Origin of the sequence: Streptomyces sp. NPDC056734 (genome assembly GCF_042790455.1) — a bacterium.
Classification (GTDB): Bacteria; Actinomycetota; Actinomycetes; order Streptomycetales; family Streptomycetaceae; genus Streptomyces.
In genome coordinates, this window is the sequence record NZ_JBHTZD010000015.1 from 1 (window position 1) to 45,381 (window position 45,381).

The following is a 45,381-nucleotide window of genomic DNA, read 5'->3' on the forward strand; positions in this document are numbered from 1 at the left end:
CCCGCGGACCGGGCCGCGGTGACGCCGGGCGCGGTGGCGCCGGGCGCGGTGGCGCCGGGCGCGGTGGCGCCGGGCGCGGTGGCGCCGGGCGCGGTGGCCCCGGGCGCGCCGGCCCGGGGCTGAGGGCCTGGGTCCAGCGGCGAACCGGGCCGGCCGGCGGGTGAGCGCCGGCCCTCGGCGCCGGGCGGCGCAGGCCCCGTGACCCGGTGGGTGCCGCTTCAGCGGCGGGGACCGGCGGGCTTGAGCCTGACGGTGTTGCGGAGGTCACCGACGCCGTCGACCCGGGCTTCCACCGTGTCCCCGTCGTGGATGACGCCGGCGCCGGGGGTTCCCGTGGCGATCACGGTTCCGGCTTCGAGGGCCATGCCGCCGGAGAAGTAGCCGACCAGCCAATGAGGGTCGTACATCATCGCGGACACCCGGTTGGACGCGATGGTCCGGCCGTTGACGACGGTGGAGATACGGACGGCGGAGAGGTCGGGGATCTCGTCGGGGGTGACGATCCAGGGGCCGAGGCTACAGAAGGTGTCGAACGCCTTCGACCAGGGGATGTGGCGGGGGTTGACCCGGATCGCGTCCTCGGCGGTCATGTCCAGGACGGTGGTGTAGCCGAAGACGACCGACGGGGCGTCCTCGGGTGACACGTCTCGGCAGGTGGTTCCGACGACCACGCCCAGCTCGGCCTCGGCGGTGACGCGTTGCGACTGGCTGGGGAGCAGGATGTCGTCGCCGTGTCCGATCACGGTGGAGGACGGGCGCAGATAGGAGCCGGGGGCGTCGGCCGGCTGCCGTACCCCCAGGTCGTCGGCGTGGCGTACGTAGTTCAGGCCCACCCCCCACAGCTTCGGCGGACACCGGTAGAGGGGCTCGAACTCCGGGTCGCTCTCCGTGGCCAGGGCGCCGGGGTCGGGCAGGGCGGCCAGCGTGGCCGTGAGGGCGGCGGCCTCGCCCTTCCTGATGATGTCCAGCAGGGTGGGGCCGTACAGGGTTCCCGCGGTGGCGTTGACGAGGCTCAGGGTGACGATTCCAGCGGGGGTCGACACACCGACGTCCTCACCGGTCTTGGTGCGCAGAGTGCAGAGTCGCACGGTTCTTCCTCTCTGGTGGCGCTGGGGGCGCCCCGGTCACGCGGCTGCGTGCTGGGCGGCGAGTGTGGTCTGGGCGGCGAGTGCGGTGTGGCCGGCCGGCGGGTTCTGGGCGGCGAGCGGATTCTGAGCGGCGAGGGGGTTCTGAGCGGCGAGCGGGTTCTGAGCGGCGAGGGGGTTCTGGCCCGCGAGTGCGTTCCGGCCGGCGATGCCGACGATGTTGAGGACCCTGAACATCGCCACGTCGTGGTCGTCGACGCGGCGCAGGATGCCGAGGATGAGGAGGTGATAGATGTCGTCGGCGCATTCCGTGGGCGTCAGGCCCAGCGTGTCCGCCATCTCCTGGGCCGACCAGTAGCCGTCCGCCCCGCGGGGCGTTCCCAGGGACATGGCCGACACCAGGTCACCTTGGCGGCTGGTCAGCGTGGCCAGGGTGTGGTGGACCGACGCGAAGGCGGCCGGCCGCCGAGGGCCGCCGTGGGGACGCCGGGCCACGGTGAGCGGCTCGGTGGTGAGTTGCTGGGCGAGCTGCCGCGGGGAGTAGACCAGGCTCCAGTGGGCGGCCGATTCGAGAGCGGCGGGAAGGCCGTCGAGCGCCCGGCAGATGCGGGCGAGGTCCGCGAGCACCTGGGCGTCCGGGCGGAAGGCGGGCTGTACGCGTTTGGCGTGGGCGAGCAGCAGCTCCACCGAGGCCACCTGGGCCAGGCCCGCCGGCTCGGCGCCGGGCGGCGGTACCGGAAGGGGTGCGAGGGGGAAGAGGGTGTCGAAGGGCAGGTCGACGGGGGTTCTGGCGGTGACGAGGATCCGCAGCCGGGGACACGCGGTCACGAGACGGGCCGTGAGGTCCGCCAGCCTGTCGTCCGGGCGGGCGCCGTCGAGGACGAGGACGACGTTCGACTCCCCGATCGTCTCCACGAGTCGCAGATGACTGTCGGGCCCGGGGCGTACGACCTCACGCAGCCACGCGGGCTGCTCCGGCGCCCCCACGGGCGCCCCCGCGCCGCGGAGCCGGTCGTCGTCGAGGGGTGACCACAGGACCGTCGCCTGGTCGGCAGCCTCCAGCGCGTGCGCGGCCTCCAGGGCGAGCCGGGTCTTGCCGACGCCCTCGATCCCGGTGATGGTGACCAGGCGATGGTGCTCGGCACCGAGCATGGCCGCCAGCGCCGCCAGCTCCTGCTCCCGGCCGATGAACCGGCCGCTCACGGTGGGTTCGGGCGCCCCGGTCAGCAGCGAATGGTCGTTCACCAGCCGGTTCATCTGACGGGTGCTCAGCCCCAGGGCGTCGGCGAGCAGACGCAGGGAATCCGCCCTGGGGTGCCGTACCCGCCCGTTCTCCAGGTCGCGTATCGCTCGCACGCTGAGGGTGCTGGAGCGGGCCAGCCGCTGCTGGGACAGTCCGCTTCGCAGTCGTAGCTCGCGCAGTCGCCGGCCGAAGGCCGCGGCCGCAGCTCCGCCGTCGTCGGCCCAGTCCCTCCGGAGTCCGATCGGGACGTCCCGCCCGATCGGCTCACCGGCGGCGGCCGGTGCGCGGCGCGGTGTGGCCGGCGTCTGTCGCCCCGCGGTCCGCGGGGCGATCCGGCCGATCGCTGACACCGATGGTGATTCCATGGCACAGGCTCCTTGGGGCCGCTGCCGCGACCCGGTACGGGCCAGGGCAGCGGCCCCGGATAGGTCTCGGGGTGCGGGGTCGGATTTCAGGGGCGCAGCAGGCTGAACATCTCGGCCCGGAGCCCGGCGTCCTCACCGAGGGCCCCTCGATAGGCCGTCGAGGTCATCTGAGCCGCCGCCTTGATGCCGCGCATCGTCATGCACAGGTGCTCGCCCCTGGCGATGACCGCCACGTCCTGGGCCCCGCTGAGCTCGGTGATGTCGTCGGCGATCTCGGCGACCAGCCGCTCCTGGACCTGAAGCTTGTGCGCGTGCCGATGGGCGATCCGGGCGAACTTCGACAGGCCCAGCAGCTTGTCGTCCGGCCGGTAGGCGATCGTCACCGAGCAGTTGAACGGCAGCAGGTGATGTTCGCAGAGGGACCAGACCTGGATGTCCGAGACGATCACCCACTGCCGGGAGCCGGTCGACTCGAACAGGGTTCCGACCGAGCCGGGCTCGTAGTCGATGAACTCGCGCCACCAGCGGGCGAACCGCGTCGGTGTGTCGCGCAGACCGTCCCGGTCGGGGTCCTCCCCGATCTCCTTCAGGAGCTGCCGGGCGAGTCCGACCAGCGGGTCTTCCTCGCCCGGCTTCTCCGATCCGACGTCGCCCTCCTGTACCCACGTCGCCACAGACATGCAGTCACCTCTCCTGTCCGATCCGTCAGGCCGTTGCCCGATGTCGTTGCGCGGTCCGCCGGTCAGGGCCGGCCGACCGGTGGTTCAGGGCCGGTACTCGGCCCAGGTCTTGGGGGTTTCGGAGATCCGTACCGAGGTCAGCTCCGGAAGCTCCTTGGACCAGCGCTCGTACAGCCACACCGCCAGGTGCTCGGCGGTCGGGTTGCTGTCCACCAGGTCGTTGAGGTGACGGTGGTCGAGCGTCCCATCGAGCCACGACTTGAAGGGGGCCAGCTCCCCGTAGTCCCGCACGAACCCGGTCGGCGTCAGTTCCGTCAGGTCGGCGCTCAGCTCCAGTTCGACGACGTAGTTGTGGCCGTGCAGCCGGGCGCACTGGTGTCCCTCGGCGAGGCCGGAGAGCTGATGGCTGGCGGAGAACTCGAACTTCTTCGTGATACGCAGCGTCATGTCCGCGCTTCGTCCTTCCCTTGTGATTCGGCCACGCGTTCAGACACCCCGCGTGTCGCCCCACAGCAAGGTGTGGAGGCGTGTGGTGAGGTTCCAGCCCCGTGCGATCACCTCGTCGGCCAGTGCGGCCATGTGCCGGTCCACCTCGGCGCCGGTCCGCCCCTTCGGCATGATCCAGACCGATCCGAGGCCGAACTCCTCGACCAGGCCGGCCACTTCGTCCAGATCGCCGATGTCCCGGCAGACGAACTTGAACGTGGTGCCGTCCGTCGCCGCGAGGCTCCTCAGCGCGGCCGGCACGATCCGCCGCCCGGCGGAATCGCCCGAGTGGGCCAGCTTCGGCGAGACGTTGAAACGGACTCCGGCGGCGACCAGGGCCGGGTCGGCGGCGTGGGTGCCGTTGGTCTCGATCTCGATGTCCAGGCCGTGCGCCGTGAGCGACTCCACCAGCGGGATCAATCGTTTCTGCTGGCCGAGTGGCTCGCCGCCGGAGATGACGATCAGCCCGACGCCGAACGCGAGGAGTTCCCCGGCGACCTCACGGACGGGACGGCGGTGCAACTCCTGGCGGGGGTCGTAGGTGACCCCGGAGTCGCTCGCGCCGGTCCAGTCCCAGGTGTACGGCGTGTCGCACCACGTACACGACAGGTTGCAGCCACCGAGCCGCAGGAACGCACATCTGCGGCCCATGGACCGGCCTTCGCCCTGGACGGTGGGGCCGAAGATCTCATTGACCACGAGTTCCGGTTCCACGCCGGACCGCCCTCCTTCCTCGTCGGACCGCCCTACTTCCTCGTCGGACCGTCCTCCTTCCGCGTCGGGGCCACCGGTGGGGCGGCCGGCCCCGGTCACCGCGGCAGCCATGCTTCGCGGTAGCCGGTCGGGTCCTCGATGCCCAGGTCGGCGAACGCGCCGCGCCGCTCCACACAGGCCGCGCACGCACCGCAGTGGAGGTCCTCGCCGCGGAAGCATGTCCACGTGAGCTGCCAGGGCACACCGAGCTTCTCGCCTAGAGCGACGACGCCGGTCTTCGGCAGCTCGATCAGCGGAGCGAGCAGGGTGACGTCGGGAGTCAGCGCGCCCCTGGTCGCCACCCGTTCCATGGCGAGGAACCGCCGCAGGAACTCCGGAGATGTGTCGGAGGGGCCGACGTCCTCGGCCATGACACCGAAGGCGACGCCGTCCGCCTGGACGGTGACCGCCAGCGCGAAGGCCACCGACAGCAGCACGGCGTTCCGGTTCGGCACGATGTTCGGGTTCGGCACGGTGCTCGGGTTCGGCACGGTGCTCGGGTTCTGGTCGACGGGCCGGTCCGGGCGCGGTACGGCCACGGACGGATCCGTCAGCGACGCTCCGCGCATGACGCTCCGCAGCGAGCGCAGATCGACCTGCTCGTACGGCGCATTGAGCCGGGTCGCGGCGGCCGCGGCGAACTGGAGTTCCCTGCGATGGCGCTGACCGTAGTCGATGGCCAGCACCTGGAGGTCGTGTCCCTCGGCGGCCAGATGATGGGCCATGGTCACCGAGTCGATCCCGCCGGACACCACGGCGACGATCCTGCTCATGGGTCAGGCCGCCTTTACGGGGTCGGAATCGGATCCGGAGCCGGCCAGGACGCCGAGCTTCTCCAGGACCGTCCGCCGCGCGTACGCCGGTGCCAGCCCTCGGCCACCGCCGATCGGAGCGGGGAGGGGGTCGACCAGCGTGCCGGGATCGGTCTCGAAGAAGAACACCAGCGACAGCAGTTCCTCGTCCGGAGCCGCCGGGCTGGGCGGCAGCACTCGGTGCCGGAGCGCCCGCCAGCGCCCGTCGGTCCACAGCTCCATCAGCTCGCCGAGATTGACGAGGAGCGAGTCGCGGCGGTACGGCGGCGAGAACCAGCCGTCTTCCTCGTTCCACGCCTGCAATCCGCCCACCCCCCGCTGACGGTTCAGCAAGGTGACGGTCCCCAGGTCGGTGTGCGGCCCATTGCGGAACTGACCGGGAGCGACCTCACCGAGGCTCGCATACGACGGATACCAACTGGCGTTCTGCGTCCAGGTCGCCCGGCGTGCCCGCGAGGTGAAGAAGTCCGCCGGCAGCCCCAGCGTGACGGCGAGCACCTCGTTGACCGCCCCCACCACCCGCATCATGTGGGTGGTGTACATGTCGGCGGCGGCCCGTAGCTCGGGCAGCTCGGCCGGCCAGCGGTTCTCCGGGTAGTTGAGCCGGTCCTGCCGCGCGTCGCCGTCGCGGTGCCCGGGCCCCACGTAGAACGACTCGTGCAGATCCGGCGCGCTCGGAGCCGGTGTGTCCTCGCGCACCGCCACCCCGACCCCACCGGGGGGATGCATCTTCAGCCACCCGCTGTCGTGCGCGTTCTCAATGGCGTACGGGGCCTTGGCCTCCTCCCGCAGGGCGAAGAACCGCTTGGCGGTGGTCCGGAATCCATCGGTCACGGCCTGTGGCACCCCGTGCCCGGACACGAGGAACATGCCGGTGCTCCGCAGCGCGGCGTCCAGCTCCGCGGCGATGGGGGCGCGCTCGGCGTCGGACGCCCGGCGCCACACCTCAAGGTCGATCTCGGGAATGTTGCCTGGCACAGCCCTGACCTCTCACTTGCTCCGCGCGAGTACCGAACCCACGCAGGTACGGATGATGTCGAGACCTTCGTCCAGGTCGTCGTCGCCGATGGTCAGCGGGGGCAGCAGCTTCACCACGTCGCCGGCCGCACCGGTCGTCTCCATGAGCAGGCCGTTCTCGAACGCCGCGGCGCACACCCGGCGGGCGGCGCCGGGCGTGGCGAACCGCAGCCCGGCGGCGAAGCCCCGGCCCCTGGTCTCCAGGCCGGCGTCGGGGCTCTCGGCGGCGAGGGCACCGAGGGCCGCCGCGATCCGCTCTCCCCGGGTACGGGTGGACTTCTCCAGCGTCCCGTCACTCCAGTAGGTGCGCAGCGCCTGCGCTCCGGTCACGAAGGACCCGCTGACACCGCGGAACGTCCCGCTGTGATCACCGGGTTTCCATACGTCCAGTTCCGGCCGGATGAGCGTGAGGGCCAGCGGGAGGCCGAATCCGCCGATCGACTTGGACAGGCACACGAGGTCGGGAGTGATGCCGGCGTCCTCGAAGCTGAAGAACGGCCCGGTCCGGCCGCAGCCCATCTGGACGTCGTCCACGATGAGCAGCACCTCGTGGCGCTTGCACACCTCGGCTAGCTCGCGCAGCCAGTCCGTGTGCGCGGCCCGCAGTCCGCCCTCGCCCTGGACGGTCTCCACGATGACGGCGGCGGGCCGGTCCAGGCCGCTGCCCCCGTCCGACAACAGCCGGTCGAGATAGCGCGGTCCGCTCTCCCCGCTGCCCGGGTAGCCGTCGTAGGGGATCGAGGTCGTCAGGGTCAGCGCCACGCCGGAGGCCGCACGCTTGGCCGCGCTGCCACTGACCGCGAGGGCCCCCAGGGTCATCCCGTGGAAGGAGTTGGTGAAGCTCACCACGGACTGCCGTCCGGTGACCCGCCGGGCCAGCTTGAGAGCCGCCTCGACCGCGTTCGCGCCCCCCGGACCGGGGAACACCACCTTGTACGGCAGCCCTCGCGGCGTCAGGACGACGTCCTGGAGTGCCTGGAGGAAGTCCCGCTTCGCCACGGTGAACATGTCCAGCGCGTGCGAGACCCCGTCCCGGGCGATGTAGTCCAGCAGGGCCCGTTTCAGAACGGGGTTGCCGTGGCCGTAGTTGAGCGCACCCGCGCCGGTGAAGAAGTCCAGATAGGGCCTGCCGTCCTCGGAGAACAGCCGGCTGCCTTCCGCCCGGTCGAACACGACCGGCCACTGCCGGCTGTAACTGCGGACCTCGGACTCAAGATCGGTGAAGATCTTCATATCGCCGTCCTCATATCGCCGTCCTCGCCATTACCACGAACCAGTGCCGGTCGAGCCGGACACCGCGGTCGTCGCTCGCCGATTCCAGATAGCGCTCGAACGGTATTCGGTCCAGCACCGGGTCGTAGTTCTCGAAAATCGGCACCTGGCGCAGGAATTGATCGAGTTCGACCGGTGAGTGATAGAACTCCTCGGTCCGGAACGTCCTTTCCAGCATCATCGTGAAACCGGCCCCGGTGAGTTCCTCCACCACCTCGTCCAGCACCGGCCGGTCGTCCCAGCGGCCGTAGAGCTGGCCCCGGCCGAAGGTCTCCTTCAGCTCGCGGGCGTCCGTCTCGCCGATACCCATGTAGAGCAGCCGGCCGCCAGGCTTGAGCACCCTGCGGAACTCCCCCGGGAAGAGCGGCCCGCGCCGGGAGGTGAGCACGTCGGCCGTCCCGCCGGGAAGACCGGTACGGGAGGCGTCACGCTGCTCGAACGTGACCTGGCCCAGCCCCGCCGCCACCCGCTTCCGCTCGGCGGACGCCAGCATCGGCGGCGACATGTCGATGCCGAGCGCGCTGCCGAACGCGGGGGCGATCCTCAGCAGGCTGCGCCCGTCGGCGCAGCCCACGTCGACCAGCCGGCCGCCCGGACCGCCCTGCTCCCTGGCCAGTTCGTCGAACGCGGCCTCCGGATCACCGTCCGGGAACACATCGGTTCGCAGCCCCCCGCTGGTGTATTCGCCGAATTCATCGGCGACCCGCGAGTAGAAATCCGGGTTCATCATCACCTGCCTCCCTTTCATGGAACGGCGATGGAATGGCCGCGCGGGAGCGTGACCACCCACTCGCCGTGTTCATGCGCTCTACAACAATCCTTGTTCAACCCGGTAGCGCTATCAATGTCCGTCCGTACGGCACTCCATGGCCATTTGGCTCTCCCTGCCGCCTGTACGGGGGGGGCTTCTCCGGGAACCCGGCCGACCTCCGGGGACGTTGTGCCGCTCAGTCCAGCACGGCCAGTGCGCGCGTGGGCGCGCCGTCTCCGCCGGTGACGTTGAGCACTCCGGTGAACAGCGTGCACCACTGGTCCGGGATCTCCCGCAGCACGAGGTTCTCCAGGATCAGGGTGCCGCCGCCCAGCAGGGTGCGGTGCACGTCGTAGGGGAAGTCCGGGGGACGCAGGGCCATCGGCAGGTCAGGGCTGATGGTGTCCATGCCGATGAGCCTGAGTCCGGTGGCCACGGCCCATTCGGCGGCATCGGCCGCGAGATAGGGGTGGGTGTCCGCGTAGGCCGGCTCGCCGTAGCGTGCGTCCCAGCCGGTACGGATCAGCAGTGCGTCACCGGGTTGGAGGTCGACGGCGGACTTCAGTTCGGCCGCCGTGATCGGCATGGGACCGTCCCGCAGTATCTCGACGCAGTACGCCCTGCCGACCAGCGCCGACAGCGGCAACTGGTCGACCGTGGCGCCGTCCTCGACGAAGTGCGACGGGGCGTCCAGGTGGGTGCCGATGTGCGTCGGTATGTCCAGACGCATGACCCGCATCCGGTGTTCCGCCCAGGTACTGGTGGGGGTGAACCGGGGTGCCGGGATGGTGCGCGCGTGCGGCATGCCCGATTCCAGCGGGCGGGAGAGATCAACGGTACGTGACATGCGGGGGGTCAGCTCCTTCGGATCGACGATCGTGCCGGGCGATTCGGACCTCGCGGGGGGGTTCGGGACGGCCGCGGGTCTAGCCGGCCTGTCCATCGCGCCGGACCCCGTAGATACGGCGGAGCCTGCGGCTGGAGGTGGTCTCCTGGAACGGCCGACGGCCGTGCAGCATGCGCCGGTTGTCCCACAGCAGGCCCACGCCGCGTCCGAGCAGCACACAGTCCGCGGTTTCCGCCGCGACGCGGGAGACCTCGTCGAAGGCGTCCATGGCCGCCCGGAGTTCCGGCGGAACCGGTGTTCCCTCGGCGGCGTAGCCCTGCTCGATGTACATCCGGACATAGCGCAGCTCATAGCCACCGGCGGTGTGCGTGAGGACGGGCTGCCGCTTGATCCTGACGCCTGCCATCTGGTCCTTCACATCGAAGGGCACGGGGCGGCACAGCTCGGCGACATGCGCCGGGTCGACCTGCGCGAGCTGCCGGACCAGGCCGTCGACGTCCATCAGCAGCGTTTCCCCGCCCGTCGCCGCGGACAGGCCGAACAGAAACGCGACGTCGGGCAACCGCGGCAGCAAGGTGCCGTCCGTGTGATAGTTGCCCGCCTTGCTCGAATTGGAGTAGTGACTGGTCTCAGCGGCCCCGGCCTTCACCTCCACGGGATAGATGAGTTCACCGGAGCTGTACTGCGGGACCGGACGGAAGAGCGCCGTGAAGAGGTTCCAGTAGAGGGTGGAGACCTCCTGGTCGCTGAGCCCGTCCGCGTCGAACCGTACGACGGCACTCCCCATGTCCCCGAGGATGGCCGCCGACACGGAGTCGCTCAGTTCCAGCAGCTCCGCGCCGGTTGTCCGGAAGGCCGCCGCCGGCCACTGCGCCGAGGGTGTGTCCGCGGGCACCTCGCGCGCCAGCAGCGCCGAGGCCGCCGCGCCGGAGATCTTGAATTCCGGGATGGTGAGTTCCGGGACGGTGAGTTCCGGGACGGTGAGTTCCGTTGCCATGCTCGTTGTCCATTTCTGTGGGAGGTGGGTGCTGGACTGTCCGCCGTGCTCGAACGGACCGGCGCCGTGTTCCGGCCGGCGATGCTGCGGCGGGGGGCTGCGGGGGGCTGGCTGCGGGCGGCTGGCGCTCACGCGTCGAGCGGCCACGCGCGATAGTGACCGGAAGGCACTTGCAGCACATCTCTTTCGACGAGTTGCCAGTCGCTGCGCACCGGCGGCACCTCGGACCTGCGGCGTTCACCCATCCGGCTGCGATGGAAGTCGATCACATCGCTGGAGAACCTGAGCCGGCCGGTGTTCAGATAGCGCACCGCGCCCTGCCGGTCCCGCGCGGTGAGCACTTCACCGCGGTTGTGGACACTGGGCGAGAACGGGATGTCCAGGTAGCCGAGCGCGAACGCCTTCACCACCCCGTCCGTGAGGCTGCCGTCCCCGGCGAGCAGGACGCTCTCGAAGATCTGGTCCACCTCGGCCCGCAGGATGGTGGCCTCCTCGCGCACCGCACGCTCGTCCACCTCGATGCCGCCTGCCTCCAGCACGCCCAGCTGACTCAGCCGCAGGCCCTCCTGGTTGTCGGAGACCGAGGGAATGGTGGTCGCCTCGACCGGTGTCTTGACGATCAGACGCGAAGCGCCGGACAGCCGGCCGGTGACGGCCGAGGCCACGATCAGCTGCGTCGCCCGCGCCCGGTCCTGCGGAAACGCCGCCATGTGCTGGTGGAACACCGTATTGACCTGAACACCGGGATATCCCAGGTTGGCCAGATACTTCTGACCCAGTTCACGCAGAACCCTGATCGCCGCGATGTCCTGGGCCCGGTGGCCTTGTTCGGCATAGCCGAGCGAAACCGAGCCCACGCCCTGGCCGGCCGCGAGCATCGCCTCGATCACATTGACGACGATCGCCAGACTGGGCGGGACCAGCACTGCGGTCAAGGTACCGAAGAACTCCCGGTCGATGACCACTCCGAACTTCTCGCGGTAGTGGCCGACCAGCCGGTCGACGTACTGCCATCGCCTGAGCGACTGGGCCGGTGAATAGTCCTTGAAATACGGGATGTTGTACGTGATCGCGCCGCCCTCGAAGCCGGTGACGCCGCCCGCGCAGGAGATCTCGGCGAGCAGCCGTGGGTCGCGGGTGCTGTGGCGGGTCTGGAGCGGGGTCCGCACCTCCGTGATCAACTGCCGCAGGACATCGACCCCGTGGTTCACCATGGGGAATCCGTTGAGCGTGGAACCACCCCGCTCCCGGCTCTCCGCGATCCCCTCGCCGGCTTTCCGGTAGTCATTGTTCCGGGTGAGCGAATCGATCTGGTAGGACAGCACATCGGCGCCGGAGCGGCGGAGGGCCGCGAATGCGGTGCGCTGCTCGGCCGCGAGGGCCACACCCGAGCGCGGCTGGACCAGGAACGGCCGCTTCGCCCGCGGCCGCGGCAAGTGCGCCTGGGCGAACGACGGCTGCCGGAGCAGGAACGCCGCGTTGTCCTCCAGGTTCCGCGCCCGGGCGCCGGTGGGCCAGGATTCCAGGACCTCGGGTCGCTGCTCCAGCAGGTCGGCCTCGGTGAGCCGCTGGTCGGGCGGCGCGCTGCCGGGCTGGACGGACCGGCGGGGAGCGGGGGGCTTCCCGCGTACCACGGGGAGCCTGAGCCTGATCAGAAGATCCTCGGCCAGGACCGAGAGAACCGTGGGGATATCCACATACGTCGGAAAGACCCGCCGAAAGCCCAGCCGGCGTGCTTCACCATGAATCCGCTCGGAGCTGCCGACATCGAGATTTCCACCGGCGTACCAGAGCGCGCCGATATCGGGATACTTGAGCATGAGGTCGGGAAATTTCTTCAGATAGTGACGCAGATGCCCATCCATACAGGAAATCATCACGATGTCAGCGTCGGCCGCACATTTAAAAAAGTCCTCGATTGAATTCTGCGTGCCCAGGAAATGAACTGTATGGCCTGCCTCACTGATGGCATGCTTCAGCAGGGTGAGACCGACCGAATGAGCGTCGGCGCCGATACCGCCCAGAACGATCGACCCTGTGGCCGGCAGTTCCATTTCTTCTCTCCGTCCCTCAAGGCATGCGAGACATTCGCCCCTGGTCCATCAGTAATTGATCGACCAGGATCCCGTTATGGGAAGCGGGATTGGCGTTGTTTCGACCCTAGCCAAGAAATGACGGGACCTGAGCGGCAGAAGCCCGGCAGAACCGTGCGCCCCTCTCCCGCTCAACTGCCCCCGGACAGCCGGGAATAACGGGCGGCCATTTCGTCGACAAAACCCACGAAACCCACACGGACAGGACATCCGCCACCTCGATGTGAGCCGTCACCCGGCCCCTGCAGAATCAGCCACGACATACGGCGCAAGATTTGACTGCGACCGAAGACTCTCCTGGCAATTTTTGAGGCAATACTCATGACGGTCGACACGATTCTCTCATGTCCCCCAATTAACTGAACCCGCGCGCCACGGCCGCCCCCACTCCACAGCAGGACAGACATCGATTTCGGCCCGGCGGCACATACGGCAATTCAAGCAAAGCGGCCTGTAAACCTTGGCAAACTCTGACTAAAACTGCCGGGCGTCCTAAATTGCGGGGCCGACACGGCAGGGACTTGACAAACCCTGGATGAATTTTAGGAGAATTGTGGAGGGGAAACACTCCACAGCTCCAGGGCGCGGGCCGCCAGAACCCGGCTGTGCCACACACGGTAGGCCCGCTGAACAGGTCGGACCAGCCTGCTCAGCGGGCTCCACAGAGGAGAGACCGATGGCAGGCACCATCTCGCGGCAGGATTGTCCCCCTGTAGTCCGGGTCGGCGCGCACAGGACCGACCCGGCCTGCTTCGATCCCCTCGCCAAACAGCCGCACCTGCTCGCGGAGTCCCGCGGGGAGCACCTGGGAGTCGGTTCCTTCCTGCCAACCGCCGGCGACATGGTCCGGCTGGCGGTCCACGCGGCCGACCCGATCACCCGTTCCGCCCTGGTGAGCTATGTCGAGAGCCAGCCCTGCCTGGCGTTAGCGGACCGGGGCACCCGTGCCGATATCGTGGTCGCCGCCGTTCAGAGCCCGGACGCCCACACCTTGGCGCTCCTGCGGCAGATGGCGGAGGACGGGGCCAGGCTCCTCGTGATCGCCGACGGCGAGTGGTCGGTCGACGCCTGCGCCGCGATGGCGGCCGGGGTACGCGCGGTGCTGTTCCGCTCGGCGTTCACCTGGGAGCGGTTCGGCAGGGCACTACAGGAGGTACGGGCCGGTCACGGCGATCTGCCGGCCGAACTCCAGGGCCAGCTGATGGACCAGATGACGAAGACCCATCGGGACGTGCTCGTGCCCCACGGGCTCACTCCGGGCGGACTCACCCTGCGCGAGGCGGAGATCCTGCAACTGGTCTCCGAGGGAGATGAGTTGCAGGAGATCGGGGACAAACTCGGCTACTCCCACCGGACCATCAAGAACGTTCTCTACAGCATGATCAAGCGCTACCAGCTGCGCAACCGCTCCCACGCGGTGGCCTACGCGATCCGCAACGGCCAGATATGACCCGCCGCAGCAGCGGTCACGTCCCGTTGCCCGTCCAGAGCCACGCCGTGGAACACACCGATCAGGACCACCACGCCGTGGAACACACCGATCCGAACCACCACGCCACGGCCACACCCATCACGACAGGGGAGAAACATCGATGGACCTCGGCATCGGCGGCAGAACCGCGATCGTCTGCGCGTCCACGGCCGGCCTGGGCAGGGCCACGGCCGAGGCGCTGGCCGTCGAAGGCGCCCGGGTCGTCGTGTGCGGGCGCCGCGCCGACCTGGCCGAGAAGGTCGCCGCCGGCCTTCCGCACGCCGTGGGAGTCGGCGTGGACCTGCTCGCCCCGGACGGGGCCGACACCCTGATGCGGGCCGCGCGGGCCGCGTTCGGCCCCCCGGACATCCTGGTGCTCAACGGGCCGGGGCCCCGGCCGGCCCGGATCACGGAGATCGCCGAGCCGGAGTTGGGCGGCGCCGTCGAGTCACTGATGACCGTCCATCACCGTCTGCTGTCACTGGCCCTGCCGCACATGCGCGAGCGGCGGTGGGGGCGGGTTCTGGCGGTGGGGTCGAGCGCCGTCGCGGCCCCGATCCAGGACCTGGCGCTGTCCGTCGTCGGGCGCACCGCGCTCGCCGCGTATCTCAAGATGCTGGCGACCGAGGTCGCCGGGGACGGTGTCACGGTCAATCTGCTGCTTCCCGGGCGCATCGCCACCGACCGGGTACGGCGGATCGACGCCGCCCGTGCCGCCGGGTCCGGGGACACGGTGGACAGGGTGATCGCCGCGTCCGCGCGGCGGATCCCCCTCGGCAGATACGGCGAGCCGGACGAGTTCGGCGCTGTCGCCGCCTTCCTGTGCAGCGAGCGCGCCTCCTACCTCACCGGCAGCGCGGTGCGGTGCGACGGGGGCCAGAGCCCGGTGCTGTGACGATGCGCCGACCGCCACGAGTGGCAGATCTCCACGAGTGGCAGATCTTGACGACTGGGCAGATCTTCACGAGTCCGAAGGGAACCGCCGTGCCGCACGCCAAGACCTCCGACGGGGTCCGTATCGCCTACCAGGTCCGCGGATCCGGCCCCCCGCTCGTGCTGCTCGCCGGTCAGGCGAACGACCACCACTGGTGGGACGGTGTCCGCGACGACTTCACCGGCTCGCGGAGCACCATCACGATCGACTACCGGGGCACCGGGGAGAGCGACAAGCCCCGCCTGTCCTACTCCACCGAGCGGTTCGCCGCGGACGTCGTCGCGGTCCTCGACGAACTGGCCGTGGACCGGGCCGATGTGTACGGCACGTCCATGGGCGGGCGGGTCGCCCAGTGTCTGGCCGTCCGCCATCGTCGGCGGGTACGTGCCCTGGTGCTCGGCTGCACCTCGGCGGGTGGACGGCACGGCGTCGAGCGGAGTCCTGAGGTTCGCCGCTCCTTGGCCCGCCCCGATCCGGTCGAGGCACGGCGGGCACTGCTGGGGCTGATGTACACCCCGGCCTGGCTCGCGACGCACCCGGGCCCGCACCACACGCTCGGCGACCGGACCATGCCCGCACACGCCCGGCGTGGGCACCGGGTCGCGAGCGACGGGCATGACATGTGGGACGCGCTGCCCGGCACGACCTCGCCGACCCTGGTGCTGCACGGCACCGACGACCGGCTCAATCCCACCGCCAACGCCCCCTTGCTGGCAGCCCGTGTCCCAGGCTCCCGGCTGGAGCTGATCGAGGGTGGCCGCCACGCCTATTTCGAGGAGTACCGCGACCTCGCCGGTCCCCTCGTCCTTGAGTTCCTCGACCAGAAAGTGACCCGGTGACCCACATCGACGATCTCCCCGTCCGGGACGAGCTGCGCGGCCAGAGCCCTTACGGCGCTCCCGAACGGGATGTTCCGGTACGCCTGAACGTCAACGAGAACCCCTTCCCGCTGCCGGAGCCGCTGGTGCGGGCGATGGCGGACCGGGTGCGGGAGATCGCGGGCGGGCTCAACCGCTATCCGGACCGGGACGCACTGGAGCTGAGGGCCGGTCTGGCCGGGTATGTGTCCCGCGCCACCGGTCACCCCGTGGACGCCCGGCGGGTGTGGGCCGCCAACGGGTCCACGGAGGTGATCCAGCAGTTGTTCCAGGCGTTCGGCGGCCCGGACCGCCGCGCCCTCGGCTTCGAGCCGTCGTACACCCTGCATGCGCTGACCGCCCGCAACTGCGGTACGGCCTGGGTCTCCTGCCCCCGGGACGAGGGCTTCGGCATCGATCTGCGCGCCGCCGGCGAGGCTCTCGCCCAGCAGCGGCCCCACCTCGTGCTCATCACCTCGCCGAACAATCCGACCGGCGCGGCCGTCCCCGCGAAGACCGTGCTCGCGCTGTACGAGATGGCGCAGGAGGCCCGTCCGTGCATGGTCGTCGTGGACGAGGCGTACGGGGAGTTCTCCGACCGGCCGTCCCTGGTGCCCCTGGTCGAGGACCACCCCCACCTCGTGGTCACTCGTACGATGTCCAAGGCGTTCGGCGCCGCGGGGCTGCGGGTGGGCTATCTGGTCGCCGCCCCCGCCGTGGTCGACGCGGTGCAACTGGTGCGGCTGCCCTATCACTTGTCCTCCGTGACCCAGGCACTCGCCCTGGCCGCCCTTGAGCACTCCGGCCCACTGCTGGACTATGTGGACCAGCTCAAGGACGAACGGCGCCGTGTCATGGCCGAGTTGACGGCCATCGGCTACGAGGTCGACGAGTCCGACGCCTCCTTCGTGCAGTTCGGCCCCTTCGACGACACCCGCCGGGCCTGGCAGGCCCTGCTCAACCACGGGGTCTTGATCCGCGACAACGGCATCCCGCGCCGACTGCGCACCTCCATGGGCACACCCGCGGAGAACGACGCCTTCCTCCGGGCGGCCCACGCGGTGTCCCGAGAGCCGTGGGCCGGAGGCCGGAGCCCCTCCTGACGGACGGTTGGTGGGCCGGGCCGGAAGCGGGTCCTGGCACGGCCGCCGAGGATGGAGCGTGTCATCAAGGGGTACACCCGGGCCTGCCACGCCACCACGTGGCGGCGGCCCAGCGGCTGGACCGTTTCCGCGCGGCTCAGGCGCGATCCTTCCAGCCTTGGGACGTTTTACAGCCCCAGGCCGGTCAGGCGGTTCTCGTACTCGATCGTCACGTCTTCCAGGTCGTCGGTCGGGGCCTCCCACAGCGCGGCGAGTTCCGACTTCACCCGCTCCGGCAGGGACTCGTAGCGCTCGGTCCAGCTGTCCGCGCCCGGGACCCAGTAGCCGACCACCTTGAAGCGGGCCGAGGCCAGGGCGAGGGTCTTGCGCAGATGCTTGCGGACGGCACGCAGGGCGGTGGTCTCACCCGCCACCCAGACATAGGTGCCGTCGAGGTCCGTGTCCGGGGGGATCGCCGCGGTCACCAGGTCCGCCAGGCGGCTGGGGGTGTGGCCGTTGCCGCCGTAGGTCCAGGTGACCTTGGTGTCGGGGTGCGGGGGCAGCGGCTGGACGGCCTGTTCGCCGGGGACCTCGATGACCGCCCGGGTGGCGACGGAGTGCGGGGTGTTCTCCAGGATCCGGGCGAGGGCAGGCAGCCCGGTCTGGTCGCAGACGAGGATCTGCCGGGTGACGTCCGCCGGGGGATCGTAGAGGCCGGTGGGCGAGTTCAGGCCGATCGGGTCGCCGGGGCGGGCGGCGGCGGCCCAGGTGGCGGCGACACCGTGGTCGTGCAGGACGAAGTCGATGTCGATCTCGGCGGACTCGGGGCGTACCGCGCGGATGGTGTAGGTGCGCATGGGGGCCGTTGGGCGGCCCTCTGGGGTCTCCCAGCCGTTCCCCCGCACCACCGGCAGCGAGAGGTCGTGGCGGTCGGGGCCGTGCGGGAAGAACAGCCGCACGTATTCGTCGCCCACCCCCGTGGAGCGGAAGTCCGGGAGATCGCCGCCGGTCAGTGTCACCCGGATCATGGTGCCGGTGAGGCGCCGGACTCGGGCCACGGCGGCTCGGTGGATGTTCATGGTGCGGTGCTCCTCGGCGAGTTGGGGGAGGTGGGTTCAGGGGTTGTGGGGTTCGCGGGTTGTGGGGCGACTGGGTGTGGGCTCGCTGTCGGTGTGCCGATGCCGGTGCCGGTGCCGGTGTACGCGTGCCACAGGGCCGCGTACTCCCCCGCCGCTGCGATGAGTTCCTCGTGCGTGCCCTCCTCGGCTATCCGGCCGGCACTCAGCAGGACGACGTGGTCCGCGTCGCGGGCCTGTTCGAGGCGGTGGTCGGCGAGCAGGATGCGGGCGAGCGACAGGTGCTGGACGGTGCCGTGGTCCAGCGGGATGCCGTCCGGGCCGCCGAGGACCGAGTCCAGGCCGGTGTCCGGGGGCAGCGCCCGGTCACAGATACGGCGGTGTCACCACCGGGCCGCCGATCACCGGGTCCGACCATCGCAGCACCGCCGGATCGAACCAGCGTGGCGGGGGACCCGGGGGCACCTCTCTCCCAGCTCCCCGGGCCCGTGCCGACGGGGTGTTCGGAGAAGTTCTCGGTCCCGGTCTCGCGTACGGCGGTGGGGCTGGCGATGAGGACATGGGCGAGATCCTGGGGGGAAGTGCCCGTTGCGCTCGGCGGTGACCAGTTCGACGCGGTCGTCGGCGAGTTTGGTGTACTGCGTGATGCCGCCCGCGTATTCGCCCGCCGCGGCGCCGAGGACGTCCGTGTGGTACGGCCTGACCTCGTCGAGGTAACGGTCGAGGTTGAAGACGACGGCGTCGGCGTCGAAGGCGGTGCCGTCCTGGAACTTGACGCCCTCGCGGAGGGTGAAGGTCCAGGTTCTGCCGGTGGCGCGCAGGTCGGGTGCGGCGGTGCCGGCCAGGGTCTGCTGGTCGGTGACGAAGCCGCCGCTGGCGACGAACCAGAGGGTGACGCCGAGCAGCGCCAGGACGATGCCGGGGCCGACCGCGGACAGCGCGATACCGGCGGCGAGCAGCAGGCCCCACAGCGGCAGGAGCGGCAGATGGTGGCGCCCGGCCGCCCGGTCCCGGTCGCCGAGCCGTCCGCCGAGCAGCGATCCGGCGACGGAGCCCGCGCCGACCAGGATGCCGACCAGGCCGAGCGCGGTCACGGACAGGTCGAAGCGCTGGACGAGGACCACGCCGAGGAACGTGTACGCGCCGAGGTTGGCCGCGTGGAAGACGGTGTTGACGGTCAGCGCCCGGCGCAGGGCGGGGTGGCGCCAAGCGGCGACCACGGAAGCCGCGGCACCGCGTGCCGTACCGGCGGCCGGGGCCTGGGCGGGCGCGGCGGCCGGGTCGGCGCCGACCTGGCGCAGCAGCAGGGGTACGGCGGCCAGGTGCCCAGCGCCAGGGCCCAGAACGCGGAGCGCCAGCCGGCCAGTCCGGCCAGCAGTCCGCCCAGCGGTACGCCGATGACCTGGCCGCAGGAGAACAGGGCCATGCCGAGTCCGAGGGCCCGGCCGCGCACCCGGTCGGGGGCGGTCTCGGCGACATGGGCCCAGATGGCGGGGCCCGCGGCGGCGGCCAGCCCGGCGAGCGCCCGCGACACGATGAGCGGCGCGAGCGAACCGGACAGGGCCGCGGCGGCGTTGGAGAGCAGGAACAGCGCGGTGCCGGCCAGCAGGGTGCGGCGGCGGCCGAAGCGGTCGCTGAGCAGGCCGAGCAAGGGCGCGCTGATGGCGTACACCAGCACATAGGCGGTGACGCTCTGGGCGGCGGCCGATTCGGAGACGTCGATGTCGTCGGCACTGGTCGGCAGCAGCGGGGAGACCAGGAAGGTCTCCGTGCCGAACAGGAAGAGGAGCAGGAAGACCCCGGCGTACCGCCACCGGTGGAAGGTGTCCCGCTCGGGCCCGGCGGGCGGCCCCTTACGTCCGCTGGCGCTCACGCTGCGTCACTCGCTTTCCCGGGGTGTGGAAGAGGGGTCAGGTCCGCCCATCGTTTCCGCGTCGGTCCGCGGCAACCAGGCAGGCGTTCGTCCTGTTACCAGCACCCACAGGCAAGGAGGGGGCGGCTCACCCCAGGCGGGCCTCGATCAGCGGGCTCCAGTCGATGGAGTCGCCGGGTTCGGGCTCGCTCGGGTAGTGCGGGCTGATGATCCTCGGGAGGTCGGTCAGGGCCCGGTCGCGGACCTCGGTGTCGATGCCGAGGATGCGGCAGGCCATGTCGATGAGGAGGTCGAACATGCCTTCCTCGTCGAGGGAGTCACGGGCCATCAGGACATGGATGGCGGTCCCGTCGGCCAGGGACATCAGTATGAGGCTGACCCGCTCGGAGGGGACGGCGGGGCTGAAGTCGCCGGTGCGCACACCCGCGTCGATGGCCGTGCTGAAGGGCTCCTGCCAGCGCTCGTAGACATCGCGGGCGTACCCCTGGAGGGCGGTGTCACGGTTGGCGGCGGACCAGAACTCGATCCAGAACGACCAGCGCTTGGCGAACGGGGCCCAGCCCGCGACCTGGAAGCGCAGCAGGGCGAAGAGCCTGCGCACCGGGTCGGGCTCGCGCTCGGAGACCGAGCGCCAGGTGGCGAGGGTCAGCTCCAGCATGGATCCGATCGTCTCGCTGATCAGTTCCTCGCGGCGCCGGAAGTAGTGCTGGACGAGTCCGAGGGACACCCCGGCCTCTTCGGCGATGTCCTTGAGGCGGGCCCCGTCGACACCGTTGCGGCAGATCACCTCGCTTGCCGCGCTGATGAGTTGGAGGCGGCGCAGGTCCTTCAGATCGACCTCGGCCGCGTCCGAGGCGCGTGCGGAGCCCTTGGTGAGGCCCTCGGCGTGCGCGCTCTGTCGAGCCATATGTGTGCCCTCCCGGGTGGTCACGAGTTGCCCCGAGGGTATTGCCAAGCGCGCCCTCGTCGCAATAATAAGCGCATATTGCCACTTCAGTGGTTGTCACCCCGGATGGAGGACCGACCGTGCAGCTACCTTCGCGCTATCTCGGCGCGGCGGCGATCGCCGCCGCGCTGGCCCTGATCACCACCGCCTGCTCCACCGGCTCCGGCGGCGCCGGGGGCGAGGGCGAGAGCCTCACCTTCACGTCGTACGGCAGCGGCTACCAGAAGGCGCAGGCGACCGCCTGGCTGGAGCCGTGGGCGAAGGACGCCGGCGTCAAGGCGGTCGAGGACCAGCCGACCGACTACGCCAAGATCAAGACGATGGTCGACGCGAAGCGCGTCACCTGGGACGTCGTCGACACCGAGCCGTTCTTCCCGGTCGGGGCGTGTGGGACGTACGCCGAGAAGCTGGACTTCACCAAGATCGACAAGTCGAAGTTCCCCGAGGGCACGGTCAGTGACTGCGCGGTGCCGGACGCGATGTATTCGCTGGTCCTGGTCTACAACCCGGAGAAGTACAAGGGCGCCGAGCCGACCTCGGTCGCCGACTTCTTCGACACCGACACGTTCCCCGGCAAGCGGCTCGCGCCCGGTTTCGCCACCGGCGGGTCCATCGAGGCCGCACTGCTCGCCGACGGGGTCGCCGCCGATCAGCTCTACCCGCTCGACTACGACCGGGCCTTCGGCAAGCTCGACACCCTCGGCGACGATCTGACGTTCTGGGAGACCTCCGCGCAGAGCCAGCAGGCGCTGGAGTCCCAGCAGGCCGACATGGCGCTGGTGTGGTCGGGGCGGGCGTACATGGCCGCGAAGAACGGCTCCGCGTATACGCCGGTGTGGGAGGACAACATGCTGGCCTACGCGGTGCTGATGGTGCCCAAGGGGGCGCCCAACAAGGACCTTGCCATGGACTTCATCGCGTATGCGACCAGTGCGGGGCCGCAGGCCGCTTTTGCCGAGGATCAGCCTTATGCCGCCGTCAATTCCGAGGCGAAGCCTGAGTTGGATGCGCTGGCCGAGGAGTGGAACACGGCTCGGGCCGATATTCAGGAGAAGGGGTTCTATCAGGATGTTGCCTGGTGGGCTTCGAATCAGGATGCGGCTACCGAGAAGTGGACCGCTTGGGCCACCGGGTGAATCGGTGGGGCGCCGTTGCCGGGTGCGGGTTCGTTGTGGCTGGTCGCGCAGTTCCCCGCGCCCCTAGAAGCGCGGCGTTGTCGCCACCCGCGTTCGCCATGACCCCTGAAAGCGGCGGCGTTGCCGTCGCCCGTGTTCGCCCTCTCCCCCGCTTCGCATTTCCAAGGACGAGGTAATCCGCATGACCGATCTGCTGACCGGTACCGGGGCCGCCCGCGCGCCGAGTGTGGCGCACCGGCGTCGCATGCCGGGGTGGGCCCGCCCGGCCCTGCTGCTCGCTCCCGCCGTGTTGATGCTGGGGGTGTTCTTCGGGTGGCCGTTGGTGGACATCGTGCGGCTGGCGTTTGTCGAACCCGAGACGGGGCTGGGTAACTTCCGGGATCTGCTGGGTGATCCGACGACCGTGCGGGTCGTCGTACGGACGCTGGTGATGGCGCTGGTGGTCGCGGTGACCACGCTGCTGCTGGCGTACCCGTACGCGTATCTGATGACCGTCACCGGGCCACGGGCCCGCGCGGTGCTGATGGCGCTGGTGCTGCTGCCGTTCTGGACCAGCCTGATGGCGCGCAATTTCGCCTGGATCGTGCTGCTCCAGGACGGCGGGCCGCTCGGCATGCTCGGCTCGCTGTTCGGGCGGGACGGGCACGGGCTGCTGGGCAGCGCGCCCGGTGTGGCCATCGGCATGATCCAGGTGCTGCTGCCCTACATGGTGCTGCCGCTGTACAGCGTGATGAGCGGCATCGACCACCGGCTGCTCAGCGCCGCCTCGGGGCTCGGCGCCTCCAAGGTCACCTGCTTCCGCCGGATCTACCTGCCGCTGTCACTGCCCGGCGTGATCTCCGGGACCACCCTGGTGTTCGTGCTCGCCCTCGGCTTCTACGTCACGCCGAAGCTGCTCGGCTCGCCGAAGGAGTCGATGGTGGCGCAGGTCATCGGCACGAAGGTGGAGAAACTGCTCGACTTCGGCGGCGCCGGCGCCTTCTCGGTGCTGCTGCTCGCCATCACCGCGCTGCTGCTGCTCCTGGTGGCCCGGGTGAGCCGGGCGGGCGCGGCCCTCGGACTGTCCGGGGCCGGCGGCAAGGGACGGGAGGAGGACTGACCATGAACGACAACACCCTGTTCCGCGGCGGCATCGGACTGCGGCTGTGGGCCGCGCTGGTGGGCGCCCTGCTGGTGGCACCGACGCTGGTGGTCATCCCGCTGTCCTTCACCGGCAAGCGCAGCTTCGCGTTCCCGCCGGAGAACTGGTCCCTGGACTGGTACCGGAACTTCTTCACCGACCCCGTCTGGCGCGACTCCCTGCTGACCTCGCTCCAGATCGCCCTCGCGGTGGCCGTCCTCGCCACTGTCCTGGGCACCCTGGCGGCGCTCGCCCTGGACCGGGGCCGGATCCCCGGCAAGGGCCTGATCAACGGGCTGCTGATGGCGCCGATGGTGGTGCCGCAGATCGTGGCCGCCATCGCCGTGTACGCCGCTTTCCTCAACTGGGGCCTTGCCGGTACCGCCATCGGGTTCGTCCTCGCGCACACCGCGCTCGCCGTCCCGTTCGTGGTGGTCGCCGTCTCCACCAGTCTGCGCGGCTACGACCGCAGGCTCGACCGGGCCGCCGCGATGCTCGGGGCGAGCCCGCTGACCACCTTCCGGCGGATCACCGCGCCCCTGATCGCCCCCGGTGTGCTGTCCGGCGCGGTCTTCGCGTTCGTCACCTCGCTGGACGAGGTGGTCATCGCCTTCTACCTCCAGAGCCCGACCCTGCACACCCTTCCGGTGACCATGTTCAGCAGCGTCACCGTGGAGACCGATCCGACGATCGCCGCCGCGTCGAGCATCGTGCTCGTCGCCACGACCGCGCTCATCCTGCTCCCGCAACTGCTGCGGCGCACCCGGCGCGAGGGGACCAGCTGACATGCCCGACACCACCGGGGCCATCGCGGCCCCCACCGCCCTCACCAAGACGCCCGGCAGCCCGCCCGCCTCCGGTGCCACCGTCCGGCTGCGCGATCTCACCAAGCGCTACGGCACCCGCGCGGCCGTGGACCGGGTGAACCTGGACATCGAGGTCGGGGAGTTCATGACCTTCCTCGGCCCGTCCGGCTCCGGCAAGACCACCACCCTCAACATGATCGCCGGATTCAGCGGCGTCTCCGAGGGCGCCATCACCGTCGACGGCGCCGATGTCGCCGCGCTGCCGCCGCACAAGCGGGACCTGGGCATGGTCTTCCAGCACTACGCCCTCTTCCCGCATCTGACCGTCGCCCGGAACATCGCCTTCCCGCTGGAGCAGCGCAAGGTGCCCAAGGGGGAGATCCGGCGGCGGGTGGCCCAGGCGCTGGAGATGGTCCAGCTGGAGGGGATGGCCGAGCGGCTGCCGAGCCAGCTCTCCGGCGGGCAGCAGCAGCGGGTCGCGCTCGCGCGGGCCGTCGTCTTCAACCCCCGGGTGCTGCTGATGGACGAACCGCTCGGCGCCCTCGACAAGAAGCTGCGCGAACAGCTCCAGGGCGAGATCTCCCGGATGCACCGGGAACTGGGCATCACCTTCGTCTTCGTCACCCACGACCAGGAGGAGGCCCTCGCCCTCTCCGACCGCATCGCCGTCTTCAACGAGGGCCGCATCGAACAGGTCGGCACGCCCGAGGAGCTGTACGAGCGTCCGGCGACCCTGTTCGTGGCACAGTTCCTCGGCGAGTCCAATGTCTTCACCGGGCGCTGTACGGCACCGGGGGTGCTGACCTGCGACGGATTCGAGCTGGCGGCGCCGTCCGGGGCGGCCGTCGGCCCGGCCGAGGTCGCGCTGGTCGTCCGGCCGGAACGGATGCGGCTGCTGGCGCCCGGCGAGTCCGTCCCCGAGCACCACAACCAGCTCGACGGCACCGTCACCGAGATCGTGTACTTCGGCGCCCACCGCCGGGTCACCGTCGAACTCCCCGGCGGCCAGCGCCTCCAGCTCCGCGAAGCGGCCGGTCAGGAGGCGCCGCTGAGGCCGGGGTCGGCGGCTCGGGCGACATGGCCGGTGGAGCGGTCGGCGCTGGTGCCGGTCACTGTGTCCGGTTAGCGGTCGGGCCGGTGCCGGTGACAGTGCCGGTCGCCGCTTCCGACGCCTGAGGCCCCCAAGGCCCTCACCCCCACCCACCACCCACCCCTCCACGGAGCACCCATGTCCTCAGTCACCCCCTCAGTCACCCCCGCGCCCGCCGCCCCCACCCGCGTCCCGCCCAGCGTCGTCGCCCTGGCCGATGTGCCGGTCACCCCGGCCGCCGAGGCGGTCACCCGGGTCCGGATCGCGCGGGCCATCACCAAGGGGCGCAACGGCTCCGATCTGATGCTCGGCGCCGCCTGGATGGACCCCGGCGAGAAGACCAACGTCTGGTCCTCGCGCGGCGCCGACGACACGGCCGACGGCGACCACTGGTACGGCCCGGTCGAGGAGACCTACTTCATCATCCGCGGGCAGCTGCGGCTGACCTGGGACGAGGGCCACTTCGACCTGGGCCCCGAGGACTGTGTCTACCTCGCGCCCGGATGGACGTACCACCTGGAGAACACCGGCGACGAACCGGCGTTCTTCACCTACTCGATGACCCCCTCGCAGGAATGACGGGAGCCCCGGTGACCGACAGCATCCAGGTGTTCTGGGACGCCCGAGTCCTCGACCACGACACCGGTTCGGGCTTCTGGGAGGCCGCGCCCTCCGCCCTGCTCGCCGAACCCGAACTGCACCCCGAGAGCGCCCCCAGGATCCGCAACATGAAGGCGGTCCTGGAGCGCGGCCCGGTCGCCGACGCTCTCGTCTGGCGCCCCGGCCGGCTGGCCACCGAGGCCGAACTGACCACCGTGCACAGCGAGTCCTACGTCCGTGAGGTGCGGGAGCTGACCCGGCGCGGCGGCACGGCCCGGCACTGGCTCACCTCGACCACCACCGTCGCCCCCGGCTCCTGGGAACCGCTGCTCGCCGCCGCCGGTACCTGTCTGGCCGCGGTGGACGCCGTACTGGACGGGGACTGCACGACGGCCTACGCGCTGGTCCGGCCGCCCGGTCATCACGCGCAGCCCGAGCAGGCCGACGGCTACTGCGTGTTCGGGCACGCGGCGCTCGCCGCGCAGCGGGCCCGGGAGCGGGGGGTGGAGCGGGTCGCGGTGGTGGACTGGGACGTCCACCACGGCAACGGCACCCAGGAGTGCTTCTACGACCGCTCCGACGTCCTGACCGTCTCCCTGCACATGGCCCACGGGGCATGGGGCGCGACCCATCCGCAGACCGGCGCCCCCGACGAGCTGGGGCGCGGCGCCGGGCTCGGGCACAACATCAACGTCGAGCTGCCGGTCGGCGCGGGCGACCGGGCCTACGCGGACGCCTTCGAGCGGATCGTGGCGCCGGTGCTGCGGGAGTTCCGGCCGGGGCTGATCGTCGCCGCCTCCGGGCAGGACGCGTCCGCCTTCGACGCCAACGGCCGGCACAACGTCACCATGGCCGGGTTCCACCGCATCGGCACCCTGCTCGGGCAACTCGCCGGGGAACTGACCGGCGGGCGGCTGGTGCTGACCCAGGAGGGCGGCTACGCCCGCAGCTACGCCGCCTACTGTCTGCACGCCACCGTCGAGGGGCTGCTGGGCCGGGCGCCCTCGCTGGCCGACCCGATCGCGTACGTCCCCGACGACCTCACGCGCGGTGACGCCGCGATCGAACGGGTCCGTGACGCGCTGGCCCCGCACTGGCCCACCGCCTTCTGAACGCCCCCTCACTTCACGTCTTTTCCGAGAGGTCACCATGGAACTTCCCTTCAGCCTGCCCACCTACGACGACCGGCTGCGCCGGGTCCGGGCCCGGATGGCCGCGCAGGGGCTGGACGGGCTGGTCGTCAGCATGCCGGACGTCGTGCACTGGCTGACCGGCGTCAGCTCGGTGGGCTATCTGTGGCCGCAGGCGCTGGTCATCGACGCCGGTGACGGCGAGCCGGAGTACGTCACCCGCACCACCGAGGAACCCGGCGTGCACATGCTGTCGTGGCTGCGCGCACCCCGCGTGTACGACATCGCCACCGAGGACGCGATCGAGGTCATCGCGGACACCGTCCGCAAGCACGGGCTCGATCAGGCCACCGTGGGCATCGAGCTGGGCGCCTTCACCCTGCTGCCGGGCAACTGGGACCGGCTGCGCGCCCTGCTGCCGGGGGTGCGCTGGGTGGACGCCACCGATCTGGTGCCGGAGGAGCGGCTGATCAAGTCGGCCGCCGAGATCGCGTACCAGACGCAGGCCGCCGAGATGGCCGACCACGCCATGGAACAGGTCTTCGCGGCGGTGCGGCCCGGTATCTCGGAGACCGCGCTGGCGGGGATCGCGAGCCGGGCACTGGGCGAGGCGGGCAGTGAGTTCGCGGCGATCCCGCCGATGGTGGTGTCCGGGGAGCGCAGCGCGATGGTCCACGCGATGGCCTCGCGGCGGACGCTGTCGCGCGGCGACGTGGTGTGCGTGGAGTTCGCGGGCGTGGTGCACCGCTATCACGCGGTGCTGATGCGGACGGTCGTGGTGGGCGAGCCGACGCCCCGGGTGCGGGAGGTCGCCGAGTGCGTGGGCCGGGCCACCGAGGCGGCCATCGCCGCGTCCGGCCCCGGCGCGCCCGCGCCCGCCCCGGACGACGCCTGCAACGCGGTACTGGCCGAACTGGATCTCGTACGCCGCCGCTGTCACCGCATCGGCTACAGCCTCGGCGTCGCCTACCCGCCCGGCTGGCTGGAGCCGATGACCCTGGTCGAGGGCGACCCGCACATTCTGGCGCCGGGCATGTCCTTCACCATCGAGCCCAACCTGCATCTGCCCGACGACGGCTTCGGGATCAAGATGGGCGACACCGTGCTGTGCACGCCCCAGGGGGCGCGCAGCCTGTCCCGGCTGCCGCACGACCTGTACATAGCCGACTGACCCACGGCCCTTTCTCCTCACCTACCCGAACTGGAGTTGCACCCATGGGCGTCCCGTACGCCGACGCGCTCGCCGAGGCGCTGCCCCGCAGCCACTGGCTGGACCAGCCCGACGCGCCCGCGCCGCGCCCCGCCCTGACCGGGGACACGACCTGTGATCTCGCCGTGGTCGGCGGGGGTTTCAGCGGGCTGTGGACCGCGCTGCTGGCCAAGGAACGCGACCCGTCGCAGGACGTGGTCCTGGTCGACGCCCGTACGGCGGGCTGGGCGGCGTCCGGCCGCAACGGCGGCTTCGTCTCCGCCAGCCTCACCCACGGCCTCGGCAACGGCGCCGAACGCTGGCCCGAGGAGCTGGCCGACCTGGAGCGGATGGGGCTGGAGAACCTGGACGAGATCCAGGAGTCCCTCACCCGGTACGGCATCGACTGCGGCTTCCGGCGCGACGGCAAGCTGTGGGCGGCGACCGAGCCGCACCAGGTGGAGGAGGCCCGCGCGCTGTGCCGGCTGGCCGCCGCGCACGGCCGCCGGATCGACTTCCTGACCCAGGAGGAGATCCGCGCCGAGGTGCACTCCCCCACCTTCCTCGCGGGCGCCCGCGACCGCGACGGCTACGCCCTCACCGACCCGGCCCGGATGGTGTGGGGTCTGCTCGAAGCGTGTGTCGAGGCGGGCGTGCGGGTCTACGAGAACACGCCCGTCCAGCGGCTGCGCGAGGGCGTCGGCACCCCCGCCGTCGTCCTGGAGACCCCGTACGGCCGGATCGGCGCCCGGCGCACGGCCCTGGCGACGAACGTGTTCCCGTCGCTCCTGAAGCGGCTGCGCCTGTACACCGTGCCGGTCTACGACTATGTGCTCACCACCGAGCCGCTCACCGAGGGGCAGCTGGCCTCGATCGGCTGGCGGGGGCGGCAGGGCATGTCCGACCTGGGCAACCAGTTCCACTACTTCCGGCTCACCGACGACCGGCGGATCCTGTGGGGCGGCTACGACGCGATCTACCACTACGGCAACGGGCTGCGCGACGAACTCGACCGGCGCCCCGAGACGTTCGCGAAGCTGGCGGAGCATTTCTTCACCACGTTCCCGCAGCTGGAGGGCGTGCGGTTCAGCCACGCCTGGGGCGGGGCCATCGACACCTGCACGCGTTTCACCGCGTTCTACGGGCAGGCCATGGCGGGCCGGGTCGCCTACGCCCTCGGCTACACCGGGCTCGGTGTCGCGGCGAGCCGGTTCGGCGCGCAGGTGATGCTGGATCTGCTGGGGGGCCGGGAGACCGAGCGGACCCGGCTGCGGATGGTGCGCAGCAAGCCGCTGCCGTTCCCGCCGGAGCCCGCGCGCTATCTCGGCGTGGAGCTGACCCGCCGTTCCCTGGCCCGCGCGGACCGCAAGGGCGGCCACCGCGATGTGTGGCTGCGCACCCTGGACCGTCTCGGGCTGGGCTTCGACTCCTGAGCGATACGAACCCCAGGTCGGCCGGGGATGGTCCGAACCCGTCGGGTCATGTCCTACGGGCGGTCACCAGCCCCGACTCGTAGGCGAACACCACGAGTTGGGCCCGGTCGCGGGCCCCCAGCTTGGTCATCGCCCGGCTGACATGGGTCTTCGCCGTGAACGGGCTGATCACCATGTGCGCGGCGATCTCCTCGTTGCTCAGCCCGCGCGCGGCGAGCGCGGTGACCTCGCGTTCGCGGCGGATGAGATGACCGAGGCCGGGGGCGGTGGCACGGTCGGGGGGACGGGCGACGAACTCGCCGATGAGCGTACGGGTCACGGCGGGCGACAGCAGGGCCTCGCCGCCCGCGACCACCTCGATGGCCTGGAGCAGGTCCGCCGGTTCGGTGTCCTTGAGGAGAAACCCGCTGGCACCGGCGCGCAGGGCGTCGAAGACGTGCGCGCCGTGGCCGTGGTTGGTGAGGATGACGACCCGTACGGCGGACAGCGCCGGGTCGGCGGCGATCCGGCGGGTCGCCTCGATGCCCGACATCACCGGCATCTGGACATCGGCCAGCGCGATGTCCGGCACGGTCGCGCGGACCAGCGCCAGCCCCTGCTCGCCATCACCGGCCTCACCCACCACCTCGACCCACTCCTCGGCCTCCAGCAACGCCCGGAACCCGGCCCGCATGAGCGCCTGGTCATCCACCAGGGCCACCCTGATCACCGGGCCCCCTCCGGCCCGGCTGCGCCGGGGTCGCGGATGACCGGAAGCCGGGACGGAGACGGAGGGCCGGTCACCGACCCGTCCAGAACCCCAGCCTCCGGCCGAACCGGGGTGCCGGTCCCAGGCCCGCGCGGCGCCTCCTCCCCCAGCTGATGGGCGCGGGCCTGCTCGACGCCGACGACCAGAGCCTCGTACAGCGGAGCGGACCCTGCGCGGGTGGGACGGTTCGCATCCGTCGCCGGCGCGGCAGGTGTTCCCGGGGCGGGAGGACCGGCCGGGGGCGCGGCTCGCGCTGCTGGCGCCGTACCGGATCACCGAGGAGGACATCACGGCGTGGCGCCGCCCGGAGCACTCGGACCACTGCCTGGTGCATCTGGTGGCGTACGGGGCGTTCCTGGCGGTCGAGCGGATCGAGTCGGCCTGGAGCCTCAGCCCGGCAACGGGCTGAGGAGCGCCCGAGGGGGACTGCTCCGGGGACATAACCGGGCACCCCGGGCGTCCCGTTCGGGATTGTGTCACCGGGCCGGTACGCAGCGAGTTCGCACTTTCGCCCCACAGGGAGTCGTGTGACACTGGCGTCCCGTCCGCAGTGCGGACCCCACTCCGCACCGTCCCCCACGAGAAGTGTGCGCCGTGCGTTCTCTTCCTCTGCCGCTGGCCCTCACCGCGCGGCTCACCCCGGTCGCCGTGCTCGCCCTCGTCGGCTGGGCCATGTCCTCCGGTGCCGATCCCGCCCCGGTCGCCCAGGACAGAACCCCGGAGCCGACCAGCAGCCAGTCGGCCTCCGCGCCGTCCACCACGGCGGTGCCCAAGACGTACGCCACCTCCCCCGCGCCCTGTGACAGCGTGGCCGACAAGACGGTGACCTCGCTGGTGCCGGGTGCCGAGGCGGCCGGCAAGGAGATCCCGTCGACGGACACCGATGTGCGCCGCACCTGTTCCTGGAACGCGCTCAAGGGCTACGACTACCGCTGGCTGGACATCTCCTTCGAGGTGATGGAGTCGGACGCGGAGGCGGAGAAGTACTACAAGGACCGGATCGCGGAGAAGGACGGCGGCGGTGACGTCCCCGGTCTGGGCGACGCGGCGTACTCCGTGGTCAACCTCACCACCGAGGACGACCAGGACACCCGTGAGGGCACGGTGGTGGTCCGCGCGGCCAACGCCCTGGTGATCATCACCTACAACGGCAGCGACTTCGAGACGAAGGAGGCGCCGAGCACGGACACCATCAACGAGGGCGCCATCAAGGCCGCGAAGGAGGCCGTGGCGACCCTCCAGGACACCGGCGCGTAGGGGTCCTGGAAGGGGCGGTCGGGCGGGCGCGTCGCTGTCGTGAGCCGCGTGCCGGGCGGTCAGGCGTTGAGCGCGGGGATCACCCGCGAGCCGTACGCGTCGATGACCGTCTCCTGCGCGTCGTGCATGTCGTACACCGCGAACTGGTCGACGCCCAGTTCACGCAGCGCGGTGAGCTTCTCGATGTGCTTCTCGACCGGGCCGATGACACAGAACCGGTCGACGATCTCGTCCGGCACGAACGCGGTGTCGGGATTGTCCGCGCGCCCGTGGTGGGAGTAGTCATAGCCCTCGCGGGCCTTGATGTACTCGGTGAGTTCCGCCGGCACGGCCGCGGAGTGCGCACCGTACTTGGCCACCAGGTCGGCCACATGGTTGCCGACCATCCCGCCGAACCACCGGCACTGCTCGCGCGCGTGGGCGAGCGCCCCGGGCGAGTCGTCCGCGGTGACATACGCGGGCGCGGCGACACAGATCTTCACCTCGGACGGGTCACGTCCGGCGGCGACGGCCGCGTCCTTGACGGTCTTCACCATGTACGCGGTGAGATACGGGTCGGCGAGCTGAAGGATGAACCCGTCCGCCTCCTCCCCGGTCATCTTCAGCGCCTTGGGGCCGTACGCGGCCATCCATACGGGGAGTTCGGCGCCGGGCTTGATCCAGGGGAACCTGATGACCGTGCCGCCGAGGTCGGCCTCCTCGCCCCGGCCGAGGGCGCGGATGACCTTCATGGCCTCGCTGATCCGGGCCAGGGTGTTGGGCTTGCGTCCGGCCACCCGCATCGCGGAGTCGCCGCGGCCGATGCCGCACACCGTGCGGTTGCCGAACATGTCGTTGAGGGTGGCGAAGGTGGAGGCGGTCACCTCCCAGGTGCGGGTGCCCGGGTTGGTGACCATCGGGCCGACCGTCAGCGTCGAGGTGCCGGCCAGGATCTGGCTGTAGATCACGAACGGCTCCTGCCAGAGCACGGCCGAGTCGAAGGTCCAGCCGTAGCCGAAGCCGTTGCGTTCGGCCCGCTGCATCAGCGAGATCACCCGCGAGGCGGGCGGGTCGGTCTGGAGCACGAGTCCGAAGTCCATGGCGGCACTCCCTAGGTGAGGTACTGACAGGTGGCACGGGGGGTGTACACGCCGTGCCCGGCGCGGCCCGTGTACTCCCGCCCGGTGATGACGGGGACGCCCCGCGAGAACACGGTCTCCACCCGGCCGGTGACGCGCTTGCCCTCGTACGCCGAGTAGTCGACGTTCATGTGCTGACTCTCCACGGACAGCACCTGCTCGGCGTGCGGGTCGTAGATCACGATGTCCGCGTCGGCGCCGGGCGCGATGGTGCCCTTCTTCGGGTACAGGCCGAACATCCGCGCCGGGGCGGCACAGGCGATCTCGATCCAGCGGCGGCGCGAGATATGGCCGTCCAGGACGGCCTGGTGCAGCAGGTCCATCCGGTTCTCCACGCCCGGCAGCCCGTTGGGGATCTTCGAGAAGTCGCCGCGGCCCAGTTCCTTCTGCCCGGTGAAGCAGAAGGGGCAGTGGTCGGTGGAGACCACCTGGAGGTCGTTGGTGCGCAGGCCCTGCCAGAGTCTGGCCTGGTGCTCCTTGGGGCGCAACGGCGTGGAGCAGACGTACTTGGCGCCCTCGAAGCCGGGCTCGGCGAGGTCGTCGGTGGACAGGAACAGATACTGCGGGCACGTCTCGCCGAAGACATCGAGGCCCTCGTCGCGGGCGCGGGCCAACTCGGCGAGCGCCTCCATCGCCGAGACGTGCACGACGTACAGGGGGGCGCCGGCGACCTGGGCGAGGCGGATGGCGCGGTGGGTGGCCTCCGCTTCGAGGAGCGCCTTGCGGACCTCGCCGTGGTAGCGGGGATCGCGCTCACCGCGGGCCAGTGCCTGCTCGACCAGGACGTCGATCGCGATGCCGTTCTCGGCGTGCATCATGATCAGGCCGCCGTTGTCGGCGGATCTCTGCATGGCGCGCAGGATCTGGCCGTCGTCGCTGTAGAAGACGCCGGGGTAGGCCATGAACTGCTTGAAGGAGGTCACGCCCTCCTGGACCAGGAGGTCCATCTCGTTGAGCGTCTCCTCGTGCACATCGGAGACGATCATGTGGAAGCCGTAGTCGATCGCACAGTTGCCCTCGGCCTTGGCGTGCCAGGTGTCGAGGCCCTCGCGGAGCGTTCTGCCGACGGTCTGGACCGCGAAGTCGACGATCGTGGTGGTGCCGCCCCAGGCCGCGGCGCGGGTGCCGGTCTCGAAGGTGTCGGAGGCGAAGGTGCCGCCGAAGGGGAGTTCCATGTGGGTGTGGGCGTCCACGCCGCCCGGGATGACGTATTTGCCTTTGGCGTCCACGGTGTGGTCGGCCGTCCAGGCGGCGGCGGTGGGGGTGCCGGTCGCTGCGAGGGCGGCGATTCTGCCGTCCTCGATGAGGATGTCTGCGTGCAGTTCGTCTGCGGCGGTGATGACCAGACCGCCGGTGATGATGGTGCGGTTGCTCATGGGGCCTCTTCTGCCGGGTTGATGCCGTCGTGAGAGTTGCGGCCGTGGGTGGCTGGTCGCGCAGTTCCCCGCGCCCCTGGGTACGCTGCCCCGCCCGGCGCTTCTAGGGGGCTGTCAGTGGTCCATAGGTGCCCGGCTCGCGGTCGCGGTAGAACTGCCAGCGGTCGCGGACCTCCCTCAGTCTGGTGAGGTCCAGGTCGCGGACGACCAGCTCCGGTTCCTTGTCGCCGGCGATCTCGCCGACGAACCGGGCCTCGGGGTCCACGAAGTAGCTGGTGCCGTAGAAGTCGTTGTCGCCCAGCTCCTCCACGCCGACCCGGTTGATCGCGGCCACGAAGTACTCGTTGGCGACGGCCGCCGCGGGCTGCTCCAGTTGCCACAGGTAGGCGGAGAGGCCGCGGGAGGTGGCCGACGGGTTGAGGACCAGCTCGGCGCCCGCGAGGCCCAGGGCGCGCCAGCCCTCGGGGAAGTGGCGGTCGTAGCAGATGTAGACGCCGATCTTGCCTACGGCGGTGTCGAAGACGGGCCAGCCGGAGTTCCCGGGGCGGAAGTAGAACTTCTCCCAGAAGCCGTTCACCTGCGGGATATGGGTCTTGCGGTACTTGCCGAGGTAGCTGCCGTCGGCGTCGAGCACGGCCGCGGTGTTGTAGAGGACGCCGGGCTGTTCCTCCTCGTACATCGGCAGGACGAGGACCAGGCCCAGTTCGCGGGCGAGCGACTGGAAGCGCCGGACGATCGGGCCCTCGGGGATCCGCTCGGCGTAGGCGTAGAAGGCGGGGTCCTGGACCTGGCAGAAGTACGGGCCGTAGAACAGCTCCTGGAAGCAGAGGACTTGGGCGCCCTGCGCGGCGGCGTCGCGGGCCGCCTGCTCGTGGGCCTGGATCATCGATTCCTTGTCGCCGGTCCACGCGGTCTGGAAGACGGCTGCACGGATCACTCGGCTCATCGGGACCTCCGCCGGCTCGGTTTCCGGTGAGCGTAGAAAGGCCGGTGGCCGTCTTTGAGGTGCACCGTGTCACGGATGCACGGGTGTGGCGTGTCACCGTGTCACGTCGGCGCCAGCCCATGTTTCACCGCCGTTTTCACAGGTCGTCGGGTGTTTCACCCCTGTTGCGCGTCATGCGCGAGGAGCGCGATGTGCACCGAGGCCGCCTGCTCGAAGTCGTCCAGGTCGACACCGAGCCGGGTCTGTATCTGTTCGAGCCGCCGGTACAGCGCGGGCCGCGAGACATGGTGGAGCTGTGCGGTACGGGACTTGTTGCGGCCGGTGGCGAGATAGCTGCGCAGCACGGCGAGCAGGTCCTCGTCGGCCGCGCACAGCAGTCCGTCCAGCTCGCGCTCCGCGAAGGACTGGACGTACGGGTCGTCGCGCAGCAGCCGGATCAGGCCGCGCAGATGGACGTCCCGGAGCCGGACCACGTCGGGCAGGTCCAGGGCGGCCGTCGAGTCGGCCACGGCGTCCGCCACGTGCTGGGCCTCGCGCAGCCCGGCGGGCACCTCCTCCCAGGCGGTACGGGCGTCGGCGGCGGCCACCACCACCGGGGCGGACGATCTCAGCCCGGACGATCTCAGCCCGGACGATCTCAGCCGGGCGGCGAAGTGGGCGGTGAGCGCCACCGCGTCCTGGTCGCGCGGCAGGCTGAGCAGCACGGCGGTCGTCCCGTCGGCGAGTTCGGCGGCGATGCCGGGCAGGCCCAGCAGCCGCAGCACCCGGTCGAGCCCGTCCGGGCTCCGGTCGCGGACGACCAGCGGGACGAACGTACGGCGGTTGACCGGCAGTCCGGCGGCCCGCGCCCGGGGCAGCAGCCGGCGGGCCGGTACGACCCCGCTGACCAGGTCGGTCAGCAGGCCCCGCGCGGACTGCTCCTCCCAGCTGCCCACCTGGGCGCCGCCCAGCATCCGGTGCAGCACCAGCGCCTCGGCGGCCCGGTCGGCGAGCAGCCGCCCGGCGGCGGTGTCACCGCGGTGCCCGCACAGCACGATCTGGCCCCAGCGCTCACCGCGCCCGCCGAGTTCGGCCCGGATCCACCCGGCGCCCTCGGTCGGTCCGGCCTGGCGGGCGATGCGCTCCCAGTCGCGCAGTACATCGTCCACGGCGGGGCGTTCACCGGCGGTGGCGAGGACGCGGTGGGCGAGGTTGGCGACGACGACCGGGCAGCCGCTGTGCCGGGCGATCTCGTCGAGCAGACGTTGCAGCGGGGCGCCCGCGGTGATCAGCGCGGTGAGTTCGGTGCGGACGGATTCGGAGAGGCTGACGGCGGCGAACTTGCGCCGCACCAGCCGGGACTGGACCTCCTCGGTGAGCTGGGCGAAGGGGAAGGGGCGGTGCAGGACCACCATGGGCAGCCCGCACCGCTCGGCGACCCGGCGCATGGCGTCGGGGGTGGCCGGGAAGGCGCGGCCGAGGCCGAGCACGACGGCCGCCGCCTCCGCGTGGTGCAGCGAGCGGACGTACTCGGCCTGTTTGTCCTCGTCCCCGGCGAGCAGCACCCCGGTGGTGAGGACCATCTCGCCGCCGCTGAGCATGACCCCGACGTCGGCGGCCTCGGCGACATGCACCCAGCGCACCGGCCGGTCCAGCCGGCTCGCTCCGGCCACCACCTCGGGCTCCCCGGCGAGCACCCGCTCCAGGGCGAGGATCTCCCGGACGGACAGGCCGGGCTCCAGCGACGCGAAGGAGCCGGGAGAGCCGGAGGCCATCGCCGGGGAGCCAGTTGCCGGGGCGCCGGTCGCCCGGGCGTCGATTGCCGGGGCGCCGGTCGCCGGGGCGCCGGACGGGTCGGGGGGATTCAGGGCGGTGGTCATGGCACGTCACGTCCCTCGCTGTGCGGTTACCGCACGCTCCGCAGCGCGTCTTCGAGGATCGCGGCGCCCTCCTCGGCCTCCGCGACGGTCAGGGAGAGCGGCGGCGCGATCCTGAGGGCGCTGGTGTTGTGGCCGCCGCCCTTGCCGATCAGCAGTCCGCCGTCGCGGGCCGCCTCCAGTACGGCGGACGCGGCGTCCGGGTCGGCCTCGTCGGTGCCGGGCCGGGTCAGTTCGACGCCGATCATCAGGCCGCGCCCGCGCACCTCCCGTACGGCGGGGATCTGCGCGGCGACGCCCCGCAGCCGTTCGATGAGCAGTCCGCCGACGCGGCGGGCGTTGCCCTGGAGGTCGTGGTCCAGCAGATAGGCGAGGTTGGCGAGACCGGCCGCCATGGTGATCTGGGTGCCGCCGAAGGTGGAGATGCTGTTGGAGTCCAGGCAGTTCATGATCTCGGCGCGGGCGATGACCCCGCCGATGGACATGCCGTTGCCGATGCCCTTGGCGAAGGTGACGATGTCGGGCGGGCCGCTGCGGGCGTGCGCCTGCCAGCCCCAGAAGTTCTCGCCGGTACGCCCCCAGCCGGTCTGCACCTCGTCGGCGATCCACAGGATGCCGCGCTCGTGCAGCACCTCGCGGAAGGCCGCGTACAGCCCGTCGGGCGGGGAGGTGAAACCGCCGACGCCCTGGATGGGCTCCGCGATCAGCGCGGCGGGCGGGCGGGTGTGGCCGAGCAGGTCGGTGAGGTCGGCGACGCAGGCCGCGATGAACTCGGCGTCACTGAAGGCGGCGTAGGGCCCGCGTGTGCGCACCCCGCCGTGCACGTACAGCGTCTGGAGCGGGGACAGCGAGGTGGGGGACCAGCCGCGATTGCCGGTGATGCCCACGGCGCTGAAGGAGCGGCCGTGGTAGCTGTTGCGCATCGCCAGGACGGTGTTGCTGCGCCGGAAGGCGGTGGCCAGCAGCAGCGCGGTGTCGTTGGCCTCGGTGCCCGAGGTGGTGAAGAAGACCCGGGCGTCGGGGATGCCGCTGAGCTGGGCGATCCGCTCGGCGAGGTCGACCATCGGCCGGTTGAGGTAGAGCGTCGAGGAGTGCAGGATGCGTCCGGCCTGCTCGCTCACCGCCTTGGTGATCTCGGGCAGGGCGTGGGCGGTCATGGTGGTGAGGATGCCGCCGAAGAAGTCGAGGTAGCGGTTGCCCTCGGCGTCCCAGACGTGGCGGCCCTCGCCGTGGGTGATCTCCAGGGGTTCGTCGTAGTAGAGGGCGAGCCAGTCGGGCAGGACGGCGCGGTGGCGGGCGAGCAGGTCCTTGGTCACGGCTGTACCAGTCCTTCGTAGGCGTCGGGGCGGCGGTCGCGGTAGAAGGCCCACTGCTGCCGCACCTCGTCGATCAGTGCGAGGTCCAGGTCGCGGACGATCAGTTCCTCCTCGGTGTCACTCGCGACCTCCCCCACGAACTGCCCGCGCGGGTCCACGAAATAGCTGGTTCCGTAGAAGTCGTTGTCGCCGTACTCCTCCACACCGACCCGGTTGATGGCGGCGACGAAGTACTCGTTGGCGACCGCCGCGGCCGGCTGCTCCAGTTGCCACAGATGGGCGGACAGGCCGCGCGAGGTGGCCGACGGGTTGTAGACCAGCTGGGCGCCGTTGAGGCCGAGTTGCCGCCAGCCCTCCGGGAAGTGCCGGTCGTAGCAGATGTAGACCCCGACCCGGCCCACCGCCGTCTCGAAGACCGGCCACCCCAGATTGCCGGGCTTGAAGTAGTACTTCTCCCAGAAGCCCTTGACCTGCGGAATGTGATGCTTGCGGTACTTGCCGAGGTAGCTGCCGTCGGCGTCGATCACGGCCGCGGTGTTGTAGTAGAACCCGGACTGCTCGACCTCGAACACCGGGACGACGATCACCATGCCCGTCTCGCGGGCGAGTTCCTGCGTACGGCGCACGGTGGGCCCGTCGGGCACCGGCTCGGCCCAGCGGTAGTGCTCGCTCTCCTGGACCTGGCAGAAGTAGGGCGCGTTGAAGACTTCCTGGAAGCCGATCACCTGCGCGCCCCGGCGGGCCGCCTCCCGGGCGTGTTCCTCGTGTTTGGCCAGCATGGACTCGGTGTCGCCGGTCCAGGTGGCCTGGACCAGAGCGGCACGGACGACGTTCGCCATGGGACTGCTCCTTCGCCGGGACATCAGCCTCCGCGGCCGCTGTCACGTCCGCGTTCACGTCCACCTCTACGCCCGTAGAAACGGACGTAGAGGCACGAACGTATGCCCCCGTGCGGGCCTTGCCAAGACCATTGCGCGCACGCCGCGCTGTCGGCGGCGTTTCGCACTCCGGTGGCCGAGCGGCCCACGGTCCACCCGCCGGTCAGCCCCCGACGCCGGACACCCGCAGCGCGTGCACCAGATCCCAGTAGCGGTCCTCGGACACGCCCCGCGCGGCCTCCAGCAGCAGCGGCACCAGCCGCTCCGGGTCGGCCTCGGCGCTGCGCACCGCCTCCTCCGGGGTCCTTATCCGCACATACGCGTCGAGCAGCACCCGCACCTCCCGGCGATGCCCCTCGCCGACCAGCCCGGCCAGCGCGCGCCCTATGTCCTCGGCGGGACGGGCCACCCCCTGCCGCAGGATCTGCTCCCCGTCCGCGGCCCGCCCGGCGGCGGCGAGCACGTCGGCGGCGGTGACCAGCCGCTCGGCGGGCAGCGAGCCCGCCTCCCACAGGAGCGTCGCCCAGTCCGCCGCCATCCCGGCCCGCTCCAGCTCGGCCGCGAGCGGCGGGAAACGGTCGGCGGGCCAGTGCGCCATCTCCGCCAGCAGCGCGTGCGCCTCCCCACTGCGCCCCTCCCGGCGCAGCCGCACCAGCGCCCGGATGCTGTCGGTGATCTCCTGCGCCGCGGCGTCGTCCAGCCGCCGCACCACCGGCGCCCCCTCCGCCTCCTCAGGAGCCCCGGCGAACCGCGCGCCCCGGGGAGTGACGGACGCCTGCGCGACGCTCTGGGACGCGGGCAGCGCGGGATCGTCGTCGTCACCGGCCTCGGCGACCTCCGGTACGCCCACCGCCTCACCCTCGGCATCAGGCATCCCGGCGAACCGCGCACTGCCCCGCCGCCGCTTCTTGGGTTTGGGGGATTTGGCGGGGTGGGGGGTGGTGTCGGGGAGGTGGGGCGGATCGGGCGCCGGGTCGTGGGTGGGGGTGCGGATGGTCTCGGGTACGGGGGTGGTGTCGCGTACGTGGGTGTCGGCGGGGTTGGTGGGGTGGCGTACGGCGGGGCTGGTGCTGTCGGTACGGGGGTCGGGGCCAGGGCCCGTTCGCCGCTCGAACCGGGACACGCCTCCGGCCACCTCGCCGGTCCAGCCCTCGGCGCGGCGGGCGTTCGCGCCGGGCCAGTCGTCGACACCCGGTGAGGTGGGGGCGGACCATCCGTCGGGCGTTCCCGTGGTGCCGCCGGACCATTCGTCCGTGGGCGCCGCACTCCTGTTCCTGGCGGACCATCCGTCCGACGGTCCCGGGGCCCCGCCGGACCATCCGTCGCGCGTCCTTGGCCTGCCGCCCGACCGTTCGTCAGCGCTCGACCCGCCCGCGTCCGCGCCCGACCAGCGGTTGCCGCTCACGGCGTCGGGGCCGGGGTGTCCGTGGGCGGAGGCGCTGGACTGGCCGTGGGGGCCCGCGTCCGGCCGTCCGTCGGCAGCCGCGCGAGGCCGTGTGTCGGCGTCGGGACCCGCCCACCTGCCGTCCCCCGCCCCACCCACGCCCCCGTCGCCCGGCTCGCCCCTCACCACACCCGCGCCCGACCATGCGTCCGCACCCGCGCGAGACCGGCCGTCGGCAAGCGCGCCACCCGCATCCGGGCCCGCCCACCTGTCCACAGCCGCCCCGCCCGTATCCGCCCCCGACCAGCCGCCCGCGCGTCCGTCACCCCGGACCGCACCTGCGCCCGACCCCGTACCCCTACCCGCACCCGCACCCGCACCCGCACCCGGCTGACCATCCCCCGCGTCGACCGCACGACCCCCACCCCCGGGACCACCCCCAAGACCGCCCCCATCCACCCAATCCGCCCCGCCGGCCGACAGCGCACGCTCCTCAGCCGTGTCCGGGGCCGTGTCCGTGGCCGGCGTCGACCCGGCGGACAGGTCAGGGTCCCGCTCCCCCCGTGGCTCGGTGGGCCGGGCGGTGCGGGCGTGTTCCAGGCGCTGGATGCGCCGGCGGAGTTCGGCGCAGCGGGCGGTGGCGCGTTCGTGGTCGTCGCGGGCCCAGGCGAGGTCGAGGCGCAGGGCGTCGGCCTGGTCGCGGGTCGTGGCGGTGACCAGGGCGCGGCCCAGTTGGGCGAGCCGGTCGGCGGCGTAGCGCTGTTCGCGGAGCATGATGTCGAGCCGGTCGGCGAGGGCGTCCCGGCCGCCGGGCCGGGTGTCGTAGGCGGTGAGCGCGGCGGCGTGCAGCGGGCGGGCCAGGTCCCGTTCACGGTGGGCGGTGGCGGGGCCGTAGGCGGCGGAGAGGTCCTGGAGGACGGCCTCGACCACGTCCCAGGGCGGCACCTCGCGCCCGTCGGCGCAGGCCCGCATGCCGTCGGGGTCGCGCTGCCAGAACACCGCACACCATCCGGCGCCCTGGTCGAGGCGCGTCAGCAGTCCGCTCAGGTAGTTCCCGAACCCCCGCACCTGACCCGGGAGTTGATCTACAGCCATCGCCCAACCCCTGCACTGCCGGAGCACTTTCGCCTCAGCGAACACCAGTTGTGTTACGTCGTTGCTACGGGGGCTTTTCGGCGTGAGGGCAGGGTTCTCCGCGTGCTCGGGCCGGACCCGCTCCGCCGGGGCGCCCCCACCCTCAGGCGACGGCCGTCACCGGCGCCGGGGCGCAGGCCCGGACCAGTTCGTCCATGGACAGTCCGAGCGCCTCGGCGAGCGCGGCGACGGTGAAGAAGGCGGGGGTCGGGGCCCGCCCGGTCTCGATCTTGCGGAGGGTCTCGGCGGAGAGGCCCGCGCGGGCCGCGATCTCCGCCATGCTGCGGTCGCCGCGTGCCGTCCGCAGCAGCCGGCCGAGCCGCTCGCCGCGTTCACGCTCTTCGGGGGTCAAGGGGGTGCGCACCATGGACCCCATACTAATACCGGTATAGTAATTGGCATGGTGGAGCTGAAGACAGACACATCGATCGACGCCATGCATGCGGCGGGACTGGTCGTCGGGCGTGCCCTGACGGCCGTACGAAACGCTGCTGACGTGGGCGTTTCCCTGCTGGAGCTGGACGAGGTGGCGCGCGGGGTGCTGCGCGAGGCGGGTGCGGGGGCGCCGTTCCTGAACTACCGGCCGCACTTCGCGCCGATCCCGTTCCCGGCGGTCATCTGCGCCTCGGTGAACGACGCGATCGTGCACGGCATCCCGGGCCGCTACCGGCTGCGCGCCGGTGATCTGGTCTCGATCGACTGCGGCGCGGAGCTGGACGGCTGGGTCGGCGACTCGGCGATCAGCTTTGTCGTGGGCCCCGCGCGGCCGGACGATCTGCGGCTGATCGAGACCGCCGAGCGGGCACTCGCGGCCGGGATCGGGGCGGCCGTGGTGGGCAACCGCATCGGCGACATCGCGCACGCGATCGGGACGGTGTGCCGCGCGGCGGGGTACGGCATCGTGGACGGTTTCGGCGGTCACGGCATCGGCCGCCGTATGCACGAGGACCCGGGGGTCCCCAACGAGGGCCGCCCCGGCCGGGGGATGCGGCTGCGCCACGGCATGGCCCTCGCCATCGAGCCGATGCTGATCGCCAGCGGCTCCGACGACTGGCACACGGCCCCCGACGGCTGGACCCTGAGGACGAACGACGGCTCCCGGGCCGCCCATGTGGAACACACGGTGGCGATCATGGACCCGGGCCCACGCGTCCTGACGGAACGCCTGGACGACGCCCCATAGGAGCGACGTCCCATAGGGGCGACGTCCCATAGGGGCGACGTCCCATAGGGGCGACGTCCCATAGGGGCGCGGGGAACTGCGCGACCAGCCACAACTCACCCGCACCCGACCACGCACCCCCGTCGCCGGCTACCGCACCGGCCGCACCACCATCGCCGATCCCCCACCCCGCCGTACGGTCTCCGCAGCCGCCACCCATGTCCCATCGGGCAACCGCTGCACAGCGGTAGCCGCCCCGATCTCAGGGTTCACCCGGAAGGAATGCCCGATCCCCTCCAACTCCCCCCGCACGGCATCGCCGTACAGCCCAGGCTCCAGCTCGGTCACCGCAGCGTTCCGCTGACTCGCCCGCGGCGCCGCGATGGCGTCGACCAGCGGCAGCCCCCGGTCGAGCACCCCCGTCAGCGTCTGGAGCACGGTCGTGATGATGGTCGACCCACCCGGCGACCCGAGCGCCACCACCGGCTTGCCCTGCTGGTCGAGGACGATCGTCGGGGCCATGGAGGACCGGGGCCGCTTCCCGGGACCGGGCAGGTTCGGGTCGTGGACCGCCGGGTTGGCGGGCGCGAAGGAGAAGTCGGTCAGCTCATTGTTGAGCAGGAACCCGCGCCCCGGCACGGTGATCCCGCTGCCGCCGGTCTGCTCGATGGTGAGCGTGTAGGAGACGACGTTGCCCCACTTGTCGGCGGTCGTCAGATGCGTGGTGCTCTCGCCCTCGTACGTCGTCGGCGCCGCCGTCCCCCCGGCCGCGCAGGCGGCGGGGTCGCGCGGGTCGCCCGGGGCGAGCGGGCTGGTGAGCACCGCGTCGTCCTTGATCAGGCACTCGCGCGAATCGGCGTACTGCTGGGAGAGGAGTTCCTGTGTCGGTACGTCCTCGAACGCGGGGTCCCCGACCCACCGCCCCCGGTCCGCGAACGCGATCCGGCTGGCCTCGATGAACCGGTGCAGATACTCGGCCTCGGTCGCCTCGGAGAGGTCCGTCCCCTCAAGGATGTTCAGCGCCTCGCCGACCGTGGTCCCGCCGGAGGAGGACGGCGCCATGGAGTACACGTCGAGCCCGCGGTACGACGTCTTCGTCGGCGCCTGGGACTTGGTGCGGTAGGTGGAGAGATCCTTGGCGGTGAGGTCGCCGGGGCGGGCGTTCCAGCCGGAGGCGGGGTCGACGGGCGGTGTGTTGACGGTGTCGACGATGTCCTCGGCGAGATCGCCCCGGTACAGCTCACCGACGCCCTCTCGGGCGAGTTCGGCGTAGGTGCGGGCGAGGTCCGGGTTCTTGAACGTCGAGCCGACGACCGGGAGCTGCCCGCCGGGCAGGAACAGTTCGGTGGTGTCGGGGAAGTAGCGGAAGCGGGTCTCGTTGCTCGCCGTCTGGTCGCGGAAGGTCTGGTCCACGGTGAAGCCGTCGCGGGCGAGTTTCTCGGCGGGGCGCAGCAGGGTGCCCAGGCGTTCGCTGCCCCACTTGTCGAGGGCGGTCTGCCAGGTGAGCGGGGTGCCGGGGGTGCCGACGGCGAGGCCGCTGCTGACCGCCTCGGTGAACGGGACCGGCTTGCCGTCCTCCAGGAAGAGATCGGATCCGGCGCTCAGGGGCGCGGTCTCCCGGCCGTCGATGGTGTGCACCTTGCGGGACTTGGCGTCGTAGTAGACGAAGTAGCCGCCTCCGCCGATGCCCGCGGAGTAGGGCTCGGTGACGCCGAGCGCGGCGGCCGTGGCGACGGCGGCGTCCACGGCGTTGCCGCCCTGTCTGAGGACCTCGATCCCGGCGGCGGTGGCGTCGGCGTCGACGCTGGCGACCGCGCCGCCGTGACCGACGGCGACCGGGACCTTGGGTGCCGGGTCCTTGCCCGTCGTGGGCGGCGCGGTGGCCCCCACGGAGACGACGGCGGCCGAGACCGCCAGGACCGACAGTTGCCGCAGGTGCCGAAGTTGCCGCGGTTGCTGCGGATTCCGCTGCTTCCGTTGCTTCCGCGCGACAGGACGGGGCATTCGACCTCCAGTGGGGGGAGCGTCCGGGCAGCCTAATGGATGGGCATGCCCGCGTCAGGTGCACCACTCCGGCCACCCCGGCACCGGCTTCTGGCCCGCTGTCGAACACGGGTTTGTCTCGGACCGCTAGCATGCGCGCCCATGAATGACGACGTGCGCAACATCGTCCTCGGTGTGATAGCCGCCGGCCTGTCCGCGTCGCTCGGCTGGCTGGCCCGCACCTATCTGTCCAGGCGCAGGCTCCGGCGCAAGCAGGCGTTCTTCGGCCTTCCGGACAACTCGGAGTCGCTGCTGGTGGTGAACCGCAGCGCGGGCGGGCCGGAGCTGACGGTGGGCCGGCACGATGTGTTCGCGCTGCTGGAACTCTCCGCCCTGATCAAGGACTGCAACGCCACCGCGCAGATCGTCGCGCACGACGGGGCGCGGCAGGGTTTTGGCGAACGCACCGAGTTCTGCGTCGGCGGGCCCGCCTCGAATCGCCGCATGGTGGCCCACCTGGCCTCGCTGCTGCCCGGGGTGCGGATGAACGTGGACACCGAGCCCGGCCCGGACCAGGGCGCCTTCCAGATCGGCGGCGAGCGCCACCGGCTGGAGCTGGGCCGCCAGGAGTACGCGATCCTGGCCCGGCTGACGGCCGGTCAGCGCGGGGACATACGGCCGGTGTTCCTGTTCTGCGGGCAGTGTTCGATCGACAACCAGGCGGCGACCCGCTATCTGGCCCGCAACCACGAGCGCCTCGCCCGCAAGTACGGCGGCAACACCTTCGTCCTCCTGCTGAAGGTGGTCAACTCCCAGGCGTACGGTCCCGATGTGGTGGAACTGGTGGCGGACGTCACCCGCGAGGCCCAGTCCCCCTTGCCGACGACGGCCCTGGAACCGGCCCCGACCCGGACATCGCATCGGGCGCAGTCCTGAATGGGCGTGGGGTGGGGGCGTGGGGTACCTGGTGGGGGCGCGGGGGACCCCGGCCGCACGGTGCGGAGGGTCAGGTGGCTCGGAGCCCCCAGTCCCACCCCCCCCCACCCCCGGCGCACCCCCCCAACCCCCCACCCTATACC

Annotated in this window: 41 protein-coding genes and 1 pseudogene; 16 read left to right on the top strand and 26 right to left on the bottom strand. The window is 71.3% G+C overall.

All coding sequences use genetic code 11. The features are described 5' to 3' along the window. Positions 1-218: 218 nt before the first annotated feature. From ACFRFC_RS22775 to ACFRFC_RS22830, 12 genes are all read right to left on the bottom strand, one after another. A complete protein-coding gene (locus ACFRFC_RS22775) occupies positions 219-1,088 on the bottom strand; it encodes a fumarylacetoacetate hydrolase family protein (RefSeq protein WP_382693223.1) in 870 nt (289 codons plus the stop codon). A gap of 36 nt (positions 1,089-1,124) precedes the next feature. Next, entirely contained in the window at positions 1,125-2,693 is a 1,569-nt protein-coding gene (locus ACFRFC_RS22780) for a helix-turn-helix domain-containing protein (protein WP_382693226.1), read from the bottom strand. A gap of 86 nt (positions 2,694-2,779) precedes the next feature. Beyond that, entirely contained in the window at positions 2,780-3,373 is a 594-nt protein-coding gene (gene folE / locus ACFRFC_RS22785) for a GTP cyclohydrolase I (RefSeq protein WP_382693229.1), read from the bottom strand. Positions 3,374-3,457: 84 nt separating this feature from the next. Beyond that, entirely contained in the window at positions 3,458-3,820 is a 363-nt protein-coding gene (locus ACFRFC_RS22790) for a 6-pyruvoyl tetrahydropterin synthase family protein (RefSeq protein WP_382693230.1), read from the bottom strand. Positions 3,821-3,859: 39 nt separating this feature from the next. Beyond that, on the bottom strand, positions 3,860-4,573 hold the full coding sequence (locus ACFRFC_RS22795) for a 7-carboxy-7-deazaguanine synthase QueE (RefSeq protein ID WP_382693233.1): 714 nt from the start codon (positions 4,571-4,573) through the stop codon (positions 3,860-3,862). A gap of 95 nt (positions 4,574-4,668) precedes the next feature. After that, a complete protein-coding gene (locus ACFRFC_RS22800; protein ID WP_382693235.1) occupies positions 4,669-5,385 on the bottom strand; it encodes a 7-cyano-7-deazaguanine synthase in 717 nt (238 codons plus the stop codon). Between the two features lie 3 nt (positions 5,386-5,388). Then, the gene (locus ACFRFC_RS22805) at positions 5,389-6,402 is read right to left on the bottom strand and encodes an isopenicillin N synthase family dioxygenase (protein WP_382693237.1); all 1,014 of its coding nucleotides are present in this window, start codon (positions 6,400-6,402) and stop codon (positions 5,389-5,391) included. Between the two features lie 12 nt (positions 6,403-6,414). Continuing rightward, on the bottom strand, positions 6,415-7,674 hold the full coding sequence (ectB, locus tag ACFRFC_RS22810) for a diaminobutyrate--2-oxoglutarate transaminase (protein WP_382693240.1): 1,260 nt from the start codon (positions 7,672-7,674) through the stop codon (positions 6,415-6,417). A 10-nt stretch (positions 7,675-7,684) separates the two neighbouring features. Next, positions 7,685-8,443 (bottom strand): class I SAM-dependent methyltransferase, encoded by a 759-nt coding sequence (locus ACFRFC_RS22815; RefSeq protein WP_382693241.1) that lies wholly within the window; start codon positions 8,441-8,443, stop codon positions 7,685-7,687. 217 nt (positions 8,444-8,660) lie between these two features. Beyond that, on the bottom strand, positions 8,661-9,311 hold the full coding sequence (locus ACFRFC_RS22820) for a cyclase family protein (protein ID WP_382693243.1): 651 nt from the start codon (positions 9,309-9,311) through the stop codon (positions 8,661-8,663). A 79-nt stretch (positions 9,312-9,390) separates the two neighbouring features. Further along, positions 9,391-10,308 (bottom strand): TauD/TfdA family dioxygenase, encoded by a 918-nt coding sequence (locus ACFRFC_RS22825; RefSeq protein WP_382693246.1) that lies wholly within the window; start codon positions 10,306-10,308, stop codon positions 9,391-9,393. Positions 10,309-10,436: 128 nt separating this feature from the next. Continuing rightward, complete coding sequence (locus tag ACFRFC_RS22830) at positions 10,437-12,362, bottom strand: methylaspartate mutase subunit E (RefSeq protein ID WP_382693248.1); 1,926 nt, start codon at positions 12,360-12,362, stop codon at positions 10,437-10,439. A 715-nt stretch (positions 12,363-13,077) separates the two neighbouring features. Between ACFRFC_RS22830 and ACFRFC_RS22835 the strand changes: the two genes are divergently transcribed. The 4 genes from ACFRFC_RS22835 to ACFRFC_RS22850 all read left to right on the top strand — a co-directional run bounded on the left by ACFRFC_RS22835 (position 13,078) and on the right by ACFRFC_RS22850 (position 16,766). Next, positions 13,078-13,851, top strand: coding sequence for a response regulator transcription factor (locus tag ACFRFC_RS22835; protein WP_382693250.1), 774 nt, complete (start codon positions 13,078-13,080; stop codon positions 13,849-13,851). A gap of 142 nt (positions 13,852-13,993) precedes the next feature. Next, positions 13,994-14,767 carry an SDR family oxidoreductase gene (locus ACFRFC_RS22840; RefSeq protein WP_382693253.1) on the top strand — a complete coding sequence of 258 codons (774 nt, stop codon included), beginning with the start codon at positions 13,994-13,996 and terminating at the stop codon, positions 14,765-14,767. Between the two features lie 89 nt (positions 14,768-14,856). Continuing rightward, positions 14,857-15,645 carry an alpha/beta fold hydrolase gene (locus tag ACFRFC_RS22845; protein WP_382693256.1) on the top strand — a complete coding sequence of 263 codons (789 nt, stop codon included), beginning with the start codon at positions 14,857-14,859 and terminating at the stop codon, positions 15,643-15,645. Then, the gene (locus tag ACFRFC_RS22850) at positions 15,642-16,766 is read left to right on the top strand and encodes a histidinol-phosphate transaminase (RefSeq protein ID WP_382693258.1); all 1,125 of its coding nucleotides are present in this window, start codon (positions 15,642-15,644) and stop codon (positions 16,764-16,766) included. The genes ACFRFC_RS22845 and ACFRFC_RS22850 overlap by 4 nt, the downstream gene beginning before the upstream one ends. A 167-nt stretch (positions 16,767-16,933) precedes the next feature. Here the strand turns inward: ACFRFC_RS22850 and ACFRFC_RS22855 are convergent, their stop codons facing one another. The 4 genes from ACFRFC_RS22855 to ACFRFC_RS22870 form a co-directional block, all read right to left on the bottom strand. Next, entirely contained in the window at positions 16,934-17,824 is an 891-nt protein-coding gene (locus ACFRFC_RS22855) for a siderophore-interacting protein (protein ID WP_382693260.1), read from the bottom strand. 398 nt (positions 17,825-18,222) lie between these two features. Continuing rightward, positions 18,223-19,041 (bottom strand): ABC transporter substrate-binding protein, encoded by an 819-nt coding sequence (locus ACFRFC_RS22860; RefSeq protein WP_382693262.1) that lies wholly within the window; start codon positions 19,039-19,041, stop codon positions 18,223-18,225. Continuing rightward, the gene (locus tag ACFRFC_RS22865) at positions 18,999-19,694 is read right to left on the bottom strand and encodes an MFS transporter (RefSeq protein WP_382693265.1); all 696 of its coding nucleotides are present in this window, start codon (positions 19,692-19,694) and stop codon (positions 18,999-19,001) included. Before ACFRFC_RS22865 ends, ACFRFC_RS22860 begins: the two co-directional genes overlap by 43 nt. A 127-nt stretch (positions 19,695-19,821) precedes the next feature. Further along, a complete protein-coding gene (locus ACFRFC_RS22870; RefSeq protein ID WP_382693268.1) occupies positions 19,822-20,601 on the bottom strand; it encodes a TetR/AcrR family transcriptional regulator in 780 nt (259 codons plus the stop codon). Between the two features lie 119 nt (positions 20,602-20,720). On the opposite strand from ACFRFC_RS22870, the gene ACFRFC_RS22875 reads away from it, so the two are divergent. The 8 genes from ACFRFC_RS22875 to ACFRFC_RS22910 all read left to right on the top strand — a co-directional run bounded on the left by ACFRFC_RS22875 (position 20,721) and on the right by ACFRFC_RS22910 (position 29,144). Next, positions 20,721-21,776: an ABC transporter substrate-binding protein gene (locus ACFRFC_RS22875; protein WP_382693271.1), complete on the top strand. Its 1,056-nt coding sequence runs from the start codon at positions 20,721-20,723 to the stop codon at positions 21,774-21,776. A 181-nt stretch (positions 21,777-21,957) separates the two neighbouring features. After that, on the top strand, positions 21,958-22,875 hold the full coding sequence (locus tag ACFRFC_RS22880) for an ABC transporter permease (RefSeq protein ID WP_382693273.1): 918 nt from the start codon (positions 21,958-21,960) through the stop codon (positions 22,873-22,875). Positions 22,876-22,877: 2 nt separating this feature from the next. Next, entirely contained in the window at positions 22,878-23,681 is an 804-nt protein-coding gene (locus ACFRFC_RS22885; protein WP_382693276.1) for an ABC transporter permease, read from the top strand. Position 23,682: 1 nt separating this feature from the next. Further along, on the top strand, positions 23,683-24,828 hold the full coding sequence (locus ACFRFC_RS22890; RefSeq protein WP_382693279.1) for an ABC transporter ATP-binding protein: 1,146 nt from the start codon (positions 23,683-23,685) through the stop codon (positions 24,826-24,828). Between the two features lie 102 nt (positions 24,829-24,930). Continuing rightward, complete coding sequence (locus tag ACFRFC_RS22895; protein WP_382693281.1) at positions 24,931-25,371, top strand: cupin domain-containing protein; 441 nt, start codon at positions 24,931-24,933, stop codon at positions 25,369-25,371. A gap of 11 nt (positions 25,372-25,382) precedes the next feature. Next, on the top strand, positions 25,383-26,504 hold the full coding sequence (locus tag ACFRFC_RS22900; protein WP_382693283.1) for a class II histone deacetylase: 1,122 nt from the start codon (positions 25,383-25,385) through the stop codon (positions 26,502-26,504). A gap of 37 nt (positions 26,505-26,541) precedes the next feature. Beyond that, entirely contained in the window at positions 26,542-27,693 is a 1,152-nt protein-coding gene (locus ACFRFC_RS22905; RefSeq protein WP_382693285.1) for a M24 family metallopeptidase, read from the top strand. A gap of 44 nt (positions 27,694-27,737) precedes the next feature. Beyond that, positions 27,738-29,144, top strand: a complete 1,407-nt coding sequence (locus ACFRFC_RS22910) for an NAD(P)/FAD-dependent oxidoreductase (protein ID WP_382693287.1) — start codon at positions 27,738-27,740, stop codon at positions 29,142-29,144. A 46-nt stretch (positions 29,145-29,190) separates the two neighbouring features. On the opposite strand, the gene ACFRFC_RS22915 is transcribed toward ACFRFC_RS22910, so the two are convergent. Continuing rightward, on the bottom strand, positions 29,191-29,853 hold the full coding sequence (locus ACFRFC_RS22915) for a response regulator (RefSeq protein ID WP_382693290.1): 663 nt from the start codon (positions 29,851-29,853) through the stop codon (positions 29,191-29,193). 149 nt (positions 29,854-30,002) lie between these two features. On the opposite strand from ACFRFC_RS22915, the pseudogene ACFRFC_RS22920 reads away from it, so the two are divergent. Together ACFRFC_RS22920 and ACFRFC_RS22925 are read left to right on the top strand one after the other, a co-directional pair. Then, positions 30,003-30,301 (top strand): annotated as a pseudogene (locus ACFRFC_RS22920) (DNA-binding protein); the annotation flags it as partial. A gap of 185 nt (positions 30,302-30,486) precedes the next feature. Next, positions 30,487-31,149 (top strand): hypothetical protein, encoded by a 663-nt coding sequence (locus ACFRFC_RS22925; RefSeq protein ID WP_382693293.1) that lies wholly within the window; start codon positions 30,487-30,489, stop codon positions 31,147-31,149. Positions 31,150-31,208: 59 nt separating this feature from the next. Here ACFRFC_RS22925 and ACFRFC_RS22930 read toward each other — a convergent pair whose 3' ends face one another. The 8 genes from ACFRFC_RS22930 to ACFRFC_RS22965 form a co-directional block, all read right to left on the bottom strand. Then, positions 31,209-32,228, bottom strand: a complete 1,020-nt coding sequence (locus ACFRFC_RS22930) for a TIGR03842 family LLM class F420-dependent oxidoreductase (RefSeq protein WP_382693295.1) — start codon at positions 32,226-32,228, stop codon at positions 31,209-31,211. An 11-nt stretch (positions 32,229-32,239) separates the two neighbouring features. Beyond that, a complete protein-coding gene (gene hydA, locus ACFRFC_RS22935) occupies positions 32,240-33,643 on the bottom strand; it encodes a dihydropyrimidinase (protein ID WP_382693298.1) in 1,404 nt (467 codons plus the stop codon). Positions 33,644-33,746: 103 nt separating this feature from the next. Next, positions 33,747-34,589 carry a nitrilase-related carbon-nitrogen hydrolase gene (locus ACFRFC_RS22940; protein ID WP_382693300.1) on the bottom strand — a complete coding sequence of 281 codons (843 nt, stop codon included), beginning with the start codon at positions 34,587-34,589 and terminating at the stop codon, positions 33,747-33,749. A 155-nt stretch (positions 34,590-34,744) separates the two neighbouring features. Then, positions 34,745-36,343, bottom strand: coding sequence for a PucR family transcriptional regulator (locus tag ACFRFC_RS22945; protein WP_382693316.1), 1,599 nt, complete (start codon positions 36,341-36,343; stop codon positions 34,745-34,747). Between the two features lie 131 nt (positions 36,344-36,474). Next, positions 36,475-37,761 (bottom strand): aspartate aminotransferase family protein, encoded by a 1,287-nt coding sequence (locus tag ACFRFC_RS22950; RefSeq protein WP_382693302.1) that lies wholly within the window; start codon positions 37,759-37,761, stop codon positions 36,475-36,477. After that, entirely contained in the window at positions 37,758-38,600 is an 843-nt protein-coding gene (locus ACFRFC_RS22955; protein WP_382693304.1) for a nitrilase-related carbon-nitrogen hydrolase, read from the bottom strand. The genes ACFRFC_RS22950 and ACFRFC_RS22955 overlap by 4 nt, the downstream gene beginning before the upstream one ends. Positions 38,601-38,802: 202 nt before the next feature. After that, on the bottom strand, positions 38,803-41,118 hold the full coding sequence (locus tag ACFRFC_RS22960; RefSeq protein ID WP_382693306.1) for a hypothetical protein: 2,316 nt from the start codon (positions 41,116-41,118) through the stop codon (positions 38,803-38,805). 142 nt (positions 41,119-41,260) lie between these two features. Next, positions 41,261-41,524 carry a helix-turn-helix domain-containing protein gene (locus ACFRFC_RS22965; protein ID WP_382693308.1) on the bottom strand — a complete coding sequence of 88 codons (264 nt, stop codon included), beginning with the start codon at positions 41,522-41,524 and terminating at the stop codon, positions 41,261-41,263. Between the two features lie 33 nt (positions 41,525-41,557). Between ACFRFC_RS22965 and map the strand changes: the two genes are divergently transcribed. Continuing rightward, on the top strand, positions 41,558-42,340 hold the full coding sequence (gene map, locus ACFRFC_RS22970; RefSeq protein WP_382693311.1) for a type I methionyl aminopeptidase: 783 nt from the start codon (positions 41,558-41,560) through the stop codon (positions 42,338-42,340). A 129-nt stretch (positions 42,341-42,469) separates the two neighbouring features. Here map and ggt read toward each other — a convergent pair whose 3' ends face one another. Continuing rightward, on the bottom strand, positions 42,470-44,323 hold the full coding sequence (ggt, locus tag ACFRFC_RS22975) for a gamma-glutamyltransferase (RefSeq protein ID WP_382693312.1): 1,854 nt from the start codon (positions 44,321-44,323) through the stop codon (positions 42,470-42,472). A gap of 141 nt (positions 44,324-44,464) precedes the next feature. On the opposite strand from ggt, the gene ACFRFC_RS22980 reads away from it, so the two are divergent. Continuing rightward, on the top strand, positions 44,465-45,238 hold the full coding sequence (locus ACFRFC_RS22980; protein ID WP_382693314.1) for a hypothetical protein: 774 nt from the start codon (positions 44,465-44,467) through the stop codon (positions 45,236-45,238). Positions 45,239-45,381: the final 143 nt, after the last annotated feature.

Coding starts and splice junctions, on each gene's coding strand:
- folE (WP_382693229.1), bottom strand. CDS start 3,373: ATGTCTGTGGCGACGTGGGTACAGGAGGGCGACGTCGGATCGGAGAAG.
- hydA (WP_382693298.1), bottom strand. CDS start 33,643: ATGAGCAACCGCACCATCATCACCGGCGGTCTGGTCATCACCGCCGCA.
- ACFRFC_RS22830 (WP_382693248.1), bottom strand. CDS start 12,362: ATGGAACTGCCGGCCACAGGGTCGATCGTTCTGGGCGGTATCGGCGCC.
- ACFRFC_RS22930 (WP_382693295.1), bottom strand. CDS start 32,228: ATGGACTTCGGACTCGTGCTCCAGACCGACCCGCCCGCCTCGCGGGTG.
- ACFRFC_RS22825 (WP_382693246.1), bottom strand. CDS start 10,308: ATGGCAACGGAACTCACCGTCCCGGAACTCACCGTCCCGGAACTCACC.
- ACFRFC_RS22890 (WP_382693279.1), top strand. CDS start 23,683: ATGCCCGACACCACCGGGGCCATCGCGGCCCCCACCGCCCTCACCAAG.
- ACFRFC_RS22835 (WP_382693250.1), top strand. CDS start 13,078: ATGGCAGGCACCATCTCGCGGCAGGATTGTCCCCCTGTAGTCCGGGTC.
- ACFRFC_RS22820 (WP_382693243.1), bottom strand. CDS start 9,311: ATGTCACGTACCGTTGATCTCTCCCGCCCGCTGGAATCGGGCATGCCG.
- ACFRFC_RS22855 (WP_382693260.1), bottom strand. CDS start 17,824: ATGAACATCCACCGAGCCGCCGTGGCCCGAGTCCGGCGCCTCACCGGC.
- ACFRFC_RS22905 (WP_382693285.1), top strand. CDS start 26,542: ATGGAACTTCCCTTCAGCCTGCCCACCTACGACGACCGGCTGCGCCGG.
- ACFRFC_RS22800 (WP_382693235.1), bottom strand. CDS start 5,385: ATGAGCAGGATCGTCGCCGTGGTGTCCGGCGGGATCGACTCGGTGACC.
- ACFRFC_RS22960 (WP_382693306.1), bottom strand. CDS start 41,118: ATGGCTGTAGATCAACTCCCGGGTCAGGTGCGGGGGTTCGGGAACTAC.
- map (WP_382693311.1), top strand. CDS start 41,558: ATGGTGGAGCTGAAGACAGACACATCGATCGACGCCATGCATGCGGCG.
- ACFRFC_RS22945 (WP_382693316.1), bottom strand. CDS start 36,343: ATGGCCTCCGGCTCTCCCGGCTCCTTCGCGTCGCTGGAGCCCGGCCTG.
- ggt (WP_382693312.1), bottom strand. CDS start 44,323: ATGCCCCGTCCTGTCGCGCGGAAGCAACGGAAGCAGCGGAATCCGCAG.
- ACFRFC_RS22790 (WP_382693230.1), bottom strand. CDS start 3,820: ATGACGCTGCGTATCACGAAGAAGTTCGAGTTCTCCGCCAGCCATCAG.
- ACFRFC_RS22815 (WP_382693241.1), bottom strand. CDS start 8,443: ATGATGAACCCGGATTTCTACTCGCGGGTCGCCGATGAATTCGGCGAA.
- ACFRFC_RS22840 (WP_382693253.1), top strand. CDS start 13,994: ATGGACCTCGGCATCGGCGGCAGAACCGCGATCGTCTGCGCGTCCACG.
- ACFRFC_RS22870 (WP_382693268.1), bottom strand. CDS start 20,601: ATGGCTCGACAGAGCGCGCACGCCGAGGGCCTCACCAAGGGCTCCGCA.
- ACFRFC_RS22965 (WP_382693308.1), bottom strand. CDS start 41,524: ATGGTGCGCACCCCCTTGACCCCCGAAGAGCGTGAACGCGGCGAGCGG.
- ACFRFC_RS22895 (WP_382693281.1), top strand. CDS start 24,931: ATGTCCTCAGTCACCCCCTCAGTCACCCCCGCGCCCGCCGCCCCCACC.
- ACFRFC_RS22880 (WP_382693273.1), top strand. CDS start 21,958: ATGACCGATCTGCTGACCGGTACCGGGGCCGCCCGCGCGCCGAGTGTG.
- ACFRFC_RS22910 (WP_382693287.1), top strand. CDS start 27,738: ATGGGCGTCCCGTACGCCGACGCGCTCGCCGAGGCGCTGCCCCGCAGC.
- ectB (WP_382693240.1), bottom strand. CDS start 7,674: ATGAAGATCTTCACCGATCTTGAGTCCGAGGTCCGCAGTTACAGCCGG.
- ACFRFC_RS22980 (WP_382693314.1), top strand. CDS start 44,465: ATGAATGACGACGTGCGCAACATCGTCCTCGGTGTGATAGCCGCCGGC.
- ACFRFC_RS22955 (WP_382693304.1), bottom strand. CDS start 38,600: ATGGCGAACGTCGTCCGTGCCGCTCTGGTCCAGGCCACCTGGACCGGC.
- ACFRFC_RS22885 (WP_382693276.1), top strand. CDS start 22,878: ATGAACGACAACACCCTGTTCCGCGGCGGCATCGGACTGCGGCTGTGG.
- ACFRFC_RS22780 (WP_382693226.1), bottom strand. CDS start 2,693: ATGGAATCACCATCGGTGTCAGCGATCGGCCGGATCGCCCCGCGGACC.
- ACFRFC_RS22940 (WP_382693300.1), bottom strand. CDS start 34,589: ATGAGCCGAGTGATCCGTGCAGCCGTCTTCCAGACCGCGTGGACCGGC.